Origin of the sequence: Labilibaculum euxinicum, assembly GCF_963678175.1 — a bacterium.
Classification (GTDB): domain Bacteria; phylum Bacteroidota; class Bacteroidia; order Bacteroidales; family Marinifilaceae; genus Labilibaculum; species Labilibaculum euxinus.
Window position 1 is genome coordinate 4,556,043 of the sequence record NZ_OY782756.1, and the last position, 57,671, is coordinate 4,613,713.

Annotated in this window: 41 protein-coding genes and 3 tRNA genes (2 of these 44 cut by a window edge); 20 read left to right on the forward strand and 24 right to left on the reverse strand. The window is 35.6% G+C overall.

The window, feature by feature from the left end; genetic code table 11:
- From ACY0M5_RS17945 to ACY0M5_RS17990, 10 genes are all read right to left on the reverse strand, one after another.
- Positions 1-1,334, reverse strand: the 5' portion of a protein-coding gene (locus ACY0M5_RS17945) for an alpha-L-arabinofuranosidase C-terminal domain-containing protein (protein WP_461630124.1). 628 nt of this gene lie to the left of the window's left edge; 1,334 of the gene's 1,962 nt are visible here — the first part of the coding sequence; it begins with the start codon at positions 1,332-1,334; its stop codon lies off the left edge, out of view.
- 17 nt (positions 1,335-1,351) lie between these two features.
- Entirely contained in the window at positions 1,352-3,943 is a 2,592-nt protein-coding gene (locus ACY0M5_RS17950) for an alpha-L-arabinofuranosidase C-terminal domain-containing protein (protein ID WP_461630125.1), read from the reverse strand.
- A 29-nt stretch (positions 3,944-3,972) separates the two neighbouring features.
- A complete protein-coding gene (locus tag ACY0M5_RS17955) occupies positions 3,973-5,337 on the reverse strand; it encodes a glycoside hydrolase family 27 protein (protein ID WP_461630126.1) in 1,365 nt (454 codons plus the stop codon).
- A 490-nt stretch (positions 5,338-5,827) separates the two neighbouring features.
- Complete coding sequence (locus tag ACY0M5_RS17960) at positions 5,828-8,200, reverse strand: glycoside hydrolase family 31 protein (protein ID WP_461630127.1); 2,373 nt, start codon at positions 8,198-8,200, stop codon at positions 5,828-5,830.
- 705 nt (positions 8,201-8,905) lie between these two features.
- Positions 8,906-10,456, reverse strand: a complete 1,551-nt coding sequence (locus ACY0M5_RS17965; RefSeq protein ID WP_124991056.1) for a RagB/SusD family nutrient uptake outer membrane protein — start codon at positions 10,454-10,456, stop codon at positions 8,906-8,908.
- A 12-nt stretch (positions 10,457-10,468) separates the two neighbouring features.
- Positions 10,469-13,798 carry a TonB-dependent receptor gene (locus tag ACY0M5_RS17970; RefSeq protein WP_461630128.1) on the reverse strand — a complete coding sequence of 1,110 codons (3,330 nt, stop codon included), beginning with the start codon at positions 13,796-13,798 and terminating at the stop codon, positions 10,469-10,471.
- A 126-nt stretch (positions 13,799-13,924) separates the two neighbouring features.
- Positions 13,925-14,968 (reverse strand): FecR family protein, encoded by a 1,044-nt coding sequence (locus tag ACY0M5_RS17975; RefSeq protein ID WP_124991058.1) that lies wholly within the window; start codon positions 14,966-14,968, stop codon positions 13,925-13,927.
- Positions 14,969-15,063: 95 nt separating this feature from the next.
- Positions 15,064-15,657 carry an RNA polymerase sigma factor gene (locus ACY0M5_RS17980; RefSeq protein ID WP_461630129.1) on the reverse strand — a complete coding sequence of 198 codons (594 nt, stop codon included), beginning with the start codon at positions 15,655-15,657 and terminating at the stop codon, positions 15,064-15,066.
- A gap of 365 nt (positions 15,658-16,022) precedes the next feature.
- Positions 16,023-16,199, reverse strand: a complete 177-nt coding sequence (locus tag ACY0M5_RS17985) for a hypothetical protein (RefSeq protein WP_461630130.1) — start codon at positions 16,197-16,199, stop codon at positions 16,023-16,025.
- A 299-nt stretch (positions 16,200-16,498) separates the two neighbouring features.
- A tRNA-Leu gene (locus tag ACY0M5_RS17990) sits at positions 16,499-16,582 on the reverse strand.
- Between the two features lie 149 nt (positions 16,583-16,731).
- On the opposite strand from ACY0M5_RS17990, the gene ACY0M5_RS17995 reads away from it, so the two are divergent.
- The 5 genes from ACY0M5_RS17995 (at position 16,732) to ACY0M5_RS18015 (ending at position 20,435) form a co-directional block, all read left to right on the forward strand.
- Positions 16,732-17,280: a hypothetical protein gene (locus ACY0M5_RS17995; RefSeq protein ID WP_461630131.1), complete on the forward strand. Its 549-nt coding sequence runs from the start codon at positions 16,732-16,734 to the stop codon at positions 17,278-17,280.
- A 167-nt stretch (positions 17,281-17,447) separates the two neighbouring features.
- Positions 17,448-17,894 carry a thioredoxin family protein gene (locus ACY0M5_RS18000; RefSeq protein ID WP_225441293.1) on the forward strand — a complete coding sequence of 149 codons (447 nt, stop codon included), beginning with the start codon at positions 17,448-17,450 and terminating at the stop codon, positions 17,892-17,894.
- A gap of 3 nt (positions 17,895-17,897) precedes the next feature.
- Positions 17,898-18,956, forward strand: a complete 1,059-nt coding sequence (locus ACY0M5_RS18005) for an FAD:protein FMN transferase (RefSeq protein ID WP_461630132.1) — start codon at positions 17,898-17,900, stop codon at positions 18,954-18,956.
- Entirely contained in the window at positions 18,934-19,161 is a 228-nt protein-coding gene (locus ACY0M5_RS18010) for a DUF4266 domain-containing protein (RefSeq protein WP_101308891.1), read from the forward strand. Before ACY0M5_RS18005 ends, ACY0M5_RS18010 begins: the two co-directional genes overlap by 23 nt.
- A complete protein-coding gene (locus ACY0M5_RS18015) occupies positions 19,146-20,435 on the forward strand; it encodes a DUF3570 domain-containing protein (protein ID WP_461630133.1) in 1,290 nt (429 codons plus the stop codon). Before ACY0M5_RS18010 ends, ACY0M5_RS18015 begins: the two co-directional genes overlap by 16 nt.
- A 134-nt stretch (positions 20,436-20,569) precedes the next feature.
- Here ACY0M5_RS18015 and ACY0M5_RS18020 read toward each other — a convergent pair.
- From ACY0M5_RS18020 to ACY0M5_RS18030, 3 genes are all read right to left on the reverse strand, one after another.
- Positions 20,570-20,642: transfer RNA gene (locus ACY0M5_RS18020), tRNA-Gly, on the reverse strand.
- A gap of 59 nt (positions 20,643-20,701) precedes the next feature.
- Positions 20,702-20,774 (reverse strand) — tRNA-Gly (locus ACY0M5_RS18025).
- A 195-nt stretch (positions 20,775-20,969) separates the two neighbouring features.
- The gene (locus ACY0M5_RS18030) at positions 20,970-23,183 is read right to left on the reverse strand and encodes a S9 family peptidase (RefSeq protein ID WP_461630134.1); all 2,214 of its coding nucleotides are present in this window, start codon (positions 23,181-23,183) and stop codon (positions 20,970-20,972) included.
- 307 nt (positions 23,184-23,490) lie between these two features.
- On the opposite strand from ACY0M5_RS18030, the gene thrS reads away from it, so the two are divergent.
- The 7 genes from thrS (at position 23,491) to ACY0M5_RS18065 (ending at position 29,839) form a co-directional block, all read left to right on the forward strand.
- Positions 23,491-25,443 carry a threonine--tRNA ligase gene (gene thrS, locus ACY0M5_RS18035; protein WP_156194657.1) on the forward strand — a complete coding sequence of 651 codons (1,953 nt, stop codon included), beginning with the start codon at positions 23,491-23,493 and terminating at the stop codon, positions 25,441-25,443.
- 21 nt (positions 25,444-25,464) lie between these two features.
- On the forward strand, positions 25,465-26,019 hold the full coding sequence (gene infC, locus ACY0M5_RS18040; protein ID WP_124991148.1) for a translation initiation factor IF-3: 555 nt from the start codon (positions 25,465-25,467) through the stop codon (positions 26,017-26,019).
- 43 nt (positions 26,020-26,062) lie between these two features.
- A complete protein-coding gene (rpmI, locus tag ACY0M5_RS18045; protein ID WP_442358280.1) occupies positions 26,063-26,251 on the forward strand; it encodes a 50S ribosomal protein L35 in 189 nt (62 codons plus the stop codon).
- Positions 26,252-26,344: 93 nt separating this feature from the next.
- A complete protein-coding gene (gene rplT, locus ACY0M5_RS18050; RefSeq protein WP_101308885.1) occupies positions 26,345-26,698 on the forward strand; it encodes a 50S ribosomal protein L20 in 354 nt (117 codons plus the stop codon).
- Positions 26,699-26,929: 231 nt separating this feature from the next.
- Positions 26,930-27,643 carry a 4-hydroxy-tetrahydrodipicolinate reductase gene (gene dapB / locus ACY0M5_RS18055; RefSeq protein WP_461630135.1) on the forward strand — a complete coding sequence of 238 codons (714 nt, stop codon included), beginning with the start codon at positions 26,930-26,932 and terminating at the stop codon, positions 27,641-27,643.
- Between the two features lie 55 nt (positions 27,644-27,698).
- Positions 27,699-29,087, forward strand: a complete 1,389-nt coding sequence (lepB, locus tag ACY0M5_RS18060; RefSeq protein ID WP_124991150.1) for a signal peptidase I — start codon at positions 27,699-27,701, stop codon at positions 29,085-29,087.
- 104 nt (positions 29,088-29,191) lie between these two features.
- Positions 29,192-29,839 (forward strand): WbqC family protein, encoded by a 648-nt coding sequence (locus tag ACY0M5_RS18065; protein ID WP_461630136.1) that lies wholly within the window; start codon positions 29,192-29,194, stop codon positions 29,837-29,839.
- Here the strand turns inward: ACY0M5_RS18065 and ACY0M5_RS18070 are convergent.
- A complete protein-coding gene (locus ACY0M5_RS18070; protein ID WP_461630137.1) occupies positions 29,828-30,262 on the reverse strand; it encodes an NUDIX domain-containing protein in 435 nt (144 codons plus the stop codon). The two genes, ACY0M5_RS18065 and ACY0M5_RS18070, sit on opposite strands and share 12 nt — an antisense overlap.
- 35 nt (positions 30,263-30,297) lie before the next feature.
- The gene (locus ACY0M5_RS18075) at positions 30,298-31,092 is read right to left on the reverse strand and encodes a C40 family peptidase (protein ID WP_461630138.1); all 795 of its coding nucleotides are present in this window, start codon (positions 31,090-31,092) and stop codon (positions 30,298-30,300) included.
- A 189-nt stretch (positions 31,093-31,281) separates the two neighbouring features.
- Here ACY0M5_RS18075 and ACY0M5_RS18080 point away from each other — a divergent pair, with 189 nt between their 5' ends.
- The 3 genes from ACY0M5_RS18080 to ACY0M5_RS18090 all read left to right on the forward strand — a co-directional run bounded on the left by ACY0M5_RS18080 (position 31,282) and on the right by ACY0M5_RS18090 (position 37,870).
- The gene (locus ACY0M5_RS18080) at positions 31,282-33,405 is read left to right on the forward strand and encodes an HD family phosphohydrolase (protein ID WP_124991153.1); all 2,124 of its coding nucleotides are present in this window, start codon (positions 31,282-31,284) and stop codon (positions 33,403-33,405) included.
- 302 nt (positions 33,406-33,707) lie between these two features.
- Positions 33,708-35,360, forward strand: a complete 1,653-nt coding sequence (locus tag ACY0M5_RS18085) for a dipeptidyl-peptidase 3 family protein (RefSeq protein ID WP_461630139.1) — start codon at positions 33,708-33,710, stop codon at positions 35,358-35,360.
- A 161-nt stretch (positions 35,361-35,521) separates the two neighbouring features.
- The gene (locus ACY0M5_RS18090) at positions 35,522-37,870 is read left to right on the forward strand and encodes a TonB-dependent receptor (protein ID WP_461630140.1); all 2,349 of its coding nucleotides are present in this window, start codon (positions 35,522-35,524) and stop codon (positions 37,868-37,870) included.
- Between the two features lie 147 nt (positions 37,871-38,017).
- On the opposite strand, the gene ACY0M5_RS18095 is transcribed toward ACY0M5_RS18090, so the two are convergent.
- Both ACY0M5_RS18095 and ACY0M5_RS18100 read right to left on the reverse strand, forming a co-directional pair.
- Entirely contained in the window at positions 38,018-39,484 is a 1,467-nt protein-coding gene (locus tag ACY0M5_RS18095; protein WP_461630141.1) for a SusD/RagB family nutrient-binding outer membrane lipoprotein, read from the reverse strand.
- Positions 39,485-39,501: 17 nt separating this feature from the next.
- Complete coding sequence (locus ACY0M5_RS18100) at positions 39,502-42,693, reverse strand: SusC/RagA family TonB-linked outer membrane protein (protein ID WP_461630142.1); 3,192 nt, start codon at positions 42,691-42,693, stop codon at positions 39,502-39,504.
- A 488-nt stretch (positions 42,694-43,181) separates the two neighbouring features.
- On the opposite strand from ACY0M5_RS18100, the gene ACY0M5_RS18105 reads away from it, so the two are divergent.
- From ACY0M5_RS18105 to ACY0M5_RS18120, 4 genes are all read left to right on the forward strand, one after another.
- Entirely contained in the window at positions 43,182-44,645 is a 1,464-nt protein-coding gene (locus ACY0M5_RS18105) for an aminoacyl-histidine dipeptidase (protein ID WP_461630143.1), read from the forward strand.
- 106 nt (positions 44,646-44,751) lie between these two features.
- The gene (locus tag ACY0M5_RS18110) at positions 44,752-45,549 is read left to right on the forward strand and encodes a sulfite exporter TauE/SafE family protein (RefSeq protein ID WP_124991159.1); all 798 of its coding nucleotides are present in this window, start codon (positions 44,752-44,754) and stop codon (positions 45,547-45,549) included.
- Positions 45,550-45,692: 143 nt separating this feature from the next.
- Positions 45,693-46,472, forward strand: a complete 780-nt coding sequence (locus ACY0M5_RS18115; RefSeq protein WP_124991160.1) for an HD domain-containing protein — start codon at positions 45,693-45,695, stop codon at positions 46,470-46,472.
- A 118-nt stretch (positions 46,473-46,590) separates the two neighbouring features.
- Entirely contained in the window at positions 46,591-46,815 is a 225-nt protein-coding gene (locus ACY0M5_RS18120) for a (2Fe-2S)-binding protein (RefSeq protein ID WP_156196332.1), read from the forward strand.
- Between the two features lie 53 nt (positions 46,816-46,868).
- On the opposite strand, the gene ACY0M5_RS18125 is transcribed toward ACY0M5_RS18120, so the two are convergent.
- The 7 genes from ACY0M5_RS18125 to mce form a co-directional block, all read right to left on the reverse strand.
- On the reverse strand, positions 46,869-48,455 hold the full coding sequence (locus ACY0M5_RS18125; RefSeq protein ID WP_461630144.1) for a citrate lyase subunit alpha: 1,587 nt from the start codon (positions 48,453-48,455) through the stop codon (positions 46,869-46,871).
- Complete coding sequence (locus ACY0M5_RS18130; RefSeq protein WP_461630145.1) at positions 48,412-49,638, reverse strand: aldolase/citrate lyase family protein; 1,227 nt, start codon at positions 49,636-49,638, stop codon at positions 48,412-48,414. Before ACY0M5_RS18130 ends, ACY0M5_RS18125 begins: the two co-directional genes overlap by 44 nt.
- A 231-nt stretch (positions 49,639-49,869) precedes the next feature.
- Positions 49,870-51,504, reverse strand: coding sequence for a sodium ion-translocating decarboxylase subunit beta (locus ACY0M5_RS18135; protein WP_231610687.1), 1,635 nt, complete (start codon positions 51,502-51,504; stop codon positions 49,870-49,872).
- 31 nt (positions 51,505-51,535) lie between these two features.
- The gene (locus tag ACY0M5_RS18140; protein ID WP_156196335.1) at positions 51,536-51,958 is read right to left on the reverse strand and encodes a biotin/lipoyl-containing protein; all 423 of its coding nucleotides are present in this window, start codon (positions 51,956-51,958) and stop codon (positions 51,536-51,538) included.
- A gap of 5 nt (positions 51,959-51,963) precedes the next feature.
- Positions 51,964-52,308, reverse strand: a complete 345-nt coding sequence (locus ACY0M5_RS18145; protein ID WP_461630146.1) for an OadG family protein — start codon at positions 52,306-52,308, stop codon at positions 51,964-51,966.
- 18 nt (positions 52,309-52,326) lie between these two features.
- Complete coding sequence (locus ACY0M5_RS18150) at positions 52,327-53,883, reverse strand: acyl-CoA carboxylase subunit beta (RefSeq protein ID WP_124991164.1); 1,557 nt, start codon at positions 53,881-53,883, stop codon at positions 52,327-52,329.
- A gap of 35 nt (positions 53,884-53,918) precedes the next feature.
- A complete protein-coding gene (mce, locus tag ACY0M5_RS18155) occupies positions 53,919-54,323 on the reverse strand; it encodes a methylmalonyl-CoA epimerase (RefSeq protein ID WP_101261400.1) in 405 nt (134 codons plus the stop codon).
- A gap of 532 nt (positions 54,324-54,855) precedes the next feature.
- On the opposite strand from mce, the gene purL reads away from it, so the two are divergent.
- Positions 54,856-57,671: the 5' portion of a phosphoribosylformylglycinamidine synthase gene (gene purL, locus ACY0M5_RS18160; RefSeq protein WP_461630147.1), read on the forward strand. It continues 874 nt past the right edge of the window; only the first 2,816 of its 3,690 coding nucleotides appear in the window; it begins with the start codon at positions 54,856-54,858; its stop codon lies off the right edge, out of view.

Genomic DNA, 57,671 nt, shown 5'->3' on the forward strand with positions numbered 1-57,671 from the left:
TATCTCTTTGCATTCTTATAAAACCATTCAGGATTTTTGTAGTAATGCTCATCAACAAGATCAACTTTTAATTCTTTCATTTTTGGCCACAGGTATTCAAACTGCTTGCCGTCAGAAGAAGGACCGGAACCTCCAACAATTTTAATTTCAGGATGCTTTTCCCGTATTACTTTCACAAATTTCTCCAGTCGCTCTACATATACATCTCCCCATTGCTCATTGCCAATAGCAATCATTTTCAAATTAAATGGTTCGGGATGTCCCATTTCTGCCCGCATTTTTCCCCATTTAGTACTAACTTTCCCATTGGCAAATTCAATTAAATCGACAGCATCCTGAATATATGAATCAAGACTGTCAACCGCAACACACTCTTTACTTTCGTACTGACAAGCCAAACCGCAGCTTAATACAGGCAAAGGTTCTGCTCCAATATCCTCGCTAAGCAAAAAGTATTCAAAAAAGCCTAAACCGTAGCTTTGATAGTAATCCGGAAAGAAATGATATTTGAAAGTATAAAACCACCTGTTGATATTCAAAGGTCTGTTCTCAGCAGGACCAACACTATTTTTCCATTGATAACGGGTTTTTAAGGTATTTCCCTCAACAATACATCCACCTGGAAAACGTAAAACGCCCGGGTGCAAGTCATATAATGCCTGAGCAAGATCCTTGCGCAATCCATTTTTCCTGCCTTTCCATGTTTCTTTCGGAAATAGAGAAATGTGGTCTACATCAACTGTTCCTGCTGTTTCCAAAATAAATCGGATTTTACCTTTTGCTTCAGTTTCCTTAGCTTTTATTGTACACGTATATTTTTTCCAGGCATTTCCTTGTACTAAAATTTCACTGGTTCCAATTGCAGCATTGCCGGCATTTAGTAATTCTACCTTAAATTTATTATCATCATTGCTAATTGATCTCGCATAAAATGAAAACAAATATTCATCATACTGATGAAATCCAATGCCTGTGAAACCGTTGTTTTCGAGTCCGGTTCCCGTTCTATGTCCTTTTTCGTTAAAACGGACATAATTTGGATTTTTATCGAAACAAGGCGATTCCTGCTGAACTTTTACATCACCAAAAGGGATCCACCCTAAAAAGGGATGTTCAAATTCAAAAGAACGATTTTTAATCAACTCTGCATACAATCCGCCATCGGCACCAAAGTTGATATCTTCGAAAAATACGCCGTACATTTCAGGCTGTATTTCTGCACCAACATTCTTTACATCAATCACAAAATTATTCTGAGCGAAGATCGAAAAACAAGGTAGAATGAAGAGTGATATAAATATCAACGGCCTTTTAATCTGTTTTTTTAATTTCATTTTAGTAAATATTATTTTTATTCTGATTTAATTCGAATGATAGAGAAGGAGTGCGCAGGTATATGATAATTAAACTGTTTATTGATAACCATTGAACTTTTTACCGGGGTGCAGTTTTCGTTGATAAGTTCACCCTTTAAAATTGTTACAACTGCTTCTGTTTCTTTTATCTGAAGTTGTTCCAAATTAATCGTTGAGTTCACTTCAACCGGCAACAGGTTAGTTAGTTTCAAAATGTAATCACCTGTTTTACTATCGTGCACCAGCGATGAAATTATTCGTTTTTTTAGTTCCTTCCGGTTATCAGACAAAGTAATTGTTGAAGGAATATATTCATCGCCTGAATTTTGACCATAAAGCTTTTGTATGTAATAATCAACCGTAGGCTTCACTTCTGTGTTGTTGAAATAAATCAGATCCGGATTCCATTGTGTATGTCCTTCTTTGGCCAGTAACGGTGCAAAAGATGTCATGCTAACCACATCGCCGTTGCGTTCAACGTTACTCAGGTGCAATGCTTCGCAAAGTGCTGTTTCAATATTCATTTTACGGCCGGCTATGTGTGCTGCATATTCTCCTAAATAAACTTTGGGTTTGGAACGGTCATATTTGTCGTAATAGTTTTGATTATTTAAGAACCAGCCAGGAGACTGATAGTAGTGTTCGTCTACCATTGGGACATTTAATTTTGCAGCCAATTCCCAGCCTTCTCTGTAATCGGTGCCCATATAAGTTGGGCCAACAGTACCAATCACTGTGATTTCAGGATATTTTTCCTGAATAGCTTTGAAAATCATGGTAAAACGTTCCTCGAAAATATCAGTAATCAGATCTTCATTTCCAATTCCAATGTATTTAAGATTAAAAGGCTGAGGATGGCCGGCTTCAGCTCTTCGTTTTCCCCATGTGGTATTTTTATCCCCATTGGCCCATTCAATCAGGTCTAGAATTTCCTGCACATAATCACCCATGTCGCACATTGGAATGCCGCCTTGTTGTCCGTCTCCTCCGGTTGCGGAGTTCTGACAGGGCACACCTGCAGCCAGCACCGGCAATGGTTCAGCCCCGGTATCTTCACAATACTGAAAATATTCAAAATAGCCCAAGCCTGCAGTTTGGTGGTAACCCCATATATTCCGTTGCGGCATCCGGGCTTCCAGCGGGCCAATCGTGTTTTTCCAGCGATAGATGTTATCGAGACCATCGCCATGTGCTACACAACCACCCGGAAAACGAATGAAGCGAGGATGAATATCAGCAATTGTTTGAGCCAAATCTGCCCGCAAGCCGTTCTTTCTCCCTTTGAATGTATTCTTTGGAAAAAGAGAAACCATATCCAATGCCACTTTGCCCGTAAATTGCGGAACTATTTCCAGATGAGTTTTATCACAATCACCGTTTGCAATGATCGCAAATTCCTGTTTTTTCCAATCAGCACTAATGCTTTTGCTGAAAGCTTCAGCATATACATTCCCGTTTTCATCCATTAAACGAATCAGCAATTTACCTTTAGCCCCATCCAATCCGCGAACAAAAACAGAAAAATTGTATTTATCACCGGCTTTCAGAGGAATGCCATCAAAACCTTCGTTAACCAAGGCCTCCCCCTGCTTTTTAATTGATAAAACAGCGTAGTGTTTTTGATTGGGGTGGATTGGAGTGACCGTATCAATATTGAAGCTGTTTTTATCACCGGTGAAATTCCATGCAGTGGTACTATTCCAATTCTTGTCATGCCCTTCTCTGTCACTAAGAGCATATTCAAATCCACGGTTTTGAACTAATTCGGCATACAAACCACCGTCGGCAGCATAATTGATGTCTTCAAAAAATATTCCAATCAATAAATCGCTAATGGACTTGCTTTTTTCCAAATCGATGGAAATTTCAGCATCCAGCGCTTTTAATGATTTGAATCGTTGAGAATCTTCACTCAGACTTTCATTTCTTTGTTGTTCATGGTACTGACTCCATTCATAATGTTTAATCAAACCATCAATTGTTTTCCATGATGTTTTTTGAATGATACCTGTTTGTTTTTCACCATCAATCATAACAACAACGCGATCGTTTAAACGATCACTTTCGCTTCCTTCAACTGTAGTTGTATAGGTTTTAAAATCTGTAGTCGTTGTTTTATATACCTTTTGACTTCCATCCTGATCGCTCAGCCAGCTAATCAGATAATTTCCTGAACCAGTCTGAAAGGAAATTTCCGGCAAAAGAACATTGCCTTTGTCCATTACATAGGGATAGGCTTGTCTGCCCCAGGTAAATAAATCGCTTGTGGCTGCATGTGCAAACTGCCCGACTTCTTCATTTAAAGTCCAAATGCAGTGCCACTGTTCCTTCTGATCCAGAAAAACATAGGGTGTGATCAATCTTTTTTGACTTCCCCAACGTCCAAAATCACTGAAAAGGAATCTATATTCCGGACCAATGCCATGCCAGTTTTTTTTATCAGTACTCCAGGCATAATGCAATCCGTTGCTGCCGTTATTTTTAACTGTAGCATAAGAAAACACATAAGCTGAATCGGGTTCGTTAGCGAACACGGTCTGAAATAACGATAAAACAACCAGGCTCAGCAATAAATAAAATCGTTTCATAGAGTATTATGTTTCTGTCTTAAAATTATTTACTGTCTTAATTTGAACAATCCACAAGCATGAGCATCTAATTCACGGCCAAATGTATCCGAAGTCGTACTGATTTCTTCGCCCGTCCACAAATTAATCACCTTACAGTTTGAATTTACACCAATTTCATTTAGCTCAACAGCAACTTCCACAGGTGAATCTGAAATATTGAAAAGGGCAAGATAAATATCACCGGTAATGGAATTTTTAGAAGTAATGGCAAGCTTTCCATCCTTTTGAAAAAGCTGATGTACATTAATTCCTACGCGGTGCATTTCCAACACTTCTTTATTAGTCAGCAAGGAAAGTGTAAACTCATCATTACTTGGAAGATCACCTCCAAACATTAAGGGTGATTTGAAAATTGAGAACAAAGTCATCAGCGTGTATTGTTCGTCCTTGCTCAAACGGGTCATGCGGTCATTTCCACGTTCCCCGCGAATAGAGATGCGTCCCAATGGAATCATATCACAATCGGGCCAGGTGCCAGGTGCGATGTAAGTATACCATTTTTGACAAATATCCATTAAATGAGTGATGTGTGGCCAGGTATCCCAAACATCGTCAACCATTCTCCACATATTGGCATGATTTTGCACATGTTTCCCTGCTTCAATCGGTGTTTCTCCCGGTGAAGTGCTAAGGACAATCGGACGACCACACTGGTCAATCGCTTTTCGAATCAGTTCAATTTCCCCTTGATGATATGGGCGCGACAAGTCATCAATTTTAATAAAATCAACCCCCCATTCGGCATACAATTCAAAAATCGAGTTATAATATTCCTGTGCACCTGGTTTATCTGCTGTAATTGTATAATTGTCCTTCAACCATTTACACTGCAGTTCTGCAGAATAGACCTGATCGGCTGTAATCCCGTCTGTTCCTTTAATCGGTAATTTATTTTCCACAGCCACTTTCGGGATTCCACGCATGATATGAATCCCAAATTTTAAACCTTTATTGTGAATGTAGTTAGCTAGTTCTTTAAACCCTTTACCGTCTTTTGCTGAAGGAAACCGATTTACCGCAGGTTGGTAACGTCCGTATTCATCAATCACATAGTGTGGATCGGTTTGGTTGTATCCTCCTGCTTTGTCATTTTCGACAAACCAGCGAATGTCTACCACAATGTATTCCCAACCATAAGCTTTTAGTTTTTCAGCCATATAATCAGCATTGGCTTTCACCTCATGTTCTTCAACGGTTGGACCATAACAATCCCAACTGTTCCAACCCATAGGTGGAGTTTGTGCCCAGGATTTAAATTCGTCTTTATTGAAAGTTTTAATCGTCTTTTTAGGTTGGCAGGAAGTAAAGAAAGCTAGTATAAAAATGGATAAGAAAAAAATAGATGATCTCATTTCAGTTTTGGGTTTAGGTTCTATTAAATTGTAAAGCTTAAAATAAAAGTACAAAATACGTTTTCTTCAATATCTGCACAACTTTAATTGGATGTTCTTCAGAATAAAGAAAAGAATCAATGCAAAAATCTAAATGGCACTCTGAATATGGCATACCTATAGTGTCCATTTAAGATCAATTTCCACTATTCGAAAAACAAAAAAGTCACTTAATCAAAAATAGCTGCATGTAAACATATTAATATTGACAAATTCTATAAACGTGAAGAACACTTTTAAACAGATCACTAAATTCTTCTCTATCTCCATATTTCATTATTTCAACAGATAAATAATCTATATGATGAAATAATGAAGTCGCCTGTTAATTTCCCAAAAGAGAGTTAGACTTTAAATCAACCCCCCAAAAGAAAAAACCACAGAAAAATCCTTCTGCCATACAGGCTTGTTTGGAAAATTTCTGCGGTTTGTATTCATATTAAACAATGATTTAAAGTTTTTCTGACAGAGCTTTACCGATGTATGTTACTGTTCTCACAGGAGTATTTTCTGCCAAACCAGTTCCTGAAATTGAATTCACCAAAACCAAACGAAACTGACGTTCAGACAACATGCCTGAGAATTCTCCCTTTCGGTCTGAAATACTCAATGTTTGCTGTGCGTCGTCCCATTTGAAAGAAATAGTTGAATAAGCTCCTTTTTCGTAATTGTAGTTGTCTCCTTCATCTTCATACAAAGTAAATTCACCATCAGCACCGGGATAAATACGAATTTCCAGATCGTCCCACTTTTTCTCTGATGCATATTGAACTTCAGGGCCCCATGGTAAAATAGAACCTGCTTTCACATACAATGGGATCAGATCAATTGGTGCTTCTCGGTTTATTTCCTGACCGCCAGCCAATTTCTCGCCTGTCCAAAAATCAAACCATTCAGTCCCGGCAGGCAGATAAATCCGGCGACTATCGGTTTTACTAAAATTACTGAAAACCTTATCATTATTTTTACCGGTATACATGGGTTTTATAACAGGTGCTACCAACAGAGACTGACCAAATACATATTCATCATTCAAATCAGCAACCTTTTTATCATCAGGAAAAAGCAAGGGCAACGCATACATAAACGAACCTGAATTGCTGGTTACCTGCCAAGCTGTTGAATACAAATAAGGAAGCATTCGGTAACGCAGCTTAATCATCTTTTCAATGGCATCAAAAGCCCAATCTCCTCGTTTACCAAACTGATAAATTTCACGAGGAATATCTGTTCCATGCGAACGCATCATTGGAGTTAAGGCACCGAACTGAGCCCAACGAACATAAAGCTCCTGATATTCAGGATTTTTAGCACCACCGTCTTTATTGTATCTGCCGGCAAAGAAACCTCCAATGTCTGCATTCCAATATGGTACACCACTCAATGAGAAGTTTACGGCAGCCGGAATTTGTTTTCCCAGATTTTCCCAACTGGAACCGGTATCTCCCGACCATGAATTGGCACCATTTCGTTGCTGTCCGGCAAATGATGAACGGGTTAAAATATACACCCGCTTTTCAGAGGTCGTTTCCCGTTGATGATCGTAAATTCCTTTGGTATGTTCCAGAGAGAAAGCATTAGACACCGATTGGTATGACCCAAGAAAAGTAGGTTCTACAAAATCGCTCTCTTTCACATTAATATGGTCAGGTTCTGTAGAATCAAGCCACCAGGCATCTGTTCCAATCGAGAATACACCCTTGTTCAAATAATCCCAATAAATATCGCGGGCTTCCGGGTTATAAACATCATAAGGTTTAACGCCTCCATTGGGTGGCCAAGTATCAAAATTTATTAGCATGCCTTTCGACTCAAATTCTTTGTATTGCTTGGTTAACGGACCAAATCCCGGCCATGCAACTACCATCAGGTGACCGTTCATTCCGTGAACCTGATCAGCCATGACTTTCGGGTTAGGATATTCAATTGGTTTCCAAGTCATGGCATTCCACATACTGTCTTTGCCCCAGTATTGCCAATCCTGAATCATTCCGTCAATCGGAACCTGCAATTTTCTGTATTCTTTCAATACATTTACCAGCTCGTCCTGATTTTTATAGCGTTCTTTGGATTGCCAATATCCAAATGTCCATAATGGCATCATAGGCGCCTGACCTGTTAAGTCTCGCATTTGTGCCACTGCCTTTGTTCCTATCCCTGAATACATGAAATAATAATCGGCACAATCACCAATTGCCTCAAACGAAGTTTCTTCATCATTATCTACAAAAGTGTTTACGGCATAATTATCCCAATAAAGAGCATAACCTTTTGAGGAATAGAAGTAAGGGATCGTAATATTCAGATTTGAGTTCTTCATTTCGAGGGTTTGGCCTCTTTGCATCAGCTTGCCATTTTGAATCTGCCCAAGTCCGTAAAGTGCTTCATCATTTTCCAATGCAAAGGCTTGTTTTACCGTGAAACTGGCTTTGCCGGCATCATCAAACGGAGTAAATCTGGAACCGGCTTCTTTTTCTGCCAGCAATTCATTTCCGTTCAGGTCAGCAAATTCAATCTTACCGCTTACAAGATCGAGGGTCAGCTGAAGTGCGCTGCTTTTTACAATAATCAACCGATCTGTTTTATTTATTTCCAGTAGTTGTGCTTCCGGCGATTTAATTACCGAAAGAGATTTTTTCTCGAAATTGAAGCCTTGCTTCGATTTGATAATCCTAACAATTTCAGGTGAGAAAAACTGGACTTCAATTTCGGTTGAATCAACCGCTGCTTTTATTCCAAATTGAGTTTTCTCATATCCGTCAGGAGCGCAAGAAGCCATCCATATTGACAAGCAAATAAAAGACAGGTAAATAATTTTTCGCATAATTTGTTTCTTTGAGTTACTATTGGTTTTTTGGTTGCAGCAGCTTGTTGGACAAACGAATTAAAAACAGATAGCGAGAAACTGTATTTAACAAATTCAGCTGAAAGTATTGCTTTAAGAGTGAATTTTTCTCGCAGAAATAACATTTCCATTACAAATATTTACCATACGACCTGTCCATTAGTTTTGATTTATTCACACTTTCAAAAAAAAGGTTTAAAATACTTTTTAATATACGAATTCCGAAAATAAATAAAAAATATAGGAAGTTGCCACACAGGGAGGTCAAGTTATTGCTTATAATTTGGAGATGCGTATTATACACCATGCGACAACCAATACAGACCTTACCATTTAAATTTACAAATTGATTTTCTGAAATGTGTATTTTAGGAATTTGCAAGTTTTAAGCGAACCCATTTGTGAATTTCCTCTCATTAATCGATGTTTTTGTCGAAATGTTTTTTTATTCGACAATAAAAGTGTTATTAACTATTAAAAATATATACTTATTAATTTCGATTCATATCTATTTTAAAATTCCCGGAAATTTGATTTTAAAATGAATGAAATAGATTCCATTTGCAAATCTTGTCAGTGGTTTATTTTGTGGATCAATAAGAACCAAAAAGCGTAAGAATTAGTTCAAAAACAAAAGCCAAGATCTTAAAAAAGACCTTGGCTTAGCCTTATTAATTGATATTTTTAATACCCAGGATTATTAGGGAGTAAATTTTCATTAATATCAATGTCTCCTTGAGGTATTGGCCACAACCACCCCTTGGCTGCATTAAAGTTTATGGTAGTTATTTTAATTTGTTCAAACACCCAATTAGCAGGATCTGAAGGATCAGATAATTTCGATTTGTCATAACCATACACATCATGCACTAAAGATTCATCTTTCCAACGCAGCATATCTGCGTACCGTGTTCCCTCCATGCAAAATTCAACTCTTCTTTCATGTCTTACTATTTCACGAAGTTGAGTTTGGTTAAGCCCGGTTCCTTCAACAGATTCAACAGCAGGCATTCCCACTCTTGCACGAACAGCATCAATCAGGTCATAAATTTCCTGATCCGTACTACCAGATTCGATTAGCGCTTCAGCACGCATCAGGCAGATATCTGCATATCGCATCAAGATCGTATTCAGGGTACTGGTGTTGACGTCGGCAACTCCATACTCCGCATACTTACGTGGTTTGGCGCCACAAGGGTATTCAGCATAACTGGCAGGAATAAAAGTAGCATCGCCATATGTTGAACCCGGAAGAACTACAGTACTAGCAAGTCTTGGATCTCTGTTTGTATAAGGATCCTGATCGTTGTAACCGGATGTTGCATCTGTTATCGGCAATCCATTGGTCATGTAATATGAATTAATCATATCGGCTGTAATGTTCGACGTTTGCCAGGTACCCAGAACAAATGGCTCTGCCGGCCATGGTTGCGGTTGATTTGTTGTGTATTGAATATCAAAAATAACTTCACTATTATTCTCCTTGGCTTCTGTGAAAAGACCAGAATAGTCTGAGAAAAAATCATAAACCTCAAGATCCATAACATCCTTAGCTGCTTGTGCAGCCTCATCCCATTGTTCATTATAAAGCAAGATTTTTGCTTTATAGGCCAATGCTGCACCTTTAGTCGCACGTCCTACCTCAGAATAAGATTTTGGTAATACAGCGATAGCATCAGTAAAATCAGAAAGAATTTGAGTAAGAACTTCACTTTTAGCATTTCGTGACACGTAGGCTTCATCAAGCGTCAGCACCTCGGTTATAAGTGGCACATCTCCAAAAAAAGTAATTAAATCAGAATAGGCATAAGCTCGTAAAAATTTTGCTTCCGCCACCATCTGAGTTCGCACTTCGTCGCTTACCGGAGCTGTACTGATGTCTTTCATAAATTGATTTGCCCTGGTAAGGATTTTATAATCTTGTTGCCATTTTGCATTCGGAGCCCAGCTGTTTGAATTGGTACTCCATGAGCCAATTTCATTTGAACCCTGCCATGCTGCTTGGCAATAACCGTTATCCGACATAAATTCAAACTGATAAAAATGAGTTGGTGTGGCATTTGGCTGAATGGCATTGTAAATACCCATCAGTGCCATTTTAGCCTGGGTTTCGTTTTTATAGAATGTGTTAGGGGACAACCTATCAAGAGGCGTTTTATCGAGAAAATCGTCTGAACAACCAAACAAAACTGATAAAAGAAAAAATATAGTAATGATCTTATTTGTATTTTTCATCGTTAGGATCTTTTAAAAGTTAACATTTATACCCATAGTCATCACACGAACCTGAGGAAAAGCCTCAGCTCTGGTTTGATCAACTTTTTGCTCAGGATCAAAACCTTTAAAATTCGTGATGGTAAAAGCATTTTGGATACTTCCATAAATTCGTACGGAACCTAATCCAATTCGGGAAACAATTTCAGGACTAAGGGTATACCCCAATTCAATATTCTTCAAACGGAGGTAGGATGCATCTTCCACATAGAAAGACGAATGAACATTCGTACGATATTCGTCTAAAGTTACCCGTGGCATAGTGTTGGATGGATTTTCAGGTGTCCATCTGTCTTTCCACCATGAGCCTAGATTGGCAACACCACTAAATGGCGTAGCAATTTCATAATAAAAATAGCCATCAATGCCTTGTACACCTTGAAAGAATGCACTAAAATCAAATTGTTTCCATTCCAAATTTAGGTTCAACGAATAAGTAAGATCCGGGAACTGTTTCCCAATTACTGTTCTGTCGTTATTCTGATCTACAACGCCATCGCCGTTAAGGTCTCTAAACTTAATGTCTCCCGGCTGCGCAACATAGTTTGAAACAGAAACAACACCAGGCTTTAAAGTATACGTACTTCCATCATAGTCAAAATCAGAGACCTGATAAATTCCATCCATCTTGTAGCCATAAAATGAATTAATGGCGTCCCCCACTTTTTGAGCCTTGGGAGAAGTAAGTTTCTCCGGATCCATTTTTGTAATTTTATTTACAACGTGAGATGCGTTAAACGTAGTACGGAACTTAAGACCATTTGAAAACGTTTTCCGGTAGGTTAAAGAAGCTTCAATTCCCTTATTCTGAACTTCACCGGCATTTACGAAAGGTGCATTCAATTGCATAGTCCATGGAATTTGTCGATCTAAAAGTAAACCTTTTGTTTTTTTGTCAAAATAATCAACGGTCAGTTCCATGCCATTTCTCAATGTCATATCTATACCAAAATTCAATTGTTCTGATGTTTCCCATGATAAATCTTTATTGATCATATCTTCTAAAGCCACACCTGAATATAGGACACCTCCAAGCGAATAATCTTTACCTGACTGCAAGATATCACTCCCGTTATAATAGTTTGGTATTTTCTCATTTCCAAGCTGTCCCCAAGAGGCACGTAGCTTCAAGAAATTAAGCCAATTAGGATCTTGCATAAAATCTTCTTTCGAAATAATCCAACCGCCTGAAAAAGATGGAAACGTTCCCCACTGATTTCCTGAAGCAAATCGCGAAGATCCATCTCTTCTAATGTTAGCTTCAAACAAGTACTTGTTATCAAATACATAATTTATACGCCCGAAGTAGGATCGCAAACCAAGGTCGTAACTTCCGGCATTATTTTTCTGAGTAGCAGCATCACCAAGATTGAGTACTCGCTGGTCATTGTTAACAAAGTTTTTTCGATAGCCACTTTGCCAATCGTAAGTAAACTCTTCTTCAGAATAACCGGCCAACAATTTTAACTCATGTTTTCCAAATTTTTTGTTGTATTTCAATAAAGAAGTCAACATTGTCTGAACATCTGTATTATTACGAACATCCAAATCTGATGATTCTGTTTTTGAACTTCCGTCCTTATTTGCTAATACTACATTCGCATTAAAACGGTTCCCGTTTGATGTAACAACATTATATCCATATGTTACCTGCGCACTTAAATCTTTAGCAATTTCATATTCAGCTTCAACCTGCCCACTAAAATTATAGCGTTTCGTTTCTGCTGTACTACCAGTTTTAATTTCGGCATAAGGATTTAATTCCCCGTTTACGCTCATATACTCTCCATCTGCGTTTTTAAGGGGATATATTGGGGCGAGTGTGGCATACCACGTAGCATTCCAAACACTGGTAGGCTCACCTTTAACACCAAGGTTACCAGCCAATTTAGTAGACAGCCTTAATTTTTTATCTTTTAAGAAAAAAGCATCTATGTTCGAACGAAAATCGGTCTTTTTGTAACTGGTTGCTACCATAATACCATCTTGATTTAAATGCCCAAGCATAAACGCGTACTGCACATTTTCATTGCCACCAGACATATTTACACGATGATTTTGTGTATTTGCCTGACCATAGTACACTTTAAAATAATCAATATCAGGATACATTGGATCATTGTGTGCTGCATACTTTTGAATATCTTCATCGGTGTAATTTGGAACACTCCCTGAATTTGCCGATGCCTCATTACGAAGTGTGGCATATTCTACCGAATTTAAAACACTTGGCAAACGGGTTGCTTTCTGTACGCCAAAATAGCCGTTATAGCTCACTTTCATCTTGCCGGCAGTTCCTTTTTTTGTGCTAATCAAAATAACTCCATTGGCAGCCCTGTTTCCATAAATGGAAGAAGATGCTGCATCTTTTAATACTGATATTGATTCAATGTCAGTTGCATTAACATCAGACATATTGCCAGGAAATCCATCAATCAGTACCAATGGTGAATTATCAGTCCATGTTCCAACACCTCTAATGGAAATAACCGCATCATCATCTCCTGGTTTTCCTGAACTTTGCAAAGCATATACTCCAGAAACAGTACCTTGTAAAGCCAAACTGGCATTAGTCAAAGGTCTGCTTTCCATATCCCCCATCTGAACACTTCCTACGGCTCCAGTCAAATTTGCTTTTTTCTGTGTGCCATAACCAACAGCTATCACTTCATTCAATCCGATTGTTTCTTCGGTTAATGTTACATTAACGTTTGCACTTCCATCAAAAGAAATTTCCTGCGATTTCATTCCAATAAATGAATACACAAGAATTGCGTCAGCTGGAACATTTAAAAGAACATAATTTCCATCAATATCGCTTATTGTGCCATTTGTAGTACCTTTTACAAGTACAGTTGCTCCTGGTAGCGGAATGCCGGAAGAGTCTTTGATTTTTCCAGAAACTGACTTTTGCTGCAAGTTGTTTTTTTCTTTTCCCTCACTGTTCACCAGCAGGATATGACGATCGAGAATCGAATAAGAAACATCAGTATCTTCAAATAGTTTATCCAATACCTGATCAATCTTGATTTCTTCGACCTTGATATCTACCTTACGGCTAACATCAATCAAATCATTATTGTACATAAAAAAGTACTCCGAGTTACTTTCTATTTGATCAATAACTTCTTCCACACTTACATTCGTCATGTCTAATGATATTTTAGTCAATTGAGCGTAAGATTTAACCGCGAACGTTTGCGATACGGAAACTAATAAGATAAAAATGGTAAAACGCATAATCTTAAGCATTTTTAACAAGCCGTTGTCTTCCAGCAGCCTGTAGGTTTTGTTTTTTTTCATAAATTTGTAATTAACGGATTTACTACTTCTTAAAGTTAAATTCTAATTAATCGACAGGGCAGGTAGTGCAAATACCTCCCTGTTTTTTTTATAACATTGTCATAGGCATTTTTTTTGTTTTATATTTTATTTTAACCACATTTCTATTTTCTTTTTTAGGAAAGTGCTGTCTGGTTGTTGTAGTCTTTTGTGAATTTTATACTGTATGGGAGCCACAGTTGATAACATTTTGCAAATATCTTCGAGATTTTCATCTTGAAATGAAGCTCTGAATATAGAGGCTTTCAACGCATCACCATGAAGAATTATTTCCACATTATATCTTCGTTCCAGTCTTTTTGCTATTTCTGCCATAGTAGCATTCTTAAATACCAGCAATCCTTCTTTCCAACTTGTGTAGCTTTTTGCGTCAATACTTGATTTAACAAGTTTTTTTGTTGATTTGTTATAAATCAGTTGCTGGTTAGGATCAAGTTCCCCTTTCACACTTTCATCTTTACCAAGAACAATTACTTTTCCTCTTTCCAAGATAACCCCGGTAGTTATATCATCATCATATGCATTCACATTAAATTGAGTACCCAATACCTTAACATCAAGATATGGAGTCAGTACCCTAAATCCATCCGAATTGATATGTACAACATCAAACCAGGCTTCGCCGGACATCTCAACTTTCCGATTCTGTGCAAAATTGACTGGATATTTAATGGAGGATCCGCTATTCAGCCATCCTTGAGTTCCATCCGGCAACTGGAATTTCACTCTGGATCCAATTGGAGAATGAATTTCAGCCCAGGATTCAACCTTTTTAGGAGAATTAATTGAAAAGTAAGATAAAACACCGACGGTAATTAAAGCAGGAATCAGTAAAACAACGGCAATTTTTGAGAATACATTGTAAAACGATTGAAAGACAGTTTCTTTTATTCTGCCTGTACTATTTATATGATCATGCAAACGGTTCAAAATTCCAGCCAGGCGTTCCTTGTTATCCTCAGTCGGTTTAGTTTCATTCCACTCCACCTCCATTTGTTTCTTTAATTCTTCATTACACTCTTCATTTTTGAAATAAGAGGATATGGATAAATAGTCATTGAATGAATATTTACCCGATAAAAAGCGATTTAATTTTTCCCTATTTGTTTGCATGATATCTATAATGTCCATTTAAGCGAAATATCCACTATCGGAAAAGGTGAAAAAAAGATAAAAAAATCAAAAAAGACACATATGACGCTAAATATAAGCATGTTATATTTTCATTAAATTGAAACAAAAAAAGCAAAAAAGAGTGCTCCATCCAATTTTCTTTTTGAAAGTTCTTTTAGAATTTGCTTCTGGGCGGAAGCCAACTGATTTTCTACGGTGTTAGGAGAGATTTCAAGTTCTTCGGCAATTTGTTTAATTGAAAGTCCGTAATACTTTCTTTTGATAAAAATTTCTTTACGCCTTTTCGGTAAAGCATCAATAATTAGCTCAACTTTTTCAAGAAGAAATTTATAATCTATCGTTTTATCCAGATTGTTTTCCTCTTTAAGTAATGAATAAATCAAATCATCTTTAAAAGCATTATCCTTAGATTTTTTGATGAAGTATTTCTTAATAATATTATAGGCTATTGTGAAAATATAAGCATTAAAAGAATGTTCTGGTTTTAAACCATCTCTTTTATCCCAAATATACAGAAACACCTCCTGTACAACCTCTTCGGCCTCTTCACTTGACTTTAAATATTTAACAGAGAATTTGAATAAACGTGAAGAATACTTTTTAAATAAATCATCAAATGCATTTGTATCTCCACTCTTCAATTTTTTCACAGAATGATAATCTATATGTTGAATTGACGAGCTCATGATTTGTTGTTAAATTTTCAAAATGCCAATTTAAAGATAAAATAAAAACATACAATACAAAGAAATGCCAACTAAAAAAGAATCAATTCTGTGTTTTTAAAAGTATTTTAGCAACTTAATAAATAATACTATTCATTTAACTACTTTCAGACTTATGAAACACTTCCAATAATAATGAAATTGTATTTTGTATACTTTCTGACTATTTCAATTTACTGAAAATAAAACCCTTGCATAGACACAGACTTAAGATATGATTATCTAATAATTATGAAAGAAGAACATTTACAAGAGAGTTTAAACTGAATTATTTTCAATAAGTTCACAAGGAATAAGTACATTAAAAAAGGTCTTTAAAAATCCGATCATTGAATTAAAGATCTTTCCTGATGCTTTCCTTCAGTCAATAAATAATCGGTAAATTGCCTTGCTGTTTTAGGAATAAAAGCACGTCTTCTAAAAAAATCATGTAAGGTTTTGCGATCATATTCCTTTTCCGTTTCATCGGTAAACGGATTCAACTCCTCTTTTATCTTTAACAAGCAAAGTACAGCATCGAAAAGTTCATTCTATTATACGATCTTATTTTGATTTGTGATGGTTGATATCACCGCGAAATTGAAATTGTTTACGATCACCTGTATTGGGGTCAGTAAATCGGAATGCAACGAACCATAACTTTTTAATGTTTCGATCAGTTGGAAACAATTTAGGCTCTGAATATGTGTTTTTCATTGCGTAGGTTTTCAAAAAAAGTAATTGAACTTTTGATTGAACCTAACGCCAGCACGTTGGGGAACGTCTTATAAACAGAGAGTTACCTCTCTATTTATCTTAATTGTGCCCAGGAAAAGACTCGAACTTTCACGACCATACGGCCACCAGCCCCTCAAGCTGACGCGTCTACCAATTCCGCCACCTGGGCAAGGGCTAGCAAAATTAACAAAAAAGATACAAATGCAAAGCGAAATTAAACATTCATAAAATTTCTAAATAAAATTAATCACCCGTTATTCATTGTTCTTTGGAGATGAAATTCATTTTCTATCTTTGCAGGATATTATTACAGAACACATGGCAGAAAATAAAAAGGATTACTCCTACTTAGATAAATTGGCAATTCAACCTGAAAAATGGAATGAATTAAACAAAAATGAATTTCAAGTGATGACATTCAGAACCTGTTTTTTATATGGCGAAAGTCAAAATAAAAAGATGATCCCTGTTCTGTTCCAAATGTACGATCACCTTCAGTCGAACACCAGCAGTGTTGAAAGAATTAAAATGCTGACTGCTTTAAGTGCTTCCATCCGAAAAAATAAACCAAAAGCGATTATGGCTTTGTTTCCTTTTATTCAAGTTGAAGAAGAAGGAGATGTAATACGAACAGCAAGTCAATTTTTCGTAAACCTATCTGTTATATCCAACAAAGAATATAGCTCCGGAGCCAAAATCTTAATAGAACTAGTAAAAGATGCTCCCATAGATCGCAACTCAGCCTATATACTTCTTGGTCTTCTGGATATTAACAATGATAAAATTGATAAATTAGTTTCTCTCCTCAAATCAGTAATTGGAAACGAGGTTAAAAGCATTTTACACAACAACGGCGTTAGCCTGTAGATGCTTTAAATTTCACCACTAACAACAGTTGTAATCTAAATATATATCTTTTTGCATCTTTTAACAATTAAAATACATCGCACAAGACATATTTTTCATAGATTTGATTTATTAAAAATAAATACTGAAATTAAAGCATCTATTACCTATAATAAATAATTATTTTTATGAATAATCTTTTAAAAACATCGCTACTGTTTATTTGCTTAACATTTTTCTATGGTGCATCCGCAATGGCACAAAACAATTTGGAAGAAGCCTTGCAAAAAGCAAAAACTGAAAATAAAACCATATTCCTTAACTTCTCTGGTTCGGATTGGTGCAGATCCTGTATTCTGCTAAAAAAAACAATTTTAAATACAGATGAATTCAAAAAATTTGCAGAAAAAAATTTAGTCATCCTAGATGTAGACTTCCCTAGATTGAAGAAAAATAAATTATCGAAAGAGCAAACTGCGGTTAATGAATCTTTAGCCGCCAACTACAATTCAAAAGGGCAATTCCCAACCGTCATTCTAATGAATTCGGATGCAAAAGTCATCGGGAAAACCGGATACAAAAAAATATCACCAAAAGAATACATTGATCACATCCAATCTCTTATCACACAGTAAAGTATGAAACAATTTGGCATTTTACTGTTTCTGTTGACAAGAGTCTTGCTTTCAGCTTCATCTCAAAATAATAAATCGTATACCGAAGTATTGCTACTGATGGGATCTCGTTTTGAAATGACAGCTGTAACAAGTGATGAAAATCAAGCCAGACTGGCCATAAAAACAGGTATTGATGAAATTAAACGAATTGAGCTCCTAATCTCATCATGGGATGCAAATTCACAAACCAGTAAAATAATTGCCTATGCTGGAATCAAACCCGTTGTGGTCGATCAGGAACTTTTCAATTTGATTCGTCGATCGATTAAAATTTCTAATCTTACCCATGGTGCTTTTGATATTAGTTACGCCTCAATGGATAAAATATGGAAATTTGACGGCAGTATGAAAAGCATGCCCGATTCAGTATCTGTTACTGCTTCAGTCTCAAAAATAAATTACAAAAACATTATTCTTGATGAAGAAAAACACAGCGTATTCCTAAAAAAAGCAGGAATGAAAATAGGCTTTGGAGCTATAGGTAAAGGATATGCTGCAAATAAGGCTCTTGAATTGATGGCGAAAATGAATTTAGACGGAGCACTTGTAAATGCATCAGGAGATTTAATTAGCTGGGGAAAAGATGAAGGTGGTAAAGATTGGAAAATTGGTATCACAAACCCCAAGAACAAAAACCAGATTTACTCCTGGTTAACAATTGGAGAAACAGCCGTTGTAACATCAGGAAACTATGAGAAGTATGTTGAATTCAATGGTATAAAATACAGTCATATTATCGATCCAAGAACAGGTTATCCTGTGAAGGGCTTAAGCAGTGTTACAGTTATTTGTCCCAATGCAGAACTGGCTGATGCTCTGGCAACCTCTGTTTTTGTTTTAGGAAAAGACAATGGACTTGAATTAATTAATCGGTTAAATGGTATTGAGTGCATTTTAGTCACTGATGATCAAAAACTGATTACTTCAAACAATCTAAAACTGGAATATCAGAACGACAACAAAAAAAATAATTATCAAATACAAATTGGAGAAACCAATGAAAAACAAAAGGAAAATTAACTTAGTCATCATGGGTTTATTTGCGATGATTGCAATGAACAGCTGTGTTTCAGTAGCAGCTTATCAAAAAACCTATTTAAATGATGAAGAAATGGCACTTCAGGCCAAAAAACTTGAAGTTTACGAATCAAACTTCCAGGCTTACCGAGAAGGTGCGGCAGGTGCCAATGGAGGAAAATCAGGAGGAGGATGCGGATGCAACTAAAAACTATTTTATCCCTAACATTGCTATTATCAGTAGTATTTGCAGTAAATGCCCAAACAGATAAAAACAGCATCGACGACAAACAAGAAAACAGTCGTAAAAAAGTAAAATCATCGGAAGATTACAAAGAGACCGAAGTGGATTTCCTGCTTAACTACTACGAGCAGGATGGCGATCATTCTCCTGTTACCGGCGGACAAGGAACCGAAGAATTAACTAATATAGCCCCAAGCTTTGTGGTTCACATTCCTGTTGATTCCTTATCAAGCCTGGATTTAAATTTTGGTATTGATATCTATTCCTCAGCTTCGACTGACAATATCGATTACCTTCAAACACACAAAACATCTGCTTCGAGTATGGATGCAAGAGCTCATATTAATGCATCTTATTCTCACACTTTAGCTAATTCGGGCAATGCTTACAGCGTTCTAGCCGGATTCTCGCAGGAGTTTGATGTTAGCTCATATCATGCAGGTGGTTCATACACCATCAATTCTAAAGATCAGAACAGATCTCTTACCATTGACGGATTGTATATGAGCGATAAATGGAAATTACTTTATCCTGTTGAAACAAGAGGAACATCAAAGGCGGATCTTAAAGATGATGTCCGCAATACTCTTAAATTTGGTTTATCTTACTCTCAAGTAATCAATAAACGTTCACAGGCCTTATTTTCAATGGAAGTAGTTTCACAAAGCGGACTATTGTCAACTCCTTTTCACCGGGTATTTTTTGATAATACGCCCAATTATCCCAATACTCTGGCTGAACTAACTCAATACAGCAATGTTGAGAAATTAGATGATAGCAGAATAAAAATTCCAATCTCGATAAGATGGAACTACTATTTAAGCGATTTTATCCGATTAAAAACCTTCTATCGATACTATTCTGATTCATGGGGAATCTCAGCTCATACGGCAAGCATAGAACTTCCAATGACGGTAAGTCCATCGTTTATCGTTTCGCCGTTTTTTAGATATCACAATCAAACTGCTGCTGATGATTTCTATAAGTTCGGACAAGCCAGCGCATCAAACACCCCTGAATTTTATACTTCGGATTACGATTTATCGGATTTTAACAGCTATAAAGTTGGTGTTGGCTTTCAATATTCACCTGTTATGGGAATTTGCAATTTTAAATCTCCTCTGCGGAAAAATAAAACTGGTCAATTAAAAAGAATTGGATTGCGAACTGCCTACTATGACCGTAGTGATGGTTTAAATGCCTGGTTAGTTAGTTTAGATTTTGGATTCACATTCTAACAACTGATATATTATACCAATTTAATAGTGAATGGACTGCTTCTATAGTAGTCCATTTTTTTTGATTCAAAAATACCATCCAAATTATAGGGCATAAAAAAAACTGTTCCATATTGATGAAACAGTTTTAACTGAGCGAGAAACGAGACTCGAACTCGCGACCCCAACCTTGGCAAGGTTGTGCTCTACCAACTGAGCTATTCTCGCATTTCCCTTTTAACAAAACCCTGATTACTGAACAAAAGGATAAACTTCAATAATCGTTGAGCGAGAAACGAGACTCGAACTCGCGACCCCAACCTTGGCAAGGTTGTGCTCTACCAACTGAGCTATTCTCGCATATTAATAAGAACCGTTGCTCTTAACATCAGCGTTGCAAATATAGATATTCCAATGCTTTTGACAAGAGGTTTTCAAAAAAAAATATCAAAAAAAGAATACAAACACAGCTAAAAAACTGACTATTTGAGCAAAAGAAAAGAGGAAATCATCAAAAACAATTTCCTCTCTCCAATTCATTCGCCACTTTACCGACTATAAATTAACTTTTAAAAACTTATTGAATCGATTATACAAATGCAATCTTGTTTTCCCACCATATATACTATGATTCCTATTGGTATACACCTGCATTTCAAATTGCTTATCTGCCTGCACCAAACGTTCAGTCAACTCATATGTATTCTGAATATGAACATTATCATCTGCCGTTCCGTGGCAAAGCAACAGTGATCCTTTCAATTTATCAACATGATTAATTGGTGAATTATCATCGTATCCTTTGGCATTTTCCTGAGGTGTTCTCATAAATCTCTCGGTATATACAGAATCGTAATACCTCCAGTTCGTTACCGGAGCAACGGCAATTGCAGCCGCAAATACATCACTTCCCTTCTCTAAACAAAGAGTAGACATAAAGCCACCATAACTCCATCCCCAAATAGCTATTCTATTTTCATCTATAAAGCTTTCCTTAGCCAAACTAAGGGCTGCGGATATCTGATCGTCTGATTCCAACCTTCCCAATTGCATGTAGGTGCATTTTCTAAACATTTGTCCCCGGGCACCTGTACCTCTAGGGTCCACACAAACAACAACATATCCTTCCTGAGCTAAATACTGATACCAATCAAAACTCCACGAATTAAGAACACTTTGTGAGTTTGGCCCACTATATTGTGTCATTACTACAGGATATTTTTTCGAAGGATCAAAATTAAATGGCTTTATCATCCATGCATTCAGCATCGTCATTCCATCAGCAGCCGGAAGCATTGTGAATTCTTTTGGCAAATACTGATATTCCTTTAATTTGGCAACCAACTCATCGTTGCTTTCCAATACCCGAATCATTTTACCCTTACTATTAAATAAACTAACAGTATTTGGCTGAGTAACACTTGAAAAATAATTGATATAATATTTAAATCCGTTACTAAAAACAGTATTATTAGTTCCTTTCTCAGGAGTTAGTAATTTTTTTGCTGTTCCATTTAATTTTACGGAATAAACATTTCTATCCATTGGTGATACTTCGGCAGATTGATAGTAGCAAACCTGATTTTTTTCATCAAAGCCTAAAAAATCGGTTACATCCCAATCTCCATTTGTAATTTGCTGTACCGATTTACCCGTGGCCATGTCATACAAATACAAATGATTGAATCCATCCTTCTCGTCCAAATAAATAAAATGCTTTCCATCATTCAAATAGGTTAAATAATCAAAATTCCCTTCCTCTATGTAATATTTATTCTCTTGTGTATACATTATATTCGAACTACCGGTTCTAGCATTAGCAAGCAACAGTTCCAATTTATTCTGATGACGATTCAATCGATAAATACTTAGCATTTTAGGATCCTGAGTCCATTTAATGCGGGGAATGTACTGATCCTTCTCCTCACCCACATCCATTCTTTTCGTAATTCGGTCTTCAATATTATAAACAAACACCTCAACCGTTGAATTCTTCTCTCCTGCTTTTGGGTATTTATAAGTATAATTTTCGGGATACAAAGCATTCTCTTTTATCTGTGGATATAAACCTTCGAATTTGTTCATATTGAACATCTTTACATCGCCTTCATTAAATTTCATATAAGCAAGAAACTCACTATCGGGAGACCATTCAAAAGCCCTGTTAAATTCAAACTCTTCCTCATAAACCCAGTCAGGTGTTCCGTTTTGTATCTTATTCCATTCCCCATCCTTTGTGATTCTAATTTCAGAACCAAACAAAACATTATGAATATACAGATTATTATCACGAACAAAAGCAATCCGATTGCCATTCGGCGAAAAAGTAGCCAAACGCTGCTTTCCATTCTTCGACAAAGGAACCAACTCTCTGTTTTTAAAAGAGAACACAAAATAATCAGCAGTAAAAGAACGTCGGTATATGCGCTCCGGATTTGTCATTAATAGAATACGGCTTTCATCAGCACTAAACTCATATTCATTAATGCTCTTTATTTCCACATCTTTTATTTGATTCAAATTCAACAAAGTATCTACAACCTTTCCCGTAGCATAACTGTATTTCACAATTTTAGTACCACCTTCTTCTAATGTTGTGTAATGAATACCATCTTTCATCGATAGTAATCCTTGAACAGATTTCTGACTAAAAGTGCCGTTAAGCATCAAATCCTCCATGCTTATCTTCTGATTTTCAGTCTGTGAAAAAGACAAAAAACCAAAACACATAAGGATGCAGAAAGTTAATATCTGTCGACTTATCTTCATAATTTTAAATTTTAGTATCGGTTGTTTATTAATCTCTCAAAGATTCCACTTTTTTACAGAAAAGAAAAATTACTACTTGATAATTATTTGTTATCACGCATCATTTGTTTAGATTTCACTAATTGTCATTCTTCCTTATCGGGTAAAAAGACTACTCCGCTTCCAACTGTTAAGAATAAAACCGTAAAAAATTTCAGACATTATTCTTACAACACACAAATATTGGCAAGCAAATTCATCTGAAAATTAAGGAGAAAGTTATATCTTTGTGGATTGAATAAAAAAAACAAATTTTTAAAATTATATAATGATTAAAATTACATTTCCGGATAATTCTGTAAAAGAGTTTGAAGCAGGGATTTCTGGCCTTGGTATTGCCAGAAGTCTAAGTAACAGCCTTGCCAAAGAAGTTTTATCTATAACTGTAAATAATGAAATTTGGGATATCTCTCGTCCAATAAACGAAGACTCAAACATTAAATTACATACTTGGGATGATGCTGAAGGTAAGTATGCGTTTTGGCATAGCTCAGCTCACCTTATGGCAGAAGCATTGGAGGCATTATATCCTGGAGTGAAATTTGGTATTGGTCCGGCTATTGAAATGGGCTTTTATTATGATGTTGACTTAGGAAACGGAATGGTTCTTTCCGATAAAGATCTTCCTAAAATTGAACAAAAAATGCTCGAACTTGCTCGAAACAAGAGTGAATATCAGCGTACAGATGTTACCAAGGAAGAAGCTATTTCGTTTTTTAAAGAAAAAAACGAAGAATACAAACTGGAGTTAATCAATGATCTGGAAGACGGCACCATCAGTTTCTACAAACAAGGAAATTTTACTGACTTGTGCAGAGGACCACACTTGCCTAACACCAGCTATATTAAGGCCATCAAATTAAACTCTATTGCGGGAGCTTACTGGAGAGGTGATGAAAAACGCCCGCAGCTTACACGTGTTTACGGAATTACTTTCCCTAAAAAGAAATACCTTGATGAATACGTGATAATGATGGAAGAAGCCAAAAAACGCGACCACAGAAAACTTGGGAAAGAAATGGAACTATTCACTTTCTCTCAAAATGTGGGTCAGGGAATGCCATTGTGGTTACCAAAAGGTGCACAGTTAAGAGAAAGTTTAGAAACTTTCTTGAAACGCGTACAGAAAAAATTTGGATACGAGCAGGTTATTACTCCTCATATTGGAAACATAAACTTGTACAAAACGTCAGGTCATTACGAAAAATACGGTGAAGATTCATTTCAGGCAATTCAAACTCCTCAAGAAGGAGAAGAATATCTGCTAAAACCAATGAACTGCCCGCATCATTGCGAAATTTACAAATTCAAACCTCGTTCATATAAAGATCTACCTGTTAGATATGCCGAATTTGGTACTGTATATCGCTACGAACAAAGTGGAGAATTACACGGCTTAACCCGTGTTAGAAGTTTCACACAAGATGATGCTCACTTGTTCTGTACACCAGATCAATTGAAAGATGAATTCAAGAAAGTTATCGATATCATTTTCATTATCTTTAAGGCACTAAACTTTACAGACTACACTGCTCAGATATCTTTACGCGATAAAGTAAAACGTGAAAAGTATATTGGTAGTGACGAGAATTGGGATAAAGCAGAACAGGCTATTATAGAAGCTGCTGAAGAAAAAGGCTTAAATACCGTTGTTGAATATGGCGAAGCCGCTTTTTATGGTCCGAAACTCGATTTCATGATTAAAGATGCAATTGGCCGTAAATGGCAGTTGGGAACCATACAGGTTGATTACAACTTACCGGAGCGTTTCGAGTTAGAATACGTTGGCAGCGATAATCAGAAACATCGCCCGATCATGATTCACAGAGCTCCATTTGGTTCTATGGAACGATTTGTTGCCGTTTTACTGGAACATACCGGTGGTAAATTCCCTTTATGGCTAACACCTGAACAGGTTGTAATTATGCCAATTAGCGAAAAATATAACGATTATGCCGAAAAAGTTTTAAATTCGTTAAATAATTCCGATATTCGCGCCGTATTAGATGATCGCAACGAGAAAATTGGTCGGAAAATCCGTGATAGTGAGTTGAAAAAGACCCCATATCTTATAATTGTAGGCGAAAAGGAAGCGACCGAAGGTACAGTTTCTGTTCGCAGACAAGGAGAAGGTGATTTGGGCTCTCAAAGCATTCAGGAATTTACAGATTTTATAAATAAAGAAGTAGAAGATCAAATGTCTTCTATTGAACAATATTAACTTAATTAGGAGGACCTAGACATAGCTGGATTTCAACATAAAAACAACAGGGGGCCAAGAAAACCTCAAGAAGCTCTACACAAAATTAATAAATTAATTAGGGCACGTAGCGTTCGCGTTGTTGGAGAGAACGTAGAACCAGGAGTTTATTCTATTGCTGAAGCATTAAAATTTGCTGAAGATCAAGGATTAGACTTAATTGAAATTTCACCAAATGCCGATCCACCAGTCTGTAAGATTTCTGATTACCAAAAGTTTCTTTATCAACAGAAAAAGAAACAAAAGGAATTGAAGGCTAAAACGGTTAAAGTTGTAGTGAAAGAAATTCGTTTCGGACCAAACACCGACGAACATGATTACAATTTTAAACTAAAGCATGCCGAAAAATTCTTAACAGAAGGTTCGAAGGTAAAAGCTTATGTTTTCTTTAAAGGCCGGTCAATCCTTTTTAAAGACAAAGGTGAGATTCTTTTATTAAAATTTGCTCAGGATCTTGAAGAGCTTGGTAAAGTTGAACAACTGCCAAGATTAGAAGGAAAACGTATGACCATGTTTTTAACACCAAAGAAAAAGTAAAGTAATTTATATATAATCAATAATTAGTTGTACAATGCCTAAGATGAAAACAAATAGCAGTGCAAAGAAAAGATTTACTTTGACTGCATCTGGAAAAATCAAAAGAAAGCACGCTTTTAAAAGTCATATTTTGACTAAAAAAAGCACTAAAAGAAAGAGAAATCTTACTTACTTTGGTTCTGTAAATAAAGCAGACCAGAAAAATGTTAAGTTAATGCTTAACATGTTGTAAAAATCAGTATTTGATTTTTAAAGTTTATTAACCGGGTGATTTAGCAAAAAAAGAGTCCTTAAATGGAACGCTAACATTCTAAAAACAAAAACAATGCCTAGATCAGTAAATTCTGTAGCTTCAAGAGCTAGAAGAAAAAAGATTTTAAAAGAAACCAGAGGTAACTTTGGAGCAAGAGCTAACGTTTGGACGGTAGCAAAAAACACATGGGAAAAAGGTATGCAGTATGCATATCGTGATAGAAAAAAGAAGAAATCAAACTTCAGAGCATTGTGGATTCAGCGTATTAATGCTGCTGCCAGACTAGAAGGTTTGTCATATTCACAATTGATTGGTTTGATGCATAAAGCTAACATCGAAATTAACCGTAAGGTTTTAGCTGATTTAGCAATGAATCATCCTGAAGCATTTAAAGCTGTTGTTGGAAAAGCACAAACAGCTAAATAATATTATAAATTATTTACTTTAGAACGGGATTGTTTTGTACAATCCCGTTTTTTTTGTTTATCTCCTAAATCCAAATGCTTAATGGGGTCTTTATACTGATTATCGAAAAAGCATTTTCAAATGGCACAATAATCCACTTCTGGTAGTTTAATATGCCTTGGATTTATTATTTTTGAAATCATTAAGCAGGAGTAATACTATTAACCATACAAGCTCCTTAAAAAACCACACATGAGAATAGCACTTATTGGCTACGGAAAAATGGGCAAGGAAATTGAACAAATTGCACTAAGCCGAGGCCATCAAATAGGATTAATCATTGATCAGGAAAATCAAGCCGATTTACATGCTGAGAACCTTAAAAATATTGATGTTGCAATTGAATTTACAAATCCTGATTCAGCCTTAGGCAACTATCAGATTTGCTTTGAAGCAAACGTACCCGTTGTATCTGGCACAACAGGATGGCTGGATAAAATAGATTTAATTAAAGAAAAATGTCAGTTAGGAAGTGGCTTTTTCTATGCCTCAAATTTTAGCTTAGGAGTAAATCTTTTCTTCGAACTTAATAAAAAACTAGCGGCACTAATGGCGCCTTTTAGCGAATACAATGCTGACATGGAAGAAATTCATCATATTCACAAGTTAGATTCGCCAAGTGGAACGGCAATTACTTTAGCTGAGGGTATTATTGAAAATCATCCAAAAAAAACAAAATGGATTGAAGCTGCTAGTATGAAGGAAGACGAACTTAGCATATTTGCTAAACGACATGGTTCCGTTCCTGGCACACACTCCATCACCTGGCACTCTGAAGTCGATGAGATCAGCATTCAACATTTGGCTTATAGCAGAAAAGGCTTTGCTCTTGGTGCTGTGTTAGCCGCAGAATTCATGCCTGAAAAGAAAGGTTTTTTTGGTATGAAAGATCTTTTAAAACTATAGTTCAGCACAACAGCTGGAATAAAAAGAAATTAAGTAATCATTTAAAAAAAATTGAATGAGCAGTATACTAAAAAACAAATGGTTTAAATTTTCGATAGCTCTAATCATCTGCCTTTTGATGATTATTTGGATAGGTAATTACTGGCTGATTTTGGGTCTTCCCATCCTTTTTGATGTATACATCAGTAAAAAAGTACATTGGGCTTTCTGGAAAAAAAGAGGTGTAAAAAAACAAAGTGCAACAGTAGAATGGGTTGACGCAATTATTTTTGCAGTTGTTGCTGCAACCATTATAAGAATGTTCTTTATTGAAGCATATACAATTCCTACTTCATCAATGGAGAAATCTTTGTTGGTAGGAGATTATCTTTTTGTGAGCAAAGTAGCATACGGGCCAAAAATCCCAAACACTCCGCTATCCTTTCCTTTTGCGCATCACACAATGCCATTAACCAAATCAACTAAATCGTATCTGGAATGGATTCAATGGCCTTACAAACGCCTTGCCGGGATCAGCGAAGTGAAAAGAAACGACGTTGTTGTATTCAATTTCCCTGCCGGTGATACTATTATCGTAGGCCGAGAAAACCCAGACTATTACACAAATTTAAGAGGTATAGGTGATCAATTTATGTCTGATGACATGAAAAAAGGACGGACTCTTCAGTCAGAGAAAAAATATATTGATATGGCACGAAAGTATCTGGCTCAAAACACAGAAATAGCCACTCGTCCGGTAGACAAACAAGAGAACTACATCAAACGATGTGTAGGACTTCCGGGAGATACTCTATTGTGCATCGATGGTGAATTACATGTTAATGGTAAACCTCAGGACAAAATTGAGGATATGCAGTACAATTATGTTGTTCGCACAAATGGAACTCCTATCAATCCAAGAAAACTGGAAGAACTAAACATTGCCAAAGCAGATATTGACCACAGAGGATCTGATTACAATCTTCCTCTCTCGCTTAGTAAAGTTGAAGAATTGAAAAAATTGAGCAATGTTGTTTCAATTATTAGAAGAAATTCAACTCAAGGTATTTCTGAAGATGTTTTCCCTTTCAGCGACCATTACACATGGAACAGAGACAATTTTGGACCATTAGTTATTCCTAAAAAAGGACAAACAGTTTCCCTTAATTTGGAAACACTTCCTTTGTATGAAAGAGCTATTAATGCTTATGAGGGTAATGATTTAAAAGTTCAGGATTCTACCATTTATATCAATGGAAAAATTGCAACAGAATTTACATTTAAAATGGATTACTATTGGATGATGGGTGATAACAGACACATGTCAGCCGACTCGAGATACTGGGGATATGTTCCTGAAGATCACATTGTAGGAAAGGCTTCATTTATATGGCTTTCATTGGATAAAGACAAAACTGCTTTCAGCAAAATCAGATGGAACAGAGTTTTTAAATGGATTCACTAATCGGCTAAGACTAAAATTATATGAAAGACACCCACTGCGGTGTCTTTTTCTTTTCCTTATTTTTCTATTTTTGTGCTTACGTTTCAACAGCTTCAAAATAATCTATGAAAAACTCCAAAGCCTTACTGACAACATCTTTTTTTGCACCCATTCAATATTACTGTAAATTAATTCAATACCCTGAAATCATAATTGAACAATGGGAGCATTATTCAAAACAATCGTACAGAAACCGCTGCAATATCTATGGAGCAAATGGTGTTTTACCTCTATCTGTTCCGGTTGTAAAGGCAACAAATAAAAAGGTGTTTACTAAAGATGTTAAGATATCATATGATACCAATTGGCAGAAATTGCACTGGAAAGGAATTGAGGCGGCTTACAAATCTTCTCCTTTTTATGAATATTATATTGATGATTTAGAGCGCTTCTTCACTCAAAAATGGGATTTTTTACTTGAATACAATAATGAAATTCAGAAAGAAATATTTGGTATTCTTGAGATTGACCCAATTATTAAATTCTCTGAGGACTTTATTGATTTTGGTACATCTGAATATGATGATTTCCGGGAAAAGATACACCCTAAAGTTTCAAAATTAGAAACAGACGACTCGTTTACAGTAAGAAAATACACACAAGTGTTTGGAGACAAATATGGTTTTATTGAGAATCTGAGTATTTTAGATTTAATTTTCAATTTGGGACCAGACAGTCTAAGCTACCTTGAATCAATCAATTCAAATTTGTAGTTGTTTCAGTAGATCTGACATAATAAAATCGTGATCGAAAGCCAGAGGCGGCAATTTTTCAACAGCATGCCATTTTGCTTGTTTGGCATCATCTTCTCCCTTAACAACCGGCAATTCATCGGACATCATTGCTCCAGTATAAACAATCGATACGGTTCTTCCCCGGGGATCACGGTCAACAGCTCCATACGTCCTGAATTGTTCTAAACCGAAGCCAACAAAACCCGTTTCCTCTTTTAGTTCCCGATAGGCTGCCTCTTCAATATCTTCATCCATATCAACAAAACCACCAGGAAACGCCCACATATCCTGAAATGGTTGATTGGCTCTTTGAATCAGCAATACGTAAAGCACATTATTGGATTTGCAAAAAACAGCACAATCTACAGTTAGTGCCGGCCGTGGATATTGGTAAGTGTACATATAACAGGATTCCTAAAATTGTTACTGAATCGAATCTACTCGTTAATAATTCTTTTAATCACTCTTAACTTGTGCGTGTAACGCTTTTTATCAACATTGAATATTCCCTGATGATCTACATTATCAATACGGACATTGCCCGAAGCATGTATAATTTTATGTCGATCCCAAATAATACCAACATGAGTAATTTTCCCTTCTTCGTTATCAAAAAAAGCCAAATCGCCTGGCAAGGCCTCTTCTACAAAAGTGAGAGTATTTCCAATTAAAACCTGCTGACTTGCATCTCTTGGCAATACAATCCCATTTAGCTTGTAAACAATTTGGGTTAAGCCGGAACAATCAATTCCATACGGAGTTCTTCCTCCCCATAAGTAGGGTGAATTAAAATATTTTAACGCACTTTCGATTATTGAATCACGCAAGTGTTCGGCAGAAGAATTTTCAGAAACCTTGCCTTGATAGAAATAATCCTTATCGGCAATTCTAAATGACTTCTTCTCCAAATCACAAAATGGAAATGAACTTCCAGGTACAATCAATTTATTGGAGTAATCCTGTTCCTGAAAAACCAAATTAAACGTATCATTAGCTACAACCTGAAGCTCCTTATTTAAAATCTGAAAAAGTTCTTCATCAATCGCAGTAATCATTTTAGTATCCACCCAACCTTCGTAACTGTCAAATGCCAATCTGATTTTTGACCAGTTTTCATTCTCTTCAAGAATCTCAAAATGTTCCCCAAACAATAATTGAGTCACCATTTCGCTTCGTTCAGCCGGTTCTTTTCGGACTGGGATAATACTTAGATCGGAAATTCCGTAATTCATTTATTGTTCTATTTTAGCATTCAAACCAAATATAAAGAATAAAATTATGCTTTTACATTTGGTTTCACAAAATTGCCAATAAAATAAGTCTTCTAAAAGAAACAAGGAATAGTTTTCAAGCACAAAATATTACATTATTTTTATAAACAGAATTTCAGTAATAACCGCACTCACAAATAGCAAACAGAAATGAGTAAATACTTCAGGTGGATTCGACAGAATTTAAACAACATCTACAGGTTTTTGATTACATCAATGACCATTATTCTCATCACCCTATTGTTTCCCAATATTGGCAACTTCAAATACGAATACCAAAAAGGAAAACCATGGATGCACGAAACCTTAATTGCCCCTTTTGATTTTGCTCTTTTAAAAACAGATAGTGAAATTTCGCAGGAGAAGGACAGTATTTTGAATAAATTCTATCCTTTCTTTAAAAAAGACACTGCTGTAATTACAGAAATTACGAACAAATTCAATTCTGATTTTGACAAGAAATGGAGTCAATTCACAAAATCCGGTTCGTATAAAAAATTAAATAATTCCAACCAAACTACGGAAAAAGAGTTCTTACGACTCAAAGAATACCTTATTCTTAATCTCAGTAAAATTTATGAATTTGGAATCGCCGATTTTCAAAATGAACAGAAAGAATTAGGCTTCAAACGCCCTGATTTCATAAATAAATCGGTAAATAATCTAAACGAAGTTGTTCCTACTGAAAATATATATACACCCAAAAGTGCATATCAATTTATTTCAAATCAATTAAAAACAGATTTTCCATCTTCAGCATATCAGAGTTTTATTCAGGAGTTAAACATTGATTCTTATCTTTTGCCTAATCTGTTTTACGATGCAGCAATGTCTGAGCAGGTTAAAGCCAGCATGTTGTCCATGGTATCCCTTTCAAAAGGTATTATAGAATCCGGAACCCGGATTGTTCTTGTTGGAGATGTTATAGATGATCACACTTTTCTTGTTTTGGAATCACTAAAAAAAGATTATGAAAATATACTAGGATCGTCGCAGAACCATTATTTAATTGTAATCGGACAATGTATGCTAATTATTTCATGCATCCTTCTGCTGTTTCTTTATCTGCGAAATTTTAGAAAACAGATTTTACATGACAACAAAAAATTACTATTTATACTTTTATTTGTACTGCTCTATGTTGCACTAACAACTCTTGTTCTTAAATTTACTAAAGTTAATATCTACATCATTCCGTTCGCGTTAATAACAATAGTTGTGAGAACGCTGATGGATAGCAGAACTGCCCTCTTTGTTTTTATAATAACGGTTTTACTTACCGGATTTCTTGCTCCAAATGGCTTTGAATTTGTATTCCTGCAACTCTCAGCTGGTATTATGGCAATTTACAGCCTCCCAAGATTAGAGCGTCGTGGACAGTTGGTATTAACAGGAATCATTACCTTCTTAACTTATAGTATTGTCTACTTTGCATTTGCCATAACTCAAGAGTCAAATATCGCTGATATAAAATGGGTGAACTTTATGTTCTTCGCCATAAACGGCTTATTTATAACATTTTCCTACTCACTGATATACATTTTCGAAAAACTATTTGGTTTTCTTTCGGATGTAACTCTTATTGAACTCTCGAATCAAAATCATCCGCTCTTACGCCAACTATTGCAACACTCACCAGGAACCTTCCAACACTGCCTGCAGGTAGCCAATCTGGCCGAAGCTGCTATCAACAAAATTGGAGGAAATCCTTTGCTGGTTCGCACAGGAGCTTTATATCATGATATTGGAAAGATGAAACACCCAGCTTATTTTATTGAAAATCAACTAACCAACTCAAACCCTCATGATAAATTAGATTTTGATAAAAGTGCTCAGATTATAACAGATCATGTTAAATTTGGGGTTAAAATTGCCAAGAAACACAAGCTTCCTCAGCTAATTATAGATTTTATTGAAACCCATCATGGTGCCGGAAGAGTTCAGTATTTCTACACCTCATTTAAAAATAAATATCCTGACAAGGAAATTGATGAAGAAAAATTCACCTATCCAGGTCCGGATCCTTTCACCAAAGAAACCGCAGTATTAATGATGGCAGATTCAGTGGAAGCATCGTCGCGGAGTTTAAAAGAAAAAACGCCCGAAACGATACGTGCCCTTATCGACAAAATAATTGACAAGCAAATTGCTGAAAACCGTTTCCAAAATGCTGATATAACTTTTAAAAATATCAATCAGATCAAAGAAATTTTCACAAATGCTCTTATTAACGTTTATCATGCGCGAATTGAGTATCCAAAAGAGAATGAATAAAAAATTTTAACCTTGTTTCCTCAATAATTTGATTTCAATCTATTTTCAATTGCCTGACAATAGGTTGAAATCAAAATTGCAGTACCCACAACCAACAAACAGAACATAAACATCTAATTTATGGCTATTAAACACACACAAACATCTTGAATTTCTTTTTTTTTCCTATTCATTTTTTTGTAACTTATGACTAAGAGTATTCTTCAAATCGTTTTCAAACGACTTATCCATATTCACTTGTTAAGGAAGCATAAAATTAATATAAGCTAATCACAGTATTTTAAATTCAAACCCTTATTGTTATGAATCGGAAACTGATAATTTTATTTGGATTCATCATTTCGATCGTATTTGCTTTTTCCTGCCAACCCAATAAAAAAACTGAAGAGAAAGAAAAATACGACTCTGTAATGAAACGGAAATTGGCAAACTATGTAAAAGTTCAACTCTCTGCCGATTTAAGCAATCTCACTGCAAATCAAATAAAACTATTTTCTCAATTAATAAGAGTATCAAATGAAATTGATGAAATTTATTGGTTGCAGGCATATGGTGATAAAAATCAACTTTTAAATAAGATTACTGATCCAGACATGAGGGAGTATGCAATGATCAATTATGGTCCATGGGATCGTTTAGATGGATTTGCTCCCTTCACCGATGATTTTCCTCCTCGTCCCTTAGGAATTGGTTTTTTTCCTGACGATATAACTCAGGAAGAATTCTTCTCTTTAAAAAATGACAATAAATACAGCGCATACACAACATTAACCCGTACCGAAAATGGATTGCTAAAGGTGTTACCTTACCACATAGCTTATCAAAGTCACATAAATAATGCTGTTTCAGCCTTACAAAGTGCTGCAGAGCTCTGCGAAACTAAAGATTTTAAGGAATACCTTTTGCAACGTGCTGAAGATTTACTTTCAGATAATTTCGAGAAAAGTGATCATTTGTGGATGAATCTGAAAACCAATCCAATTGATTTTATTGCAGGACCTATTTCGAATACTGAAGATCATTTTATCTGGACAAAATATTCCTACGGTGCATTTATTTTGTTAAGAAATATACAATGGACCAAGGATGTTGAGAAATACTCTTTACTACTTCCTTATTTACAAAAAAGCCTTCCTGTTTCTGATGAATATAAAAATGAAACACCCTCCGAATCGGCAGAAATAGTAATTTATGATGTTTTATACAATTCGGGTTATTGTAATGCTGGTAATAAACTAATTGGGTTGAACCTTCCTATTGGCAACAGTATAACTACCAGTGCTAAAAAATTACATTTCAAGAATGTAATGCAAGCCAAATTTGAACAAATTCTTCAACCGATCACGAATTTAGTTATCGAAGAAAAACAGCGCAAGCATGTTTCATTTAAGTCATTTTTTTTAAACACAATTTTTTACGAAATAAGTGATGGACTTGGAATCTCACAAACTATAAATGGGAAAGGAAGCGTAAAAGAAGCTTTAAAAGAACATTACAATGTAATAAATGAAGTGAAAAATGATGTGCTTCGAATGTTTTTTCTTGGACAACTAACTGATATGGGGCAAATTGATGATGTTGAACTAATGGATAATTACGTTACCTATATGGCTGATGTATTTAGATCTATTCGTTTTGGAGTGAAGGATTCGCAAGGGGTTGCCAATATGATTCGATTTTACTATTTCGAAGAAAATGAGGCCTTTAAATACAACCCAAAGAGTGGCACTTACAAGGTTAATTTTTACAAAATGAAAAAGGCCATAGAATCATTATCAAAATTAGTTCTTGAAATAGAAGGAAATGGTGATTATGAAACAGCTAATCAGCTAATTAAAACAAAGGGGTTTATTCATAATGAACTATTACAGGACTTATATCGAATTCAAAGGGCTAAAGTTCCTAAAGATCTCGTTTACGATCAGGGTGAAAAAGTTATTATTTCGAGTAATTAATTCTCATTTTTTATAAAAAAAGGCATCATAAAGATGCCTTTTTTTATTTCCATTCCGCAGATGAAATATTTATCATATATTTGAATTTTAAACTAAATCCTGAAAATCATACACAAATGATCCGTCTATTTCTTTGTATAATTATTTCACTTCTCTACAATATGAGCACATTTGCTCAAACAGTTAAACTTACCGATTCGAAAACTCACAAACCAATAGAAAATGTATACATATTTGATTCGGAAAAATCAATAATAACAAACAACATGGGAGAAGCAAGCTTGGCTGGCTTCTCAAAAAACAAACTTATTCACTTTCAACATCCTTCTTATAAAAATCTTCAGTTTACTTTTTCAGAAATAGAAAATAAATTATTTATTATCTCCTTACAATCCAACATATTCCCAATATCCGAGGTCGTGGTATCTGCTAATAAATGGGAAGAGAATAGTAGTGAGATACCAATAAAGGTGATACAAATAAACAAAGACCAGATAAAACAAAGTACATCTCAAACCAGTGCAGATTTATTAAAGGAATGTAATCAGGTTTATATTCAAAAAAGCCAATTAGGAGGAGGCAGTCCAATGATCAGAGGATTTGCGACCAACAGAGTTCTCATTGTATTGGATGGTATCCGTCTCAACAATGCCATTTACAGAAGTGGTAACCTTCAAAATGTACTCAATATTGATCCAAACAGTCTTGAATCGGCTGAAGTAATTTTGGGACCAGGCTCTATTATTTATGGAAGTGATGCAATTGGCGGCGTAATGGATTTTCACACGATTAAACCGCGTCTTTCAACTTCTGAAGTCCCCAATATTAACTTCTCGTTCAAATCCAGATATTCATCTGCTAATAATGAAGTAATGAATCATGGCAAATACAATTTTGGAACTTACAAATTGAGTTTAGCAGGTAGTGTTAGCTATTCTGATTTCTCGGATCTAAAAATGGGAAAACACGGTCCGGATGATTACTTGCGACCTCAATATGTTATCAGCAGAAATGACACAGATGAAGTAATCCAAAATCCAAATTCTGAAAATCAAAAACGCAGTGGCTATTCCCAGATCAATGTATTGCAAAAAATACGTTTCAAAGCTTCAGAAACAATGGATTTTCAATACAATTTTCAACATTCCGAAACATCAAACATTCCGAGATACGACAGATTAATACAATATTCAGGTGGTCAGTTAAAATATGCTGAATGGTATTACGGCCCTCAAAAACTTCAATTGCATTCTTTAAAAATTAATAATTCCAAACCAACATTTCTATATAATTCTTTTAAAGTAATAGCTGGATATCAAAACTATCAGGAAAGTAGAAATAGTAGGAAATTCAATTCTTCAACACTGACTAACAGAGAAGAGAATCTTAAAATATATTCCGTAAATGCTGATGCTGAAAAGCAAATAAATTCATTCTCTCAATTGTTTTATGGGAGTGAATGGACTCACAACCGACTAAATTCTTACGGAAATAACACGAATATTTTTTCCAATGAAAAGTTAGAAACATCAAGTCGTTACCCTGATAATTCCAAGTATACCAGTTTGGCATTCTACTCCAACTTAAAATGGAAATTAAACTCAAAATGGATACTAAATACAGGAATACGATATTCTCATGTTTGGATAACATCTAATCTGGACAATCGCTTTTACAATTTTCCTTTCGATAACTTAAATCTTTCCTCTGGTGCAGTAAATGGTGGTATCGGTATAAGTCATTTATCCAATAAAGGATGGTCGCTCAAAATAAATGCTACATCAGGATTCAGAACTCCAAATATTGATGATGTTGCAAAAGTGTTTGATTCGGAACCAGGAAAAGTTGTTGTTCCGAACAAGAATTTAAAACCTGAAACAGTATATAATTTTGAAGTAAACCTGAGCAAAAATTTTTTCAACACCTTGTTCCTTGACTTAAATGGATTCTACTCCTTCTTAGATAAGGCCATGGTTAGGAAAGAATTTTCGTACAACGGACAAACTAATCTAATTTATGACGGCGAGGAAAGCTCAATTCAAGCCATCGTAAATGCAGATAATGCAAAGATATGGGGAGGTAACTTCAGTGCAATTTTGAAGTTAACTGATCATTTTTCAGCCAATACAAGTTTTACGATTACAAAAGGGAAATACAAAGATGGCACCCCTGTACGACATGTTCCTCCATTATTTGGAAATACGTCGTTAACCTATAATTCGAAACACTTAACATCAAAACTAAGCCTTGAATTTAATGATGAAATCAGTTATAAGAATCTTGCTGATACAGAAAGAGACAAAGCCTATTTGTATGCAAAAGACAAAAATGGAATGCCCTACTCCCCTTCCTGGATGATTGTAAGCTTTAACAATGAAATTAGAATAAGCAAAAAGCTTATTGCTAATATAAGTGTGGAAAACATCTTAAATAAGCGATACCGACCTTATTCATCTGGAATTAGTGCTGGTAGCAGGAATTTTATATTTGGAGTTTCTTATGAGTTGTAATCAATAAATTCATTTGGAAAAAATCCTTTATCCTTACATTATGACATAACTCTTAATAAATTGAGATGACTGAAAATAATACACTCAAGCAATAACATAAAAAAAGAGTCGAACAAAAGTTCGACTCTTTTAAAATTCTAACCTAAATTACTTTATATCCCACCAAAGTCGAGTGGATACTTCATCTCCTCCAATTGCAGCTGCTGCTGCATTATAATTATCTTCATTCATTTCATTCTCATCAAAAGGATAAGGATAACGAACAGGAATATCTGCATAAGTCTTACCTGTAGGAATAGCTAAGATAGGAAAATCAAGACGTCTCCATTCTGACCATCCTTCAATTCCCCTATTATACATAGCAATCCACTTTTGAGTGCCAATTTTTTGTTGCCAAGTACCAGTTGCTGTAGTATAAGCAACTTCAGGTTGAGCAAGATAATCCGTAGCTGCAATTACTGCCGCTGAAGCATCTGCACCAGTAAGATTAGCATAATACAGAATATTAGCAGTTATCGCATTATTATAGTGAGATTCTGCGGTTCCACCAACTGCGTAACCTCTCTCTACAGCTTCAGCTAAAAAGAACTCCATTTCTGAATAATCCGCTAAAATAACTTCTAACTTCGGATCAAAAAATGTTTCTGAAAAATGAGAGTGTGCACCATAACTACTACTAGCTGTAATTCCATATGGTTTCCCCACATAAGCTCCATCTTTTTCCGTAAATAAATATGGCAAGCGTGGATCATTAACTGCATTCATTATATCGATCAATGTTTCAGATGGGATATAATCTTTTCGCGCGTCCACAATAAATCCCTCATAGATAGTATTCTGATAAGGAACCGATCCAATATAGCCGAAGAATGCCCCTTCTAAATCAGCTGAATACACACCACCTGCAACCGCTTCTTCTACAACAGTTTTCGAGTTAAAGCTTGGCACATCCGCCATACGCATACCCATTCTTAATTTTAACGAATTTGCAAGTTTCATCCAACTATCAACATCACCGTCAAATAACAAATCCGCCGCTCCAAATGTACCGTTATTAGAATCTAAATCAGAAATTGCTTTATTTAAACGTACTAATAAATCAGCGTAAACAGTTGAGGCATCATCATACTTAGGGGTAGTATTCTCTCGACCTAAAAAAGCTTCAGAATATGGAATATTCCCAAATGTTTCAGTAAGGATTGTAAAAGTATAAACCTCTAAAATTTCCATTATTGCAATTTGGTTTTTAGCCTTTAAAGCATTAGCTCCGGTAAAACCTTTTTCATCAATAATCTTTTTAGCTGTTTCAAGATCCATTAAAACATCTCGATAAAATTCCGCCCAAAACGTATCTGGTATACCACGATCCAAGAAATTATATCTACTTTCATTTGGATAGGTTCTTTGCATCCAATATTGAGCTAAAAGTCTAGAGATATTTCTATTAACACTCATATTATTATACTGATCTACAAATGCAATCTCTGCAGTTGTTAATAAGGCGTCCACAGAAACCTCACTAGGATTCTTTGGATCAATATTATCCTCTAAATCACAAGAAACTATCCCTATAAGAGAAACAATTCCCAATAATAAATATATAATCTTTTTCATCTTTTTTTTCTTTAAAGTTAAAATCCTAAAGTGACATTGAATCCATAAGTTTTAGTAGTTGGATAGGAACCATTTGATATTCCTTGTTTATTACCAGAACTTTGTCCAGTTTCAGGATCGAAACCAGGAGTATTTTTATCTATAATCCATAGATTTCTACCTACAGCAGAAACCACAACCTTATTTAAAAAGGTTTTACTCAAAAGATTTTTTGGTAATGAATAAGATAAAGCAATCTCTCTCAATTTAACATATGAAGCATCAAAAACGTATCTTGAAGTTGGAGAAATATCATAATCATAATCTTCCCCCCATTCTCCAGCTTCTGCAAATGTAGTGTTAGGAGATCCATCTGCATTAACTGCTTCTGCATGCAAAACACCACCGCCGTCAGCTACTGCATCACGCTTAGGATTTCCTTTGGAATTTAAGCCGGCAGTTTCTTTATATAGACCAGTAGATAAACCGTATTTATTATCTACAGAATAAATATCACCACCCTTCTGAATATCCACTAAAGCTCTTAATGTAAAACCTTTATACGAAATCGTATTAGAAATTCCTCCAGTCCAATCAGGTTGAATACTACCAATTACCTCTTCTTCATCTGTTTTTTGATAGTATCCATCTGAATCAACAGTTCTTTTACCATTAGTTAATACATAATTAGTTCCTTTCAAAACACCAAATGGTTGTCCCACTTTCGCATTTAAAGATATGTCCCAAGCTGAAGTAATCAGAATATTATCAACTCCATCATAAAGGCTAATAACCTTATTCTTATTTTTTGCCCAATTGATGTCAATATCCCAACTAAAATCATTCGTTTTAACTGGAGACAATTTTAGTCCCAATTCAATACCTTTATTCTCAATTTCACCAGCGTTAACAAAAGCACGGGAATAACCACTCGCTCTTGAAACATTAACATCCATAATTTGATCAAAAGAGTTTGATTTATAGAATGCAATATCAAAACCAAATCGACTATCGAAAAAGTTTGCCTCTAAACCAATTTCAGTACTCTCAGTTCTTTCCGATTTTAGATTCGAATTTTTCAAAACATCATTTACAGAATACGAACCTTGTGTACCCCAATTAGAGTAACGATCATAAGTAGTAATAACATTGTACGGATCAGTATCATTTCCAACTTCAGCATAATTGGCTCTTAATTTAGCAAAAGATAGAAAAGTTAAATCTTTGATCCCATCCAATTCCGAGAGAATCAAACTAGCTGAAACCGCTGGATAACTATAAAGATTTTCATCATTTGGTAAAGTGGACGATTCATCAACTCTAATTGATGCTTCCAAATAAGCAAAATTCTTATAACCAGCAGAAAAACTAGCATATCCACTATTCATATCTCGAACCCGAAGAGTTTCATTTGCAGCTTTTTCAGTTCTGGTATTATCAACTGTATAAAGTCCAGGAATAACAAGACCTCCAGATGTTTCTGCAAAAATCGATTGAATTGTATTCTTGCGGTAATTTACCCCAATCAATCCCGTGAAATTAAAATCATTCACTCTCTTTTTAAATTTCAACATCAAATCATTATTCCATTCAGAATAAGTTCTATCACGTGTAGAGAAATAAGATTGAGCATGACTTCCTTCAGCTACTCGTTCATTTTGTCTCTCATGATAAAAATCAAGAGATGATTTAAAAGTCAAAGAAAACATATCATTTAACTCATAATCTAAAGAAACAAACCCAAATAACCTATTTCTTTCATCATCTTCGTAATTCTCATAACGAGTCCAGTATGGGTTATTTGCATATGCAGCACTCAAATCATCAGCAGCATTTGCATTCCATGTTCTATGTTCTCCCAATGAATTTTTATAGAAATTTTTCAACCTTTTAAAATCAAGATTTGTCTCGAACCACTGTGCAAAGTTTTGCATAGGATTATTGTCATCATAACCTGTTCCATATCTACCTAACCCTTTAGTGTTTACATAGTTGGCACTAGCACTAACTTTCAGTTTATCCGACAATTTAAGACTTGAATTTAATGAAACTGAGTTCTTTTTAATCGAACTATTAGGTAATATTCCAGTTTCATCAGAATTAGTAAATGACAATCTAAAATTAGACACATCATTTGCTCCTTCAAGAGCAACACTATTCACATACTTTATACCTGTTTCAAAAAAGTCGTATACTTTACTTTTAGGAGCTACCCAAGGACGTGTCTCTCCATAGTTTGCTGTTGTAGGATCTAAGGCATCCCAATGTACTACCTGCAAATTCGGATCAAATTTAGGTCCCCAAGATGCATCATCTGCAGTGTTCACAACCGTTTTTGTCACACCATTAAAGTCACCTTCACTCCAATAATCAGCATAACCTGCACCGTATTCATATTGATACTCAGGCATCGTTTCCTTATTGATAGTACTATAGGTAATACCTGTATTTACAGTAACACCAAGTCCTTTTTTTCTCTTGGATCCTTTTTTCGTAGTTATCAAGATAACACCATTGGCAGCTCTCGATCCATATAGAGCCGATGCTGCAGCACCTTTCAGTACTGAAACTGACTCAATATCTTCCGGATTAATATCCGATGCAGCATTACCGTAATCATATCCGCCCCAACCACTTGTCTGGTCAGCAGTATTTATATTACTATTATCCATTGGAGTTCCATCAACAACAAAAAGAGCTTGATTATTCCCCATTAGGGATGCTGTACCACGAATTAGAATATTTGCAGATCCCCCCATTGTATTTGCCTGACGAATCTGAACTCCGGCCACTTTTCCAGACAAAGAATTTACGATATTGGTTTCCTTAGTTTCATTTACCAAATCGCCACCAATTTCTGTTACAGCGTAACCAAGTGATTTTTTTTCACGTGTTACACCTAAAGCTGTAACAACAACCTCATCCATACCAATAGATTCAGTTTCCATCACAACGTTAATGACAGTTTTGTCACCAACTTTAATTTCCTGGGTAACCATACCAACAAAGCTAATCAACAATACATCTGTTGATTTAGCTTCCAAGGAATATCGTCCGTCAATATCAGTACTGGCACCAATTGTAGTACCTTTTAAAACAACGGATACTCCGGGCATGCCCAGACCATCTTCAGCACTGGTAATAATACCAGAAATCTGCTTGCTTTGCGCATTTACTAATTGCATTCCCATAAAAATGAGTAATGCAAATAGTCCAATCATTTTTTTCATAAAAAAACTTTTTAGTTAGTAATTAAGTAAAGATGCAAAATGGTTAATGGTAATTCTAGATCCTAAAAATAGTATTAAAAAAGCTTTTAACAAAAATTAACACACTTTTAACACTTGATCAAGTTATGACTTATGTCATGTTTTAATGTGTTTCTCGGGGAGTTACGTAAATAATTCAATTGGAAGTGTTGTCTATTTACTTTTAAAAATCAACACTATAGCTTATAAAAAAAGGATACAACATATTAAATTCAAAAAAAATAAAAAAAATATGTTTTTTTTTGAAAACAACATGATAAACTCAAAATTTTAGCCGACACCCCCAAAATATAACAATCAACCTGATTAAAAACACACATAAACCACACATGGTATCATATCAGATGAAGGGGTATTAAAAAAAACATAAAATGTGTATTCTCGAAAAATTGAATGACATTCCTCAACAAAATTCATAATTTGCTACATTTGGTGAAAAATTAAACAACATGAAAAAAATACTCGCAGAATTACAGCCTACGGAAATTTGGAAATATTTCGAAGATATTTGTCAAGTTCCAAGACCTTCAAAAAAAGAAGATCGAATAATCGACTTTTTGATGGAGTTTGGCAAAAGGCACAACTTACAAACAAAGAGAGACCAGATTGGAAATGTGTTAATCAGCAAACCTGCTACTCCTGGAAAAGAAAACCTAAAGACGATTGTTTTACAATCACATATGGATATGGTTTGCGAAAAAAACAATGAAACAGTTCATGATTTTAATAAGGATCCTATAATTCCCTTGATTGATAATGGATGGGTAAAAGCAAAAGGAACAACACTAGGTGCCGATGATGGCATCGGAATGGCTGCAGAAATGGCACTTCTGACCTCAAGCAATATTGAACATGGGCCTATTGAATGTCTCTTTACTGTAGATGAGGAAACAGGGCTATCTGGTGCATTTGCCCTGCAATCAGGCTTTTTTAATGGAGAAATACTATTAAATCTTGATTCTGAAGATGAAGGTGAAATATTTATTGGCTGTGCCGGAGGTATTGATACCCTGGCAACAATAGAGTATACCAAGGAAGATGTTCCAAATGGGCATTTTTCAGTACGAATTGATGTAAAAGGTCTTCTTGGAGGACATTCAGGTGATGAAATTAATAAAGGTCGTGGTAATTCAAACAAAATTTTGAATCGTTTTCTTTGGCAAATAAATAAGAAATATGGTATTCGTATTGCCTGTTTTGAAGGTGGCAATTTAAGAAATGCTATTCCCCGTGAGGCCTACGCTATTATTACGCTACCTTCTGAGTTCAAAGAGAATGTTCGAGTTGATTTGAATATTTATGCGTCAGAAATGGAAGAGGTTTGGAAAATGACTGAGCCTAAGTTAAAAATCTCTCTTGAATCTACCGACAAACCAACATTTGTTATTGATGAAGAAAGCTCTTCAAACCTAATGGATGCAATTTACGCGTGTCCGCACGGAGTTTTTTCCATGAGTTCGAAAATGCCTGGAATGGTTGAAACTTCAACAAACTTGGCATCTGTTAAATTTTCGGACGACAATAAAATTCAAATTACCACATCGCAAAGAAGTGATGTGGATAGTGAAAAATACAATATCGCTCAAATGGTCGGCACTTGTCTGACTATGGCAAATGCAAAAATAGTACATTCTGATGGATATCCGGGCTGGGCTCCAAACCCCTCATCAGAAATACTAACTGTTGCTGTAGATTCCTACAAAAAACTCTTTGGAATTGATCCTGTTGTCCGTTCTATTCATGCAGGGCTTGAATGCGGCCTTTTTCTTGAGAAATATCCAAATATGGATATGATTTCATTTGGCCCTACACTCAGAGATGTACATTCTCCTGATGAAAAAATTAATATTGAAACGGTAGATAAGTTTTGGAAACACCTTCTTGATATCCTCAAAAACGCTCCTGTAAAGTAAAAGAGATCTATCCTCTTCAACACCATATAACGGCAATTCTGAATTCAGAATTGCCGTTTTTTTTATACCTTCAATCAATTAATCCATTTATTATAGAACAAGTGGCATGACTGAACTATTTGCTAACCTTCACGAAATGGACATTTACTCCTTTCCCATTATATGTTTACTTTTGCTGGCAGGATTTATGGTGGGTTTTATTAATACAATTGCTGGAAGTGGAACCGTAATCTCCTATTCCCTATTTATGTTTTTAGGCCTCTCGGCTCCACTGGCCAATGGAACAATTCGATTTGGTGTGATTATGCAAACACTTGCTGCCACTTATAATTTCAAAAAACAAAATGTTTTAGAACTAAAAAAGGGAGTTCTTCCAGCCTTACCTACAGTTCTTGGATCTGTTTTAGGAGCGCAAATTGCTATAAGTATTAACAAGGATCTATTTGAGATATTAATAGCTGGAGTGATGCTAATAATGGGGGGCTTACTGTTTTTCAAACCAAATCGATGGCTTGCCGGTTCTAAAATTCTTCAAAATAAAAAATTTGGATTCAAGCAATTCGCAATCTTCTTTATAATTGGGATATATGGTGGATTTATTCATATCGGAGTAGGGATTTTTTTAATAGGTATATTGGTTCTGGAAATGGGTTACGACCTGATTAAAGCAAATGCCTTAAAAGTATTTATTGTTTTACTGTACAGTCCCTTTGCTTTGATCGTTTTCATGATGAATGATCAAATACATTATGGTATTGGTGCCATTGCAGCTATAGGTAATGTATTTGGTGGTTATACAGCGTCTCACTTTGCCGTAAATTGGGGTGCCAATTTCATTAGATGGATACTAATGTCTATCATTCTCATATTTTGTATCCGATCATTAAACCTGTTTCATCTTTAATTAGAATCCATTGACAGCGAAATACAACACATTGATCAAGTAGTCTTATATGTGTTAATTTTTCACAAACCAATACTCTCCAAATTCCTTTCCAAAATTAGATAAAAAGAGTAGTTTTGTGGGCAATTTTTAATGACTAAGAAGTGAAGCAAGAAGTCTACAATAGTATAGAAACATGGTTTAACAGCTATGTTGCAGGTTTTGAAAATGAAATCGAAGAGATTAAGTCTAATATTAATTTGAAACGAAATCATTCATTTCGTGTAGCTAATTTAATTAAGGAACTTGGTGAAGAATCAGGTTTAGATGAGTCTGATGTAATTTTGGCGCAAATCTCTGCATTGTTACATGATGTTGGTAGATTTGAACAATTGACAAAATTTGGTACATTCTCCGACACAGAAGAAATAAATCATATCCAACTCGGAATTTCAACCATCACCGAAAACAATATTCTATCGGAGCTTACAGAGGAAGAAACGAATGTGGTAATTGAAAGTATTAGAAACCACAATGAATCACTTATTCCAAAATCAATTGATCCTAAGCTTTTGCCTTTTGTTCAAATTTTAAGAGATGCCGATAAAATAGATATACTTCATGTTGTCTCTGATTATTATTCAAACAACAAACAGGGTAGTAATAAAAGACTCGAAATGGAATTATCGGATAAACCGGAAATTTCTAAAAAGCTTTATCAATGCATTATTGACGAAAAACATGTTGACTTTAAAGATGTACTTACACTCAACGATCTAAAGCTTTATCAGATGTCTTTAATTTTTGACCTGAAGTATAAAAAGAGCTTTAAAATAGTAAGTGAAAAAACTTACTTAAAACAAATATTCGAAACTTTACCTAAAAAAGATCTTGTAATTGACATGTACAGGCAGATGAAAATATACCTTGAAAATCAGCTGTAACAAACCATTCCTCTTCAATCTTATCTAGAATCATTTAAAATAACACTCTCGGGCTTGATGGTTTAAATTGAATAATGTATATATTTACAGCAGATTTTTATTAAAAGAGCAAAAAACAATGAGGGATATAGTTTGTAACTGTCAGATGGTAGACAGAAAAACCATAGATAAGGCAATTCATGAGAGAAATTCAACTACAATTGAAGAAATAAGAAGGTACACCGGAGCTAATACCGGTTGCGGGAAATGTATTAGTTACATCAACAGCATATTAGATATTGAAGTTCCTAAAATTGCAGCGAAAGTAGAAAATTCAACACAAAGTAAATTTAAACTTTGGTAAATAGTAAAGCTTCGGAAATCCCGAAGCTTCTTTTTTGGACTTAATATTTCTTCCTATAAAACCTTTCTCACAACATCAATAACGGTTCCATCAACCCATTTTATAGCCGCTACAATCTCGTCGGATAAAACACATTTTTCCATAATACCGCATATTTCTTCTGCTTCCTTTTTTAATTCGTGGATAGATTTAATAGGCAAATTACTTTCCTTCAACTTTCTAAACAGATCTTTACGCAAAGGGTTAATTGCAATTCCCCTTTCGGTTATAATAACATCTATTAATTCACCCGGACCACAAATGGTTGTTACTTCATCCCTAACAACCGGAATTCTATTTCGGAAAAGCGGTATGGGTAAAATGACAGTCTTACTAAACAAACAATTTTGCCAACCACCGATGCCATGCAGCAAATAACCATCCGAATGTGTAACTACATTTGCATTAAAATTAACATCCACCTCAGTAGCCCCTAAGATTGCAACATCAACCATTCCTGCAAAATTCCCTTTGCTGTGATAGTTGTAACTTGTAAAAGGACTGGTCCACACATGATTTGAATTTTCCCGCATAGATCTCACTCCTTCCAAATCGAAAGTCTGACCATCCAATATGTATTCTACAAGACCTTCTTCAAGCATCTGAACCAAGTATTTGTTACTGCCACCTCTGGCAAACCTGGCTTTTATACCTTTCTCTTTCATGATCCTGCCAAAAAATTTACCAATGGCAAGCGACGTTCCTCCTGCACCAGCCTGAAACGAAAATCCATCCCTAATGATTCCTGCTTCCTCACAAAATCGTGCAGTCAATTCTGCTATTAATAAACGATCCGGACTTTTGGTAATTTGCGTTGTTCCTGAAAGGATTTTTTCTGGAATACCTATTTGATCCATTTCAACAGTAAAATCGACGTAATTTCCTTGAATTTGCCATGGTACACAAGGGAAAGCGACCATATTATCCGTAGCAACAATTACCTTATCTGCAAACTGAGAATCAGCCAAAGCAAATCCGAGTAAACCCGAAGCTGACTTACCGTTAAGTCCATTTGCATTTCCAAAAGGATCAGCACAAGCGGCACCAATAACGGCAATATCAATATGAACTTCTCCATCCTGAATAGCCTGATACCTTCCGCCATGAGAACGCAAAACAGCTACACCCTTCATTTTGCCTTCAGAACAATATTTACCTAAAGGGCCATTCATACTTCCCTCAATACGGGAAATAGTACCATCTTCCAAATATGGAATTAAATGTTCATGGCAAGGAAATGATGCTGACGGAAACCAAATTAGATCCTTTACCCCCATCTCATGCGCAATATCAAACACCATGTTGGCCAACAAGTCTCCATCTCTAAAATGATGGTGAGTAGAAATCCTCATACCATTAGCTAAACCTGCTTTTTGTAAGGCTTCTTTTAAGTTCTTTACTTTTTTATTACCATCGGCAGGAAACTCAGCATTGGTAGAGATATAAGAATTATATTTTCTCTTCTTAGGTATAAATTTTCCAATTCCCATATAAGGAATTGCTTTCTGACCATTAATTTCTGTCGGAACCATTCGTCCGACAGCATTTTCAATCAATTTAACCGACATATTTGCTCCTCCAATCCTTTGATAGTATTCCAAGATTAATTGCTAATTCAAGTACCTTTAACTGCCTTTTTACCACAGGAGGATCAACCATTTTTGTTCCAACAGATACAACTGCAAGCCCATTCTTCTCTGATTCATGAAAAGCATTCACAATTTTCTTTGCCCTTTCGATTTCATTCCAATTTGGTGCGAAATTTTCATGTATTACTGATATCTGCCTGGGATGAATACAGCCCATCCCTTGAAAGCCCAATGATTTCGACCTTTTTACATTTTCAGCCAATGCCTCCATATCCCCTACATCTGAAAAAACAGAATCTATTGCCTGTATTTTAGCTGCATGGCAAGCATTTACAACCCGCATTCTTGCATACAATGATTCTGTGCCCGTATTGGTTCGCTGAACACCCAAATCTGCCGTATAATCTTCCAAACCAATTGCCATCGCAACAATATTGTGTGATGAAACGGCAATTTCATAAGCATTTTCAACACCAAGAGCACTTTCTATAATTGGCATCAAAAAAATATCCTGTATCAAATCTTCGCGTTTCTTAATTCTTCTGATTTCTTCTTCAATCTTATAAATATCAGCAGCAAACTCACATTTTGGCACCAAAATTACATGTACATTGTGAGGCACAATAAAGGCCAAATCCTCAATACCTAACTCTCCTTGATTAATTCGAACCATTCTCTCTGCACCGTTGAAATTCTGAGAACGCAAAGCATTTCTCACGATATATCTTGCTTCATTCTTTTTAGAGACAGCAACAGCATCTTCCAAATCAAGGATAATACCATTAGGTTTATGAAGACCTGCATTTATCATCATATATGGCGTGTTTCCGGGCAGATACAGCCTGGAAAACCGAAACCGATCCTTATTTGACTGATATAAATTATCTGTGAGAAAATCGAAGAGAAATTCTTTTTCAGAAGCAACTAATTGTTTAACTGCCGACTCGATTCGTGCTGCGATAACATAAGGCAATGCCCCATTATCTTTAACTGCAATAACAGCATTCTCAACTGAAAAGAAATCAAGTATTGATCTGCAAAGCCTTTCGATTGATTTCCCGTAGAAAACTTTCACCTTTGATTCCAATTCAAAATCTACACCTCCGGATTGTTTTAACTCAATACTAATACAACAATCTCCTTTGCTATTAGAATCACAATTTCCAGACCTGCTAATTTGTTCTCCAAGTTCCATAATGAATGAGATTTAGATCGACAAAATTTCCAAAGAAAAAAAGGAGAAGCAAGAACCTAAATAATCAGTTCCCACCACTCCTTTTATTACCATTTTACATCTGATCAATTAATGTATATAAATATAACATTTTAGACGTGAAAAAAAAATGACAGTACTCAAGTTCATGAACAAACAAAAAAAAGGGTTGTCGAAACCGACAACCCTTTACAATATCTGTATTGATGTTTATTACATCAAGAAACTCAATAAAATACCAGCTGCCACTGCCGAGCCAATAACACCGGAAACATTAGGTGCCATAGCATGCATCAACAAGTGATTGGTTGGATCATTTTGTAACCCCATTGTTTGAACAACACGAGCACTATCCGGCACTGCCGATACTCCTGCGGCTCCAATCATTGGGTTAATAGGACGATCTTTTGGTGAAAGCCAATTCATTATTTTAGCAAAAATAACTCCTCCAGCCGTTGCTACAATAAATGAAGCGGCACCCAATCCGAAAATTAAGATCGAATCTTTAGTTAAGAAAACATCAGCCTGCGTAGAAGCACCAACAGTAACTCCCAATAAAATTGTAATTGTATTAATTAACGCATTACTTGCCGTATCAGCCAAACGATTGGTTACAGTTGATTCTTTTAGTAAGTTACCAAAGAATAACATCCCCAAAAGAGGCAATGCTGTTGGTGAAATAAATGCAGTTAACAACAATCCAATGATAGGAAAAATTATTTTCTCAAGACGACTTACCGCGCGTGGTGGCTTCATCTTAATTTTTCTCTCTTTCTTAGTTGTTAACAAATTGATAATCGGAGGTTGAATTACCGGAACCAAAGCCATATACGAATAGGCTGCAATTGCGATAGGTCCAATTAGATTTTTAACAGTTTCTCCATTAGCCATCACATTCATTCCATTGGCCAGTTTCGACGACAAGAAAATTGCTGTAGGTCCATCGGCACCACCAATAATTCCAATTGCTCCTGCTTCCGGTGGAGCAAAGCCCAACCAAAGTGCACCCAAAAAGGTAACAAAAATACCAATTTGTGCAGCAGCACCCAAAATCATTAATCTTGGATTGCTAATTAAAGATGAAAAGTCAGTCATTGCACCAATACCAAGGAAAATTAATGGAGGATACCAACCATTAACCACTCCTGAATAAAGTATATTCATTACTGACCCTGGCTCATAAATTCCTAATTTTAAATTAAAATCGACTGCCTGAAACATTGGGATGTTACCAATAATTACCCCCATTCCTATTGGAATAAGCAATAAAGGCTCATAATCATATTTAATTGCTAAAAAGATAAAAAACAAACCGATCAATACCATCAACAAGTTACCCCCGGTAACATTTGCAAACCCAGTAAATTCGTAAAAATTCTTTAACCCAACTACCGCGCCTGAATTATTTTCACAATCAAGATCAGAGTTAGTAAACCTAAGAAAATCGCCTTCAACTTTGGCTATACGCGAACCAAGATCGAGAACTTCTGAGGTTGTAAGATAATTATTGGAACCTGAGTTAGGATCAACATTTTTGGATAAATGAGTTACAGTTTTCGGATTAAATTTTATAATTACATTTTCTCCTTCTGCTTGCCACTTACCAGTAAAACGCTGTTTTACCGAATCCATGATAAATGTATTATCACTTTTGAATTCGAAAATTTTATATCTTTTTACAGTAATATCGGAATTTCCAACCGGGTTAGGAATATAACCATCTTCATGATTAACCCATTTTCCCGTTGTTAATTTTTCTGCGGTATCCGATGATTTTTGAGCAATGGAGTTAAAAGCTAACCCCATTACCAAAATCATTGAGAATACCAATGAATAAAGTTTTCTCATTATATAGTTTTTGCCTTTTATTCTTGAGATGTTATGCTATTTCAATTAGTACGTCATCCTGAAGTACGCTATCGCCAACTGCAACCTTTATGGCTTTAACGGTTCCTCCTTTTTCGGCTAACACATTATTTTCCATTTTCATTGCCTCCATCACCAAAAGAGTATCTCCCGGGTTGATAGAATCACCAACTGCAATGTTAATTTTAATAATACTACCCGGAAGTGGTGCCTTAACTGTTGAAGCTCCACCTCCACTTTTTTTGATGCTACCTTCACCAGGTTTGTTAACAACCTGCTTGCGAACCAATCGAGGAGTTTTTGATGATTTATCTGCAATGTGCACATCAACATCATAACTCGTTCCGTTCACTTCAATTTTGGCATTCGATCCTTCAAAATCTTTGATTTCAACATCGTATTCCTGCCCTCGTATTGTAAATTTGAACTTCTTCATCTTGCTTATCTTGGTTGATTCATTACTCCATAAATCTTAGAACTCCATGGAGAATAATTCTTAGTAACTTTTTTAATTGTAATGATATTGCTTTCATCATCATGATTCTGGTTAAGGTGCATATGCAAGGCCATTGCAATGGCTGCATTAACACCCCCCTCGATGCTTAAATCATCAGTCTCAGAGCTAGATCGACCTTCTCTCACCAACTTTTTTCTTAAGTTAAGATGTAAGAGTTTCGGCAGATTGACAAAAACAATTACCAGTAGTACCAATGCAATAAATACAATGGAATAACCTACAATGGCAACAGTCCATCCACCTTGACTTCCTATAGATAAAATATTCATTAACATAGAACGTTTTTTTTATAATGGAATATTAGAATGTTTTTTAGGTGGATTCATTTGCTTCTTAGTCTGAAGAGACTGGAATGCGCGAATCACTCTGAAACGTGTATTACGTGGCTCAATTACATCATCGATATAACCATATGATGCTGCATTGTATGGATTAGCAAATGCTTCGTTGTACTCAATTTCAGTTTCTGCAATAAACTTAGCTTTATCAGCATCGTTTAATTCAGCCATTTTTCTTCCGTGAAGTACTTCGATTGCACCTTTTGCTCCCATAACAGCAATTTCAGCTGTAGGCCATGCATAATTCAAATCACCACGAAGTTGCTTACAAGACATTACATCATGAGCACCACCGTAAGATTTTCTTAGAGTAATAGTTACTTTTGGAACTGTAGCCTCACCATAAGCGAACATTAATTTCGCACCATGAGTAATGATACCTCCAAATTCCTGACTTGATCCAGGCAAGAAACCAGGAACGTCAACCAAAGTTAAAATTGGAATATTGAAACAGTCACAGAAACGAATGAATCTGGCCGCTTTTCTTGAAGACTCAATATCAAGTACACCAGCAAGGAAACTAGGCTGATTGGCAACAACACCTACAGACATTCCTCCCATACGAGTAAAACCTACAATAATATTCTTTGCATAATGACGGTGAACTTCCAAAAATTCAGCATCATCAGCAATCGAATAAATTACATCCTTCATGTCATAAGGCATGTTCGGATTTGCTGGAATGATTTCATTGAGGATATCATCCATTCTATCAATAGGATCTGAACAAGCTGTAATTGGAGCTTCTTCCAAGTTATTTGATGGCATGTAAGATAACAACTTACGAACAATCATGATACCTTCTTCTTCATCTTCTACCATGAAGTGAGATACACCTGATTTGCTGGCATGCATTTTAGCACCACCTAAATCTTCAACAGAAATATCTTCACCGGTAACAGTCTTAACAACCTTAGGTCCAGTCACAAACATGTACGACTTTTCTTCTGTCATCATGATGAAATCGGTAAGAGCCGGAGAATAAACAGCACCACCCGCACAAGGACCGAAAATTGCTGAAATCTGAGGAATTACACCAGAAGCCATAATATTTCTCTGAAAAATCTCAGCATAACCTGCCAAAGCAGTTACACCTTCCTGAATACGAGCTCCTCCTGAATCATTAAGACCCACAACCGGTGCACCCATTTTCATTGCCATATCCATGATTTTACAAATTTTCTGAGCGAAAGTTTCAGATAACGATCCTCCAAAAACAGTAAAATCCTGAGAGAATACGAATACTAAACGTCCGTCGATTGTTCCCTGACCGGTAACAACACCATCGCCTAAAAATTTCGTTTTCTCCATACCGAAGTTTGTACAACGGTGCGATACAAACATGTCAAATTCCTCGAAACTTCCTTCATCAAGAAGCATATCGATTCTTTCACGAGCTGTAAACTTGCCTTTCTTGTGTTGAGATTCTATTCTTTTCACACCTCCACCAAGCTTAGCCTCTGCTCTTAAATCAATTAACTTTTTAATTTTATCCTGACTAGCCATAACTAATTGAGTTATTATTATTTATTGAGTATTCCTTATTTATTGCCACAAATTTCAGTCAGCACACGCTGAGTTGATTTTGGATGCAAAAATCCAATTTTTAAACCTTCGGCACCATTACGTGGTGTTTTATCGATTACTTCACAACCAGCTTCCTGAACATCAGTTAATGCTTGCTGAACATCTTCTACTGCGAATGCCATGTGATGCATTCCTCCACCTGTTTTCGCAACAAACTTACCTATCGGACCTTCTGGATCTGTTGATTCCAACAACTCAATTTTGGTATCTCCAACTTTGAAAAAAGCTGTTTTAACCTTCTGATCAACTACCTCTTCAACTGCATAACATTCTAATCCTAATACTTTTTCGTAGAATGGAATTGCTTCTTCTAAACTTTTTACGGCTATACCGATATGTTCAATATGGGATGGTTTCATTATAGATATATTTTAAATTATAAGGTTACAAAAATATCGATTTGAAAAACGGTAATCAATGATCTGTAACATTATAAAAGTTGTTTTTCAACATGTATTAAAAACTGCAAGTTCTCACTTTCCTCCTAACAATCAAACAAATAACAAAAAAACTACTTTTCTAAATTCTTATTTAGAATTCACACTACGCAAACCTTTGCACAATTAAGCGAACTCATATAACGCTTCCTAACATTTGCGAGATCAAAGAAAATCTCTTTTCCGATAAAACAGAAATATATTTTACTATTCCTCAACATATTCGAACACAAATATATTTTCATGATTTTTTAGTTAATCCGTACAAAAAACCACGTCCACAACAGTTATTTCACACAATTCTCATTTCATACTTTTTTTGCATTCAAGAGCAAAGAAGAATTCTACAAGCTTAGAGGATCCTTTTTGTTACATTGTGTAAAGTCTTTTACCTATATTTGCATTTTGAAACAGGTTTCAACCATTATTATAAATTTCATAAGTAGACTCTAAGATGATACTATTCTTCAAAAAAGACGAAGTACACTTTGTTGTTCAGACAACTAACCAATTGAATGTATTGGATTTTGAAAAGCTTTCCTGGCTATTCGGAGATGCCGAAAAAATTCAAGAAGATGAGATAGAGGGATTTTTTATTGGCCCAAGAAAGGAAATGATTACTCCTTGGAGTACTAATGCTGTTGAAATAACCCAAAACATGGGAATTTCAGGAATTTTGCGCATTGAAGAATTTCATAAATCGGAAAACGAAAAAGCAGCATACGATCCTATGCTGCAAGCTTTTTATAAAAAAATTGGTCAAGACATCTACACCATTGAAAAGCAACCGGAACCAATTATAAATATTGAAAACATTGCTGCATACAACCAAAAAGAAGGTTTGGCTCTCAGCAGTGAAGAGATTGATTATTTAAATGGAGTTTCAGAAAAAATCGGCAGAAAATTAACTGATTCCGAAGTGTTTGGTTTCTCTCAGGTTAATTCGGAGCACTGTCGTCACAAAATTTTTAACGGAGTGTTTGTTATTGATGGTGAAGAAAAAGAATCTTCACTTTTCCAATTGATTAAAAAAACTTCCCAATTAAATCACAACAGAATTGTATCTGCCTACAAAGACAATTGTGCCTTTTTAGAAGGACCTAAAATGGAACAGTTTGCTCCTGTTACTCATGATAAAGCAGATTTCTTTCAAACCAAAGACATTAACACTGTAATTTCTCTTAAAGCGGAAACACATAATTTCCCAACTACTGTTGAACCATTTAATGGTGCAGCAACAGGTACTGGTGGTGAAATTAGAGATAGAATTGCAGGAGGAAAAGCTTCAGTTCCTATGGCTGGAACTGCTGTTTACATGACTTCCTATCCTAGACTGGAAGCTTCCCGTTCATGGGAAAATGCTACTGATGCCAGAAAATGGTTGTATCAAACTCCTGAAGAAATTTTAATTAAGGCATCGAACGGAGCCAGTGATTTCGGAAATAAATTTGGTCAGCCTCTTATTTGTGGTTCTGTTCTTACTTTCGAACACTTCGAAAACAATAAAAAATACGGTTACGATAAAGTTATTATGCAGGCCGGAGGAATTGGTTATGGCAAATTCGAACAAGCTCAAAAAGATGTTCCTGAAAAAGGCGATAAAGTAATTCTTTTAGGTGGTGACAACTACAGAATTGGAATGGGCGGTGGAGCCGTTTCCTCTGTTGCAACCGGTGAATTCACAAACTCTATCGAGTTAAATGCTGTTCAGCGCTCAAATCCTGAAATGCAAAAAAGAGTTTGTAATGCAATTCGGGCAATGGCCGAAATCGATGAGAATCCTATTGTTTCTATTCATGATCATGGAGCAGGCGGACACTTAAATTGCCTATCAGAACTAGTTGAAGAAACCGGCGGTAAAATTGATTTGAATGCCCTTCCTGTTGGTGACCCTACTCTTTCGGCTAAAGAAATTGTAGGAAATGAGTCTCAGGAAAGAATGGGATTGGTTATTAAAGAAAAGGATGTTGCCCTTTTAACCCGCATAGCAGAGAGAGAAAGAGCCCCAATTTACCAGGTTGGCGAAACAACCGGTGATATGAGATTCACTTTTGAGGATAAAAAAAACGGACAAAATCCAATTGATCTTGGTCTTTCGGAAATGTTTGGAAAACCACCAAAAACTGTCTTAACAGATACAACTTTGAATGAAAAATTTGAAGCTGTTAAATATGATGGTAATAAAATAGAAGAATACATCGAAAATGTTCTTCAATTAGAGGCTGTTGCCTGCAAAGATTGGTTAACCAACAAGGTAGACAGGTCGGTAACTGGAAAAATAGCCATGCAGCAATGTGCGGGCCCGCTTCAATTGCCATTGAATAATTTAGGCGCCGTTGCAATTGATTTTCAAGGCGAAAAAGGAATTGCTACATCTATTGGTCATACACCAATTGCAGCTTTGGTAAACTCTGAAAATGGCAGTCGCCTATCTATTGCCGAATCATTAACAAATATGGTTTGGGCTCCAATTGAACAGGGACTTAAAGGCATTTCATTATCTGCAAACTGGATGTGGCCTTGTAAAAATGCCGGTGAAGATGCCCGTTTGTATCAGGCTGTTCAATCAATTAGTGATTTTGCCATTGAATTGGGAATCAATATCCCAACAGGAAAAGATTCACTTTCCATGACCCAAAAATATGGAAAAGACGATGTTGTTTATTCTCCTGGAACAGTTATCATTTCAACTGTTGGCGAAATAACCGACATCAATAAAATGATTTCTCCGGTTCTGAAAAACGAAGCTGGTTCTCATTTAATATATATGGATTTCTCGAAAGATGATTTCCAATTGGGAGGAAGCAGTTTTGCTCAGATTGTAAATAAATTAGGAACACAGACTCCTGATGTTAAGGATTCAAAATATTTTGCAAAAGCATTTGAAACTCTTCAGCAATTAATATTGGAAGACAAAGTACTTGCCGGTCACGATATTTCAGCTGGTGGTATGATTACAGCATTGTTGGAGATGTGTTTTGCAGACAACAGACTTGGTGCTGATATTGATCTTTCATCGATTGACGAAAGCGATTTGGTTAAAGTATTGTTTAGCGAAAACCCAGGTGTTATTTTCCAGGTGAAAGATCTTGAAACTATTTCAAAGGATCTTGCCGGTAAAGGAATTAAATTCCATGTAATTGGAACTCTTGGCGAGGCAGGAAAGATGCAAATATCAAAAGATGATCAGGCTCTTGATCTTGATATCGCATCCTTACGTGATCTTTGGTTCAAAACTTCTTATCTTTTGGATAGAAATCAATCAGGCAA

Coding starts and splice junctions, on each gene's coding strand:
- ACY0M5_RS17950 (WP_461630125.1), bottom strand. CDS start 3,943: ATGAAACGATTTTATTTATTGCTGAGCCTGGTTGTTTTATCGTTATTT.
- ACY0M5_RS17955 (WP_461630126.1), bottom strand. CDS start 5,337: ATGAGATCATCTATTTTTTTCTTATCCATTTTTATACTAGCTTTCTTT.
- ACY0M5_RS17960 (WP_461630127.1), bottom strand. CDS start 8,200: ATGCGAAAAATTATTTACCTGTCTTTTATTTGCTTGTCAATATGGATG.
- ACY0M5_RS17965 (WP_124991056.1), bottom strand. CDS start 10,456: ATGAAAAATACAAATAAGATCATTACTATATTTTTTCTTTTATCAGTT.
- ACY0M5_RS17970 (WP_461630128.1), bottom strand. CDS start 13,798: ATGAAAAAAAACAAAACCTACAGGCTGCTGGAAGACAACGGCTTGTTA.
- ACY0M5_RS17975 (WP_124991058.1), bottom strand. CDS start 14,968: ATGGACATTATAGATATCATGCAAACAAATAGGGAAAAATTAAATCGC.
- ACY0M5_RS17980 (WP_461630129.1), bottom strand. CDS start 15,657: ATGAGCTCGTCAATTCAACATATAGATTATCATTCTGTGAAAAAATTG.
- ACY0M5_RS17995 (WP_461630131.1), top strand. CDS start 16,732: ATGGCAGAAAATAAAAAGGATTACTCCTACTTAGATAAATTGGCAATT.
- ACY0M5_RS18000 (WP_225441293.1), top strand. CDS start 17,448: ATGAATAATCTTTTAAAAACATCGCTACTGTTTATTTGCTTAACATTT.
- ACY0M5_RS18005 (WP_461630132.1), top strand. CDS start 17,898: ATGAAACAATTTGGCATTTTACTGTTTCTGTTGACAAGAGTCTTGCTT.
- ACY0M5_RS18010 (WP_101308891.1), top strand. CDS start 18,934: ATGAAAAACAAAAGGAAAATTAACTTAGTCATCATGGGTTTATTTGCG.
- ACY0M5_RS18015 (WP_461630133.1), top strand. CDS start 19,146: ATGCGGATGCAACTAAAAACTATTTTATCCCTAACATTGCTATTATCA.
- ACY0M5_RS18030 (WP_461630134.1), bottom strand. CDS start 23,183: ATGAAGATAAGTCGACAGATATTAACTTTCTGCATCCTTATGTGTTTT.
- thrS (WP_156194657.1), top strand. CDS start 23,491: ATGATTAAAATTACATTTCCGGATAATTCTGTAAAAGAGTTTGAAGCA.
- rpmI (WP_442358280.1), top strand. CDS start 26,063: ATGAAAACAAATAGCAGTGCAAAGAAAAGATTTACTTTGACTGCATCT.
- rplT (WP_101308885.1), top strand. CDS start 26,345: ATGCCTAGATCAGTAAATTCTGTAGCTTCAAGAGCTAGAAGAAAAAAG.
- dapB (WP_461630135.1), top strand. CDS start 26,930: ATGAGAATAGCACTTATTGGCTACGGAAAAATGGGCAAGGAAATTGAA.
- lepB (WP_124991150.1), top strand. CDS start 27,699: ATGAGCAGTATACTAAAAAACAAATGGTTTAAATTTTCGATAGCTCTA.
- ACY0M5_RS18065 (WP_461630136.1), top strand. CDS start 29,192: ATGAAAAACTCCAAAGCCTTACTGACAACATCTTTTTTTGCACCCATT.
- ACY0M5_RS18070 (WP_461630137.1), bottom strand. CDS start 30,262: ATGTACACTTACCAATATCCACGGCCGGCACTAACTGTAGATTGTGCT.
- ACY0M5_RS18075 (WP_461630138.1), bottom strand. CDS start 31,092: ATGAATTACGGAATTTCCGATCTAAGTATTATCCCAGTCCGAAAAGAA.
- ACY0M5_RS18080 (WP_124991153.1), top strand. CDS start 31,282: ATGAGTAAATACTTCAGGTGGATTCGACAGAATTTAAACAACATCTAC.
- ACY0M5_RS18085 (WP_461630139.1), top strand. CDS start 33,708: ATGAATCGGAAACTGATAATTTTATTTGGATTCATCATTTCGATCGTA.
- ACY0M5_RS18090 (WP_461630140.1), top strand. CDS start 35,522: ATGAGCACATTTGCTCAAACAGTTAAACTTACCGATTCGAAAACTCAC.
- ACY0M5_RS18095 (WP_461630141.1), bottom strand. CDS start 39,484: ATGAAAAAGATTATATATTTATTATTGGGAATTGTTTCTCTTATAGGG.
- ACY0M5_RS18100 (WP_461630142.1), bottom strand. CDS start 42,693: ATGAAAAAAATGATTGGACTATTTGCATTACTCATTTTTATGGGAATG.
- ACY0M5_RS18105 (WP_461630143.1), top strand. CDS start 43,182: ATGAAAAAAATACTCGCAGAATTACAGCCTACGGAAATTTGGAAATAT.
- ACY0M5_RS18110 (WP_124991159.1), top strand. CDS start 44,752: ATGACTGAACTATTTGCTAACCTTCACGAAATGGACATTTACTCCTTT.
- ACY0M5_RS18120 (WP_156196332.1), top strand. CDS start 46,591: ATGAGGGATATAGTTTGTAACTGTCAGATGGTAGACAGAAAAACCATA.
- ACY0M5_RS18130 (WP_461630145.1), bottom strand. CDS start 49,638: ATGGAACTTGGAGAACAAATTAGCAGGTCTGGAAATTGTGATTCTAAT.
- ACY0M5_RS18135 (WP_231610687.1), bottom strand. CDS start 51,504: ATGAGAAAACTTTATTCATTGGTATTCTCAATGATTTTGGTAATGGGG.
- ACY0M5_RS18140 (WP_156196335.1), bottom strand. CDS start 51,958: ATGAAGAAGTTCAAATTTACAATACGAGGGCAGGAATACGATGTTGAA.
- ACY0M5_RS18145 (WP_461630146.1), bottom strand. CDS start 52,308: ATGAATATTTTATCTATAGGAAGTCAAGGTGGATGGACTGTTGCCATT.
- ACY0M5_RS18150 (WP_124991164.1), bottom strand. CDS start 53,883: ATGGCTAGTCAGGATAAAATTAAAAAGTTAATTGATTTAAGAGCAGAG.
- mce (WP_101261400.1), bottom strand. CDS start 54,323: ATGAAACCATCCCATATTGAACATATCGGTATAGCCGTAAAAAGTTTA.